We start from the raw sequence: 57,062 nt of genomic DNA on the forward strand, positions 1-57,062 counted from the left end.
CGCCGCCGAACAATTTTTGCGAGGAGACCCCGCACCGGGAACGGTGCGGGGTTTTCTGCGTTTAGGGTCCTTGTATGCGCTACGACCTGGTTATCTTCGACAATGACGGCGTCCTCGTCGACAGCGAGCCGATTTCGAATCGACTCCTGGCCGGCTACCTGACCGAGCTGGGGCACCCGACGTCGTACGAGGACTCGCTGCGGGACTACATGGGCGCCGCGATGCACCGGGTGCATGACCTCGTACTGGAGCGGACCGGGCGAAAGCTGCCCGAGAACTTCGACGACGTGTTCCACCGGCGGGTCTTCGCCGCCTTCGCGGAGCACCTGGAGGCTGTGCCCGGGGTGGTCGGCCTGCTGGAGAAGCTCGCGGTGGACGGAGTGCCGTACTGCGTGGCGTCTTCCGGGAGTCACGAGCGGATTCGGGTGGGGCATCGGAAGACCGGGCTGGACCGGTGGTTCGAGGACGAGCGGATCTTCAGCTCTCAGGACGTGGGACGGGGGAAGCCCGCCCCGGACCTGTTCCTGTACGCGGCCGAGCGGATGGGGGTCGCGCCCGAGCGGTGTGTCGTGGTGGAGGACAGTCCGCTGGGCGTCCGGGCGGCTGTCGCGGCCGGGATGGACGTGTACGGGTTCACGGCGATGACGCCGGCCGGAAAGCTGGCCGGGGCAACGCGGCTCTTCCGGGACATGGGGGAGTTGGCGGGGTCGCTGACCTCCTGACCGGAAAGGCTGAGCAGAGTTCGTCTCTGGCTGGACCTACCCACGGGTAGGCGGGATCTCTACGCTCGCCGCCATGACGGATGTGCTGCGGCGCGGCAGGGTCTCGTTGGCGTTCGGCTTCTTCGGCCGGCGGGTTCGCCGTGGTGGCGGCGGGGGCGCCCGGGGCGTGGGTGGGGATGCCCGGGTTCACGTTGCTGGCGCTGGGGTCGTGCGTGCTGGTGCCGCAGACGTTCGCGGCTGCGGGGCGGTTGGCGGAGGAACGGGCGTCCGTCCGGGGGCGTTCGACGCGGCGGTGGCGCGGCTCAATGTGTTCAACTACGTCGGTTTCCCGATCGGTTCGCCGTTGGTGGGGGCGCTCGGGGACGCCTGGAGCTATCGCGGGGCGATGCTCGTGCCGGTGGTGTTGGTGCTGGTGACGGTCGTGTACGCCGGGTCGTTCGAATCTCAACCGGACCGATACGGTGACGGGCATGAGCGGCCGCGCACAACTGATGTGGGACGAGGCAGTAACGGGCTACGACTTCGGGCCGGAGCATCCCATGGATCCGGTCCGGCTTGCCCTGACGCGAAGTCTGGTCGGTGCCTTGGGGCTCGACCGTGAGGTGGACGTCGTCGCGGCGCGGGCGGCCGGGGAGTCGACGCTGCGGCTCGTGCACCGGGAGGACTACATCGACGCGGTGAAGGCGGCGTCGGCCGATCCGGGCGCGGCTGATGTGTCGTACGGGCTCGGGACGGTGGACGATCCCGCCTTCGCGGGGATGCACGAGGTCTCCTCACTGATCGCCGGGCAGTCGGTGGGGGCGGCGGAGGCGGTGTGGCGCGGGGACGCGCTGCACGCGGTGAACTTCGCGGGCGGACTGCACCACGCGATGCCGGGGGCGGCGTCGGGGTTCTGCGTGTACAACGACGCGGCGCTGGCGATCGCGCGGCTGCTGGAGCTGGGGGCGGAGCGGGTCGCGTACGTGGACGTGGACGTGCATCACGGGGACGGGGTGCAGGCGGCGTTCTGGGAGGACCCGCGGGTGCTGACGGTGTCGCTGCACGAGCATCCGCGGACGCTGTTCCCGCAGACCGGCTGGCCGGAGGAGACGGGAGCGGACTGCGCGGAGGGGTCGGCGGTGAACGTCGCGCTGCCGGCGGGGACCGGGGACGCGGGATGGGTGCGGGCGTTCCACGCGGTGGTGCCGGAGGTGCTCGCGGACTTCCGGCCGCAGGTGCTGGTGACGCAGCACGGGGCGGACACGCACTTCGAGGATCCGTTGGCGCATCTGGCGGTGTCGTTGGACGCGCAGCGGGCGGTGCAGGTGGCGTGTCATGAGCTGGCGCACGAGTACGCCGGGGGGCGGTGGGTGGCGCTCGGGGGAGGCGGCTACGCCGTGGTGGATGTGGTGCCGCGGTCGTGGGCGCATCTGGTGGGGATCGCGGCGGGGCGGCCGGTGGCCCCGGAGACGGTGATTCCGGAGGGGTGGCGGCAGCAGGTGTTCGCGCGGACGCGGCAGCTGGGGCCGATACGGATGACTGATGGGCGGTGGCCGGTGGGGTGGGCGCCGTGGGATGCGGGGTACGACCCTGCGGATCGGTTGGATCAGGCGGTGGTGGCGGCTCGGCGGGCGGTGTTTCCGTTGCGGGGGCTGTTGGCTTGACGGTGGAGCATCGGTGACTCGGCGTTGGTGCCGGCCGGGGTTTGGTCTCGCAGCCCGGCGTGGCGGGGTGCCGCTGCGCCCACCCGTGCCGCCCCAGCGGCACGACTGCCCGCAGCTGGAGCGAGGTCGCGCGGGACCGTTACGCCGACCGTGGGTAGATTGCCGCGTTTCCCGCCCAGGGGGTGGGGTGGCCCGGCAGCATCGAGACTGTGCTGACCCGTCGAGCTCTTCGGGCTCATCTACTGGACGCTCGTCTTGCCGGGGTCGTGGCGACTTCCCGGGAGGTGAGCCTGCGGAGCTACCGGTTGTTCGCGGCGCGGGATCCGCGGGTGCTGATCGGGATCGATCCGGAGCGGAACTGGGGGCACCGGGACCTGCTCGGGCTGATGGCGGAGAGGTGCGGCGTTTCGGCCGATCCGCGTAACACGTCGGGGCAGGACGTGATCGACCCGGACCGGACGCTGGCGGCGCTGGACGCGTTCGCCGGCCGGCTCGCCGTCGTCGCTCAGCGTCGCGGGCCGGTGCTCCTCGGCACCGGCCACCCGCACCGGCTGCTCGGTTTCTACGTCGCCTTGGCCGAGGCCCTGTCGGCGGCGGGATGTGCTGTCCTCACCCCGGCGCAGGGTCGCTGTGTCGACATAACGACCCGGTTCGGTCTACGCACGCACAAGGTCGACTACGTCCGGGGAGTCGCGTTGGTGCGGGAACCCGGCGCCGGACGCGCCCGTGGTGAGCCCGGCGCGCACACGCATTCGCCGCTCCCGGTTCGTACCGCGCTGGCGGCCGCTGCCGAGGCCGGCGGGCCGCTTCCCGAGCTGGTGATCGGGGACCACGGATGGGTCTGCGGAGCAGGTCAGCTGGGGTTCGAGGCGATCGGGCCCGCCGATACGGACGATCCCGCGCTCTTCGTGGGAGAGGCGGAGGGGATCGTGTCCGTCGCCGTTCCGCTTGATGACGCTGTGCGGTCTGAGTACTACCGGCCGCTTACCCGCTACGTACTCAATCGGGCGTGTCTGTCACGGTAGGGAAGCGATGGGTGCACCTCTTCCCCATTCGCATCACCCGCCCCTACATTGGGGAGTGAGCACGCAGCGACGAAGAGTCACCGGAAGGGGAAGCCGGTGGCCGTCGAGTGCGGAAGGTTCAGGTGTGTCATGGCTGCAGCTGGCGAAAGGCCTCTGAACGAGGTTCAGTTCCTTACCGTGGCGGAGGTCGCCTCGGTGATGCGCGTGTCCAAGATGACCGTGTACCGGTTGGTGCACAGCGGTCATCTGCCCGCGATCCGGGTGGGACGGTCGTTCCGCGTCCCGGAGCAAGCGGTTCACGAGTACCTCCGGGAGAGTTACGTGGGGGTGGAAACGGCCTGACGACCTCGATTACGAGTCTCAGCGCTCGGGCGGGTAGGCTGGCCCCTCGTAGGTCGTGTGGGCCCATGGCGCCCAACAACCGAGTGATGAGAAGTGAGCGAGGGTAGTCGTGGGCTCTGTTATCAAGAAGCGGCGCAAGCGGATGGCCAAGAAGAAGCACCGCAAGCTGCTGAAGCGCACGCGCGTTCAGCGTCGCAACAAGAAGTAGGCGACGCTGCGCCGTCAGCGTGGTCTGTGGCCCCCCACCGCAACCGGTGGGGGGCCACAGTCGTTCCGGGGCCCGGAACGACAGCCGCACCGGGCCGGGAGCAGGCACGAATTCTTGTCACTCGCCGCGTCCGTCGGTCATCACAGCGCAACGCCGACCGGCTAAGTTGGCCCGCAGGTGGGGAACCGGCAGGTACGCAGCAGGGTGGAAGGAAGGCGCTGATCTTGGGCAAGGTCGTGCTCGTGACCGGGGTGGCCCGCCAGCTGGGCGGCCGGTTCGTCCGTCGCATCCAGCGTGATCCCGACGTGGACCGGGTCGTCGGCGTGGACGCCGTCGCGCCGGAGCACCATCTGGGCGGTGCGGAGTTCGTCCAGGCCGACATCCGGCAGTCGGCGATCGGGCGCATCCTCGCGGAGACGGGTGCCGACACCGTCGTCCACCTGGACGTCACGGGCACCCCGCTGGGCAGCGGCAGCCGGACGTCGGTCAAGGAGACCAACGTCATCGGCACGATGCAGTTGCTCGGCGCCTGCCAGAAGTCACCGGCCGTGCAGCGGCTGGTGGTGAAGTCCAGTACGAACGTCTACGGGTCCGCGCCGCGCGACCCGGCCGTCTGCACGGAGACCACCGCGCCCAAGTCCCTGCCCAGCGGCGGCTTCGCCAAGGACGCGGTCGAGGTCGAGGGGTATGTGCGGGGCTTCGCCCGTCGCCGTCCCGACGTCGCCGTGACCGTCCTGCGGTTCGCCAACATCCTGGGTCCGGCCGCGGACACACCGCTCGCCTCGTACTTCGGGCTGCCGGTGCTGCCGACGGTGTTCGGCTACGACCCGCGGCTCCAGTTCGTGCACGAGGACGACGTGATCGAGGTGCTGCGGATCTCCTCGCACGAGCCGCGGCGGGGCACGTTGAACAGCGGCACCTTCAACATCGCGGGCGACGGTGTCCTGACGCTGTCGCAGTGCTCGCGCCGGCTGGGCCGCCCCACGGTGCCGTTGCTGCTGCCGGCGGTCACCTGGGCGGGCTCGCTCGTGCGTACGCTGGGGATGACGGACTTCTCCCCCGAGCAGATCCGGCTGCTCACCCACGGGCGGGTGGTGGACACCACGCAGATGCGCGAGACCCTGGGGTTCCGGCCGAAGTACTCGACGGCCGGGACGTTCGCGGACTTCGCGCGCGGCCGCGGTACGGGTCTGCTGCCGCCCGAGGCCCTCGCGGGGGCCGTCGACCGGATCGCGGAGTTGTCCCTGCGGGGCAGCGGCCACCTCCCGACGCAGAGCGCCAACTGAGGAGCGCATCAACGATGGCGGACGCCAAGGTCATTCCGTTCGACGACGACAGGTCGCGGGGGAGCGGCGGCAGCGGCGGGAACGCGGCCCGGCGCCGCGGCGCGGGGAGCCGGCGCAAGGGCTCGGCTGAGTCCGTGCCCGTACGGGAGGTGCAGCCGTTGCCGGTGCGGGGTGCCGCCGGGGACGACGGTGCCACGACGCCGGAGCCGCAGGGGTCGCCCGGGGCGCGGCCGGACGACGCGGCGGACGGTGGTCTGGAGCGCCGTATCGCGGGCGGTCTGGCCTTCCTGCGCCGCCGTCTCACCGGTGACTACGAGGTCGACGACTTCGGCTACGACGCCGAGCTCACCGACCAGGTGCTGATGTCCATGCTCCGCCCGGTGTACGAGAAGTACTTCCGGGTCGAGGTGAAGGGCGTGGAGAACATCCCCGCCGAGGGCGGGGCGCTGATCGTCGCGAACCACTCGGGGACGCTGCCACTGGACGGCCTGATGATGCAGGTCGCCGTGCACGATCACCATCCGGCCGACCGGCACCTGCGGCTGCTGGCGGCGGACCTGGTGTTCGTGCTGCCGGTGGTCAACGAGCTGGCCCGCAAGCTGGGCCACACGTTGGCCTGTGCGGAGGACGCCGAGCGGCTGCTGGCCCAGGGTGAGCTGGTCGGGGTGATGCCGGAGGGCTTCAAGGGCATCGGGAAGCCGTTCAGCGAGCGTTACAAGCTCCAGCGTTTCGGGCGCGGCGGCTTCGTGTCGACGGCGCTCAGGCAGGGTGCGCCGATCATTCCGTGCTCGATCGTGGGCGCGGAGGAGATCTACCCGATGATCGGCAACGCGAAGACGCTGGCGCGACTGCTGGGTTTCCCGTACTTCCCGCTGACGCCGACGTTCCCGTGGCTGGGGCCGCTGGGTGCGGTGCCGTTGCCGACGAAGTGGACGATCCAGTTCGGCGAGCCGATCCCGACGGACGGCTATCCGCCGGAGGCGGCCGAGGACCCGATGCTGATGTTCAACCTGACCGACCAGGTGCGGGAGCAGATCCAGCACACGCTCTACAAGTTGCTGGTGCAGCGGCGGTCGGTGTTCTTCTGACCCGTGGTGTTCTTCTGACTGACCTGTGAGCGGCGCTGCGTGGGGGTGCCGCGAGGGCACCCCCACGTGTTCACTCCGTGTCGTCCGCCTCGATGCCCAGGCCGGGCAGGAGGCCCGGGAGGAGGGGCGGGAGGGTGACGTCCGGTTCCACGGGCGGGGTGTTGTTGCCCGTGGAGGGAGCGGCGGGGCTGCTGTCCTTCGGCGGGTCGAGCAGGCCGCCCGTACCGCCGCCGAGCAGGCCGTCCTCCTCCTGGCCGGAGTCGGTGGACTCGCTGGGCCGGCCGCTGCCCGAGCGTCCGCTTCCCGAGGTGCCGTCGTCGCCGGTGCTCGGCGTCGACGAGTGCCCGGAGCCGGGGGCGTCGCTGGTCGCCGACCCGGAACTGCCCGGACTGCCGTGGTCCGTGCCGCCGGGCTTCTGCTCCGGCGACTGCGGAAGCATGGACTGCAGCGGCGCCACGTCGTTCTCTATGGCGTCGAAGACCGACGACACCTGCTCGCTGACGTCCCCGAGCTGCACGGGCAGCCGATCGCGCAGGGCTCCCCAGGTGTCCCGGTGGGAGCGGGAGAAGGTGGAGAGGGCCTGCATGGGGGCCAGGGAGTCGGGGTCGCGGGCGTAGACGGCGCTGAGCAGCCGGTGGCCTTCGGAGGCGTCGTGCTGCATGCCGGACAGCGCGCGGCGGATCTCGCCGAGGGACTCGTGGTCGAGGGGCCCGCTGCGACCGCGCTCCATCAGCCGGCGTGCTTCGTTCAGCCGGGTGGACGCCAGGTCCAGGTAGGCCCGGCCGCGCTCGTCGTCCCCGTCGGCGAGGCCGAGGCGGAAGTCCTCTATGCCGCGCTTGAGGCCGTAGAGCGAGTCGCCGGGCAGGGCGTCCGAACTGGCCGCGGCGACTCCGCCGAAGGCTCCGGCGGCCACGCTCACGCTCAGCCCGCCCGCGGTGAGGCCCTTGGCCAGCCGCGAGCGCGGCCGGAACCTCTTCAGCGGGGCCGCCCGGTGGGTGCCGCGCGCCCGGCGCTGCTCGGGTACCGCGGGATCCGTCGCCCCGCCGCCCGCGGTGCCCTCCTGGAGCATGGCCTCGAACGCGGCCACCAGCTGGGCCCGCTGGACGACCTTGACCTCCGGATCAAGCTCGGGCCGGGGCAGTGTCTCCAGGCCGTTGGCAAGGGTCAACAGACGACCCTGCTCGGTCGGTTCCCCGGCGGCCCCGGCGGCTGCCGGTCCTCCGGACTGCTCGGCCGCCGCCCCGGGATCGGACTGCTCCTCCAGAGCCTGGGCGAAGGCGTTCGCCCGCCGGTGTGCCGATACGTTCGCGATCACTGGCGGCACCTCCTCTCGTCATGACGGTCGACTCCCCAGGGGGTCCTGAGGGTTGCACACCCTGATCGGAACCACCCGATCGTGTGATCGGAGTAGGCCGGAGTGTGACCACAGGGAGCCTGCATCCCGCACAACGAGCGGCGCGGCACTTGGGTTACGCACGGTGGATGATCGGACCGCTGTCTCAACAGACTCTCACCGGTGGTGATGTGAGGAACGCGCAGGGTGAGGGCTCAGCGCGCGTCGTCCGGAAGGAGCCGGGCGAGGGTGCGCACGGCCCGGTACTGGAGCGTCTTGATGGCGCCCTCGTTCTTGCCCATGACCCGGGCGGTCTCGGCGACCGAGAGGCCCTGGAGGAAGCGCAGGGTCACGCACTCCTGCTGCTGCGGGTTGAGTCGTCGTACGGCGTCGAGGAGGGCGGCGTTGGAGAGGGACTCGAGGACGGAGTCCTCGGGGGACCGTTCGACCTCGTTGGCGTCGAGCATTTCGCCGGTGGTGACCTCCAGCCGGAAGCGGCTGGACTTGAAGTGGTCGGCGACGAGGTTGCGGGCGATGGTCACCAGCCAGGCGCCGAAGTCGCGGCCCTGCCAGGTGAAGGTGCCGATGCGCCGGAGGGCCCGCAGGAAGGTCTCGCTGGTGAGGTCCTCGGCGGTCGCCTTGCCGCCCACCCGGTAGTAGATGTAGCGGTACACGGTGTCGCTGTACTGGTCGTAGAGCCGCCCGAAGGCGTCGGCCTCGCCGGCCTGAGCCCGCTCGACCAGGTCCATCATGCGGGCGCTGTCGCTGTCGGCGGCGGGGCGCCGGTGGGTGGCGGCGGCCCCGGACGCGGACGATCGAGCGCGTCTGCCGACGGCGGCGCCCGAGTCGGCCAGTGCGTAGCAAGGGCCGACGGGGGCGGTGGCCGCGGCGAGGGCGGGGACGGCGTACGCGGTGGGGACGAAGCCGCGCAACAGGTCTTGGGCTGACTTGACCGTTGCGCGCAGCGTAGCCAGGCCCGAGGCGTCAACCCCGACGTGTGGGTACACGGGACTCCCAGAGGCAGAGCTTCCATCACGTGCAGTACGGAACCATTCACCCGTCGTAGCGAAGGTGGGGTACCGGAATGCGTCTGAGGAGAATAACGCTTCGTGCAGGCACTGCTACACCCAGTTGCTCAAATCATCGATTACGTCGCTTCCGTGCCCGGTTGACGCTCGATCAGATGCGCCAGAGTGATCGGTTAATGACCGGAACAGTTCGGGTTCCGTGTCGCTGCAGAGCGTGTTGTGGTCGATGTGAGGAAAGGGGACTGAGGGGGGCGCCTCGCGGGTACGTCACATCGATTGGGTCAACGGCGGCGGCGGTGCAGCGCGATGGCCGCCGCCGTGCCGCCGGCCACGGCGCCGACGCCCGCGGCCGCCGGGATGCCGACCTTGGCCGCCTTTCGGCCGGTGCGGTAGTCCCGCAGGCGCCACTCCAGCTCCCGGGCGTGCTTGCGCAGCTTGGAGTCCGGGTTGATCGCGTACGGGTGGCCGACCAGGGACAGCATCGGGATGTCGTTGTGCGAGTCGCTGTAGGCGGCGCAGCGGGACAGGTCCAGGCCCTCCGCCGCCGCCAGTGCCCGTACCGCCTCCGCCTTGGCGGGGCCGTGCAGGGGTTCGCCGACGAGCTTGCCCGTGTAGACGCCGCCGATCGACTCGGCCACCGTGCCCAGTGCGCCGGTCAGGCCGAGGCGGCGGGCGATCACCTGGGCGATCTCCACCGGGGCCGCGGTGACCAGCCAGACCTTCTGCCCGGCGTCCAGGTGGGCCTGGGCGAGGGCGCGGGTGCCCGGCCAGATCCGCTCGGCCATGTACTCGTCGTAGATCTCCTCGCCGATCGACTTCAGCTCGGAGACGCGGTGGCCCTTGACGATGGACAGCGCGGAGTCGCGGGCGTCCTGCATGTGCTCGGGGTCCTCGAACCCGGCGAGCCGGAACCACGCCTGCTGCCAGGCGAACCGGGCGAGGTCGCGGGTCTCGAAGAACTTCCGCTTGTACAGGCCCCGCCCGAAGTGGAAGATCGCGGCGCCCTGCATCACGGTGTTGTCCAGGTCGAAGAAGGCGGCCGCCCGCTCGTCGCCGTGGACCGGGAACTCCGCCTCCGCGCCCGTGTCGAGGGCGGTCTCCTCGGCGGTCTGCGCGGATTTGCGGGCTGCCTCCGCCGAGGCCTCGCCTGCCAACACGCTCCGCGCCGTGGCGGAGCGCCTACGGGGAGTGAGCCATCGAAGAGCGGCCATGTCCGTGAGCATAGCCAGTTTGTTCGGGGGCTTCGGAGTCGAGAGGTTCGGAGGCTGTGAACTCTGGGCGACCGTGCCGTTAAAGGGTGTGTCGCGGGGCTCGCCGCAGGAGTGGCCCCCCGCGCGAGAATGGACGGCATGAGTCCCCTCTTCCGCCGAAAGCCCGCGCAGCACCGGCAGGCCCCGCAGACGCCGGGGGCCCCGCAGCCCGCTCAGTCCTCCGAGCACTCCGAGAACCATCTCGTCACCCTCATCCGCAAACCCGGCTGTCACCTGTGTGATGACGCACAGCTCGTCGTCGAGAAGGTCTGTGCGGACCTCGGTGTCCCCTGGGAGGGGAAGGACATCACCCGGGACCGCCAACTCCACGACGAGTACTGGGAACAGATCCCGGTCGTCCTGGTCGACGGCAGGCAGCACACCTTCTGGCGTGTGAACGAGGAACGCCTGCGCAAGGCACTGACCGACGAGTCCAAGTAGTCCGGATGGTCGCTTAGGATCGATGGTGACTTGGTCTCGGGGGCGTTGATCGTGAGGAGCGTGTGCGGCTTTGCCCTCGATGGGAGAGGAACGCGTGCGCGTACGCGCCGGTTCCCGGTTCGGGCGCCGGGCGCGCGTGAGCCCGGTCACGTTGGCCGGGCAAATCGGACACCATCTTTGTGCACGCGTTCACAAAGACATAGCCTGCATTCGACGGGGCGGTCATGTAGGGACGTATGACCGCCTACAGCCCCGCTCTACCCGCAGGAGCACCGTGGCAACTGGCCGAACACACCGACCGGCGACCCGCAGCCGAGGGATTCCCGAGGCCACCGTCGCCAGGCTTCCGCTGTACCTCCGCGCGCTGACCGCGCTCTCCGAGCGCTCGGTGCCCACGGTCTCCTCCGAGGAGCTGGCGGCGGCGGCGGGCGTCAACTCCGCGAAACTGCGCAAGGACTTCTCCTACCTCGGCTCCTACGGGACCCGGGGCGTCGGCTACGACGTCGAGTATCTCGTCTACCAGATCTCGCGCGAGCTGGGGCTCACCCAGGACTGGCCGGTTGTGATCGTCGGTATCGGTAACCTCGGCGCCGCGCTCGCCAACTACGGCGGTTTCGCTTCCCGCGGTTTCCGGGTCGCCGCGCTCATCGACGCCGATCCGTCAATGGCCGGAAAGCCCGTCGCGGGCATTCCGGTGCAGCACACCGACGAGCTGGAGAAGATCATCCAGGACGACGGTGTCTCCATCGGCGTGATCGCGACACCCGCCGGTGCCGCCCAGCAGGTCTGCGACCGGCTCGTGGCCGCCGGTGTCACCTCCATCCTGAACTTCGCGCCGACCGTGCTGAACGTCCCCGAGGGTGTCGACGTGCGCAAGGTCGACCTCTCCATCGAGCTGCAGATCCTCGCCTTCCACGAGCAGCGCAAGGCGGGCGAGGAGGCGGTGGCCGACGCCGGTGCCGTGCCGCCCGCCGTCGCTCGCAAGCAGCAGCCCTCCATTGACCAGGGACCCGACGGGGACGTGCCCGCCGTGATGCCGGCATGAGCCTCCTCGTCGTCGGACTCAGCCACCGCAGCGCGCCGGTCAGCGTGCTGGAGCGGGCGTCCCTGAACGCGGACGCGCAGCTCAAGCTGCTCCAGGACACGGTCGCCGCCGAACCGGCCGCCGAGGCCGCGGTGCTGGCCACCTGCAACCGCATCGAGCTCTACGCCGACGTGGACAAGTTCCACGCCGGTGTCGCCGAGCTGTCCACGCTGCTCGCCCAGCACAGCGGGGTCGGCCTGGAGGAGCTCACTCCTCATCTTTACGTGCACTACGAGGACCGGGCCGTCCACCACCTGTTCTCGGTGGCCTGCGGGCTCGACTCGATGGTGGTGGGCGAGGGCCAGATCCTCGGCCAGATAAAGGACTCCCTGGCCCGCGCCCAGGACCTGCACACCGCCGGACGGCTCCTGAACGACCTGTTCCAGCAGGCGCTCAGGGTCGGCAAGCGGGCCCACTCGGAGACCGGCATCGACCGCGCCGGACAGTCCCTGGTCACCTTCGGCCTGGAGCAGCTGGCCGCGGGCGCCGACGTGCGGACCTGGGCGCGGGGCCGGAAGGCGCTGGTCATCGGCGCCGGTTCGATGTCGTCGCTGGCCGCCGCGACGCTGGCGCGGGCCGGGGTCGCCGAGATCGTGGTCGCCAACCGCACCTTCGAGCGGGCCGAGCGGCTCGCGCAGATACTTTCCGAGGGCGACGACACGGACGTGGTGGCCCGCGCGGTACCGATGGACGCGGTGCCGGCCGAGCTGACACGTGCCGACCTGGCCGTCTCCTGCACCGGTGCGACCGGGCTGGTCCTCACCGCGGGCGCCGTGGCGGCGACGATGGAGGGCCGCGCCGGCGCGCCCGTCGCCGAGCCGGCCGCCGGGGGCCCCGCCGTGGCCACTGTCGTACGGGAGGCCGCCGAGACGCCACTGCCGGGTGCCGGCGGAGACGAGAACTGCCCGCTCGACCTGTCCGCCGCGCAGTCCGGCTTCTCCGTCATGGGGGAGGCCGCCGTGGCCGGCATGGACGCGGCGACGCTGGAGCAGCACGGGGCCTGGGCCGCGAGCGGTACGACGGTGGACCGGCCGCGCGAGGCCGGACGCCCGAGCCCCGAGGCGGACGCGGAGCTGATCAGCGCACTCGCCGCCACGGCGACGCGCGTGGGCCGCGTCCCCGAGCGCCGACGCCCCGAGCCGGTCGCCGAGGTGCCGCGTCCGCAGCCCGTGCTCTTCCTCCTCGACCTGGCGATGCCGCGCGACATCGACGCCGCCGTGCACCGGCTGGCCGGGGTGCGCCTGGTGGACATCGAGTCGCTGGCCGACGCCTCCGCCGACGCCCCGATGGCCGCCGACGTCGACATGGTCCGCCGGATCGTCGCCGACGAGGTCGCGGCGTTCGGCGCCGCCCAGCGGGCCGCGCACATCACGCCGACCGTGGTCGCGCTGCGCAGCATGGCCGCGGACGTCGTGGCCGGTGAGATCGCCCGCCTCGAGGGGCGGCTGCCCGGCCTCGACGACAAGCACCGCGCCGAGATCACCCAGACCGTCAAGCGTGTGGTCGACAAGCTGTTGCACGCGCCGACGGTGCGGGTCAAGCAGCTCGCCGCCGAGCCCGGCGGTGCCGGGTACGCGGACGCGCTGCGCACCCTGTTCGACCTCGACCCCGAGACGGTGGCCTCCGTCTCCCGCGCCGAGAACAGCACTGAGAAGAACCGAGGGCCGGCATGACTGAGAAGGCACTGAGGCTGGGGACCAGGCGCAGCAAGCTCGCCATGGCCCAGTCCGGGCAGGTGGCGGACGCCGTGAGCCAGGTGACCGGTCGGCCCGTTGAGCTGGTCGAGATCACCACGTACGGCGACGTGTCGCGGGAGCACCTGGCGCAGATAGGCGGCACGGGCGTGTTCGTGGCCGCGCTGCGCGAGGCGCTGCTGCGGGGAGAGGTGGACTTCGCGGTTCACTCGCTCAAGGACCTCCCCACCGCGCAGCACGAGGGACTGGTGGTGGCCGCGGTCCCCGAGCGGGAGGACCCGCGGGACGTGGTCGTCGCCCGGGACGCGCGCAAGCTGACCGACCTGCCGCGCGGCGCCCGCATAGGGACGGGCGCGCCGCGCCGCATGGCGCAGCTGAACGCGTACGCCCGCACCCACGGCATGGAGATCGAGACGGTCCCGATCCGGGGCAACGTCGACACCCGCATCGGATACGTCCGCAGCGGCGATCTCGACGCGGTCGTGCTGGCCGCCGCCGGGTTGAACCGGGTGGGCCGCATGGACGAGGTGACCGACTTCCTGTCGGTCGACACGGTTCTGCCGGCTCCCGGCCAGGGGGCCCTGGCGATCGAGTGCACCGCGGACAACGCGGACCTCGTCGCCGCGCTCGCCGAGCTCGACGACCCGTTCACGCGGGCCGCCGTGACGGCCGAGCGATCACTGCTCGCCGCCCTGGAGGCCGGCTGCAGCGCCCCCGTGGGCGCGCTGGCCGACCTTCTGGCCGACGGGCAGGTTGTCAAGGAAATGCGCCTGCGCGGCGTCGTCGGCACGACCGACGGCTCGACGCTGGTGCAGCTGTCCACCACCGGTCCCGTGCCCGAGACGCACGAGGCGGCGATGGCACTCGGTCGCGAACTCGCCACCGAGATGCTCGCCCAGGGCGCGGCCGGTCTGATGGGGGAGCGAGCACATTGAGCCCCACCACCTTTCCCGCCGGTCCGGAACAAGGGCACGTCACCTTCCTCGGTGCCGGACCCGGAGATCCGGGACTGCTGACTCTGCGCGCCGTGGAGGCGCTGGCGCACGCGGACGTCCTCGTCGCCGAGCACGAGGTGCTCGACGTCGTACGCACGCATGCGAGGCAGGGCGTGTCGGAAGTGCACACGGATGCCGATCCGTCGGATCCGGGCACAGGCGCGCCCCAGCTGACGGTGGTTGACGGTGCGTCAACCTCCGTCGGCGCCCCCGCTGTGCGGGATGCCGCACATCTTGTCATGGAGGCCGCACGAGGCGGCAGGCGGGTCGTGCGTGCGGTGACCGGGGACCCCGGGCTCGACGCGTACGCCGCCGAGGAGATGCTGGCGTGCGCCGCGGCCGGGGTGCCCTTCGAGGTCGTCCCCGGTATCGCGAACGCGGTCGGTGTGCCCGCGTACGCCGGTGTGCCGCTGCGGGACGCCGAGGGCGCCGACGTGCGGTTCGTGGACGCTCGTACGGCGTCGGCGCGGTGCTGGACGGAGGTGGGCGCCTCCGACGGGACGGTCGTGGTCTCGACGACGCTCGACTCGGTCGCCGCGGCGGCCGGCGAGCTGGTGTCGGCGGGCCGCAAGCCGGACACCCCGCTGACGGTGACGATCGCCGGTACGACGACCCGCCAGCGGACCTGGACGGCGACGCTCGGCACGGTCGCCCAGACGCTGAAGCAGGCCAAGGTGCTGCCGTCCCCGGACGGTGGCCGTCCGGTGATAGCCGTGGTCGGTGAGCGCGGTGCCACCGCCCGGCGCGACCAGCTGTCGTGGTTCGAGTCCAAGCCGCTGTTCGGCTGGAAGGTCCTCGTGCCGCGTACGAAGGAGCAGGCGGCGTCGCTCTCCGACCAGCTGCGGTCCTACGGGGCCGTCCCCAGCGAGGTCCCGACCATCGCGGTGGAGCCCCCGCGCACCCCGCAGCAGATGGAGCGGGCGGTCAAGGGCCTGGTGACGGGCCGCTACGAGTGGATCGCGTTCACGTCGGTCAACGCGGTGAAGGCGGTCCGCGAGAAGTTCGAGGAGTACGGGCTCGACGCCCGTGCCTTCGCGGGCATCAAGGTCGCCGCGGTCGGCGAGCAGACCGCGAAGGCGCTCATCGCCTTCGGCGTCAAGCCGGACCTGGTGCCGAGCGGCGAGCAGTCGGCCGCGGGCCTGCTGGAGGACTGGCCGCCGTACGACCCGGTCTTCGACCCGATCGACCGCGTCTTCCTCCCACGGGCGGACATCGCCACGGAGACCCTGGTCGCCGGGCTGATCGAGCTGGGCTGGGAGGTCGACGACGTCACCGCCTACCGCACGGTGCGCGCCTCGCCGCCCCCGGCCACCACCCGGGAGGCCATCAAGGGCGGTGGCTTCGACGCGGTGCTCTTCACCTCGTCGTCCACGGTCCGCAACCTGGTGGGCATCGCGGGCAAGCCGCACAACGTCACGGTGATCGCCTGTATCGGACCGGCGACCGCCAAGACTGCGGAGGAGCACGGGCTGCGGGTCGACGTCATGTCCCCCGAGCCGTCCGTCACCAAGCTGGCGGAGGCCCTGGCCGACTTCGGCGCCCGGCGCCGCGCGGCGGCCCTGGAGGCCGGCGACCCGGTGACGCGGCCGAGCGAGCGTCGGCCGGGGGCGCGTCGGCGGCGGTCTTCGACCTGAGGGACGTCAGGTGACGTGAGGCGGGGGTGCTCTTTCGGGCGCCCCCGCTGCCGTTGTGGTGGTGCGGGGTGTTTGTGCCCACGCCTGGGCGCCGTTCGGGTCCCGTGAACAGCATGAATAGCCGCAGGCCATGCCGTGCTCCGGGTCGGCGAAGGCGAGTGAGCCGCCGCGGCCCGTGTGGCCGAACGAGTCCGGACCGAGCATTGGGTTGGTCTCGGTGGGCAACATGTGGCCGGTGCTGAGTGCCTTCCTGCGGGACAGCGGTCGACTCACCCCCGTACAGGCAGCCTTCCGAGCCGCTTATCACCTGCCGCGGGTGGGGAGGGGCGTCGCCGTGGGCACCAACGACCCCGCCCATCTGGGAGAGCTCGTGAGTTCCCTGGCCGGCGAGGTTGAGGAGGGGGCGGTCCAGGAGCACCGGAGGCTCTTGCGTGCCCACTCGCGTGGTCAGCCGGTCTGAAGCTGCTCGATGACCTCGCCGAACAGGCGGTCCGGTCTGCGTGTGGCTTCAGTACCGCTCCTCCATCAACGGTCAGTCGGTCCAGGCGGTCAGGAGGGCCGCCGCCTCGCGGGCCGGGGAGTGGGCGGTGGTGCCCAGGGAGTCGGCGGCCGTCAGCAGGTCGGCCAGGACGTGGGGGTCGCGGGCCTGGACGGCGAGGGTCAGCAGGGGAGCGAGCTGGTCGCGCCAGGCCGTGCGCAGTGTCGTCGGCGCGGTGGCGGCCTCCGCTGCCACCCGTCGCGCCCAGGTGCGGATCGCCGCCGGCTCCGCGCGCGGTGGCCGGGGGGTGCCGGTGGCGGGGCCGAGCGTGTCCGGCGGGCGGTGGCGGAGCGTGGCGGCGGCGAGGGCGGCGGCCGTGGTCGTGTGGTAGCAGGTGCCGAAGAGGTACGCGGCGGCCTTGTCGCCGGTCAGGGTGGCCAGGACCTCCGGGCGGTGGACCGGGCTGGGCACGGCGCCGTCGGGGCGGGCCGCGCGGGCCAGGGTGTGCCAGGCGGTTCGTTCGGCCGACGAGGTCTCCGGGCCCTCGGCCAGGGCCCGCGTGCACAGCAGCAGTTCGGCCAGCAGGTCCAGGCTGCCCCTCGCGAGGTGCACTCCCAGCAGGACGCGCACCGCCTCGCGCAGCCGGGCCCCGGCCCGGGGGCCGTCGCCGAGGTCGAGCCGGTGGCGGCCGAAGTCGGTCGCGTAGAACACGGCGTGCGTGAGGGCGTAGGTCTCGCTCTCGGTCAGTTGCAGGACGTCCGGGTCGAGCGCGGCGACGCTCTCCCGGAGCAGCGCCTCGACCGTGGGCAGCGGGGGCGGGGCGGTGAGGCCGCCGCGGTCCAGGAAGTAGCGCAGCTCCAGGCGGTTGAGCGCCGGCTTGTACGGGCGGAGGTGTCCGCCCGCGTCGGCGGCCAGCAGGGCCGCGCAGCGACCCCGCAGCGCGGGCTGCGGGCGGCCCAGGTGCTCCAGCAGCATGACGAGGTTCAGGTGGTACGGGAAGTAGGCGTCCCCGCGGCGCAGCGACCGTTCGAAAGCGGGGTCCGCGGCGGTCTCGGCGGCGAGGTCGAGGGCGCGGCCCGGCAGCGGGGCGTTCCTGGGCAGGACGCCTTCGCGGTCCAGGACGCGGAGCAGGCCGAGGAGTTCGAGCAGGGGGCCGGGGCGGAAGGGGCGTGGGGGCAGGTACTCCTCCCAGCGCCGGGGGCGGAACCACTCCAGGCCGGCCTCGATCCAGCGCAGCGCGCCCGCCAGTACCCGCTCCGGTGCCGCGTCGGCGACGGGCGCCGTGTCGCGGTCGGGCGGTGGTCCGTCCGCGTCGCGGGGCGTGCCGTCCGCCGTGCCGTCCGCGTCGTCCGTCACGGCGTGCGCCGGGAGCGGGGGCCACGACGGGCCGTCGGACGAGGGCGAGGGCGAGGGCGGGGGCGACGGCGGGGCCGAGGTCGCCGGAGTGGTGCTCACCGGCCGCTCCGCAGGCGCAGGACGGTCAGGACCGCCGCCAGGATGCCGCACAGCGCGCCCAGGTCCGCCCACCACGGCAGCAGCCCGGGGGTGCCCAGCAGCGTCTGGCGGGCCAGGTCGACGGCGTACGTCATGGGATTGACGTGCATGATCGCGGACAGCCAGCCCGGCGCGTCCTGTGCGCTGAACACCGAGCCGGACAGGAACAGCATGGGGAACATGGCCAGCTGGACGGTCGCCTGGAGGGTCTGCACCCGCTTGATGACCGTGGCCAGGCACAGGCCGATGACGCTGAACTCCACGGCGGCCAGCGCGTAGCAGCCCATCGCGGCGGCGAACCGGCCCGGCGTCAGCTGCACCCCCACCGTGGGCGAGAAGGCGAGCATCACCGCGCTCTGCACGGTCACCATGCCCGCGCCGGCGACGACCTTGCCCAGCGGCAGACAGATCCGCGGCACCGGGGCGACGAGCAGCTCGCGCAGCACGCCGAACTCGCGGTCCCAGGCGTACGTCTGCCCGGACGCGACGCCGATCGAGACGACCTGGATGGCGATGATGCCGGGGAACACGTAGGCGCTGAACGGGACTTCGCCGACCGAGTCGATCATGCCGTCGAAGCCGACCGCGTAGACCAGGACGAAGAAGAGGATCTGCACGCCCTGGCTGAACAGCACGCCGGGGCGCTTGAACTGGCGCAGCAGGTCGCGGTGGGCGATGACGCCGATGGCGCGCAGGGCGACCCGCAGCCGTCCGTCGGCCGCGGCGAGCGGCGGCGGGGCGCCGACGGTGGTCGCGGTCATGGTGCGCTCACCCTCTCCGGCCGGGGGCTCGGCCGTTGCGGGCCGGCCGCCGCCAGGTAGACGTCGTTCATGGACGGGTGGTGCACGGCGACGGTGAGGCCTTTGACGTCGAGGGCCCGCACCACGTCCGCGATGCGGGACTCCGGGTCGGCGCAGTGGACGGCGACGCCGCCCGGTTCGGCCAGCGGCTCGAAGCCCGCGGCGCGCAGCTGCCGGGCGGCGGCCTCGTCGTCGGTGCAGGAGACCACGATGCGGGAGGAGTCCAGGCTGCTCTTGAGCCGGGCCAGGCTGCCCTGTCGGACGACGCGGCCCTGCTGGAGGATGACGATCTCGTCGGCGTACTCGGCCTCGTCCATGTAGTGCGTCGAGTACAGGACGGTGACGCCCAGTTCGTCCCGCAGCCGCAGCAGGTCCCGCCACACCACCGCCCGCGCGGTGGGGTCCAGGCCGTTGGTGGGCTCGTCGAGGATGATCAGGCCGGGGCGGTGCAGCAGAGCGCGGGCGATCTCCACCCGGCGGGAGAGGCCGCCGGACAGTTCCTCGACCGGCCGGCGGCGGCGGTCGGTCAGCTCGAAGAGGTCCAGCAGCAGGTCGATGCGGGAGCGGGCGTCGGCCCGTTTCATGCCGAACAGCCGTGCGTGGAACCACAGGTTGCGCTCCACGGACAGTTCCTTGTCGAGGGTCCGCTCCTGGAAGACCAGCCCGAGGCGGCGGCGCGCGGCCATCGGGGCCTCGCGCACGTCGTGCCCGAAGATGCGGACGTCGCCCGAGTCCGGCCGCGACGCCGTGGACAACACGCCGAGCAGGGAGGACTTGCCTGCCCCGTTGGGGCCGAGGAGTGCGGTGACCCGGCCCGGCGGGGAGCTGACGGACACCCCGTCGACGGCCCGGACCTTGCCGTAGCGCACCACGAGGTCGGTCAGCTCGAAGGCCGGCGGCACGGCCCCGGGCAGGGGGATGACGGGTGCGGCTGGTGGTTCGGGTGACGGCACGGCAGTTCCCTCCACGGTTCAGGCCAGTCCGAGCGTGCGGTCCCACGGCAGCGGGGCGTCGTCGACCGGCAGGAGCGCGAGCGCCACACCCGCCGCGCCCTCCAGCATGCCCGCGGTGTCCACGGCCCGGTGCGGGTGCGGCGAGCGGGCGGCGGCCGGGAAGCGCATGAGGTGGCGAAAGCCGAACGGCGCCTGTTCGTCGGCCAGTTCCAGGACCCGGCCGGTCAGCCGTGCGACCCCGTCCCCGAGGTCGGTGTCGTCGGGGACGGCATGGGCGACGCGGGCCACGACGCGCAGCAGTCCGGCGTAGCCGTGGCAGACGGTGGCGCCCTCGACGGCCCACCGCGACTCGTCCCGCCGCAGCGCCGCCCGCAGCGCCTCGACGGCGGCCGTGCGCCACTCGGGGCGGTCCAGGACGGTCCCGGCGCGGAACAGGGCGGCGGCCACTCCGGGGGTGCCGTAGCACCAGGCGGTGCGGGTGAACAGGTGCCGCGGCCGGTCGGCGGCCACCTCGTCGGTGAAGCCGGCGCGGGCGGGCCAGTACGGTCCCGCCTCGTCGTGCAGCGTCCAGCCCAGCAGCCAGTCGGCGACGCGGTGCACGGCGTCCCGCATGCCCGGCACCTCGCGGCCCGCCGCGTACGCCGAGCAGAGCACCGCCAGGGTGCCGGTGATGCCGTGGGCCATGCCGAGGTTGAAGTCGCCGCGCGGATAGTCGGCCCGGTCGCGCTCGCTGAGCTGGAGCTCGGCCGGCACCCACCAGCCGGGCACCTCGTGGCCGTCGACCGTGACCGGCGCGGTGAGCCGGACGAGGTGGTGGAGGGACTCGGTCAGGGCGGACTCGACGCCGGGCCCGGCCTCCGCCGGGTCGGCCGCCGCGTCGAGCAGCAGCCGGGTCGTCCCCGACAGGCCGTTGATCAGGTCGTACGCGCCCCAGTCGACGCCGGGCCCGGTCCGGGAGCGGAAGACGGCCAGCCGCTCGGTCTGGTCCTTGGCGACCCAGGCGGCCAGCCGGTGGCGCAGCGAGGCGTAGTGCCCCTCGGGGCCGGCGCAGGTCTGCGCGGCGGCGAGCAGTGCGGCGGGGCCCGAGAACAGGCCCCGGCTGGGGGCCAAGTTCAGCGCCTGGCCGGCGGCGGCGAGATGGCGGTGCGCGGTGGCCCGCCGGCCCTCGTCGGCGCGGGCCAGCTCGCCGTGGAGCAGGGCGGTGCCGGGCAGGCCGTTGGAGAGGGTCAGCGGACCCCACATGACGGCGCCGTAGATCGGGTCGCGGTTGTCGTCGCGGGAGGCGACGGCGGCCACGTGCGCGGGGTCGGCGAGCCGTTCGGCGACGAGGGCGACGGCCTCCGCGGCGCGGGGGGCGGTGACGGCGTTCACGACTGGTGCCTCCGGCGGTTGAGGTGGTCCTGTACGGCGCCCCGGGCGATGCCGAGCACGGTCAGCTCGCGGGCGCCCTCGCCGCCGAAGAGGCGGTTGCAGACCATGTGCAGCAGGCTGCCGACCACCCGGCCCTCCGGCGTCGGCCCGGACCGCCGTACGGCGTCGGACAGTTCGGCCACCGCCCGGTCGCGGGCGTGCAGCGCGGCCAGGACCCCGGACCCGGCGGGGTCGGCGGCGAGGGCGGGCCAGCCGCCGTGGGGGTCGACGAGGCGGCGCCAGTGGGCCGCCCTGGTGCGGAAGGCGGCGGGCAGGTCGCGGCGGGCGCCGGTCATGGACAGCCAGGCCGCTGCAGCGTCGTCGCCGCAGTCCTCGGTGACCAGCGGATTGCCGGGCGAGGGCGGGCCGAAGGCGTGGGCCAGCGCGGCGCAGGAGATGACGGCCAGGTCGTCCGTCGCGAAGTCGTTCGCCGGGTCCCTGGCCACCCGCAGCAGCTCGACGGCGGCCTCGCTGTCGTGCTGGAAGACCCGTTCGGCGGCCGCCTGCGCCACGGGGCCGCCGTAGCGCTCGGTCTCCGGGTCGTACTGCGCGACGGTGTGGCCGCGCACCAGGCCCTCGCGCTGCCAGTGGTCCAGCAGCCCGCCGACGGCCGGGGCGACCTGCCCCCACAGCTGCTGGGGGCGGGCGGCGTGCAGGCGCAGCCGCAGGTGGTGGCCGGCCTCGTCGGTGTAGCGGATGAAGAACCAGCGGTCGGCGCCGTGTTCGGCGGCCAGGGAGACCAGGCCGGGGACGTGGTCGCGCAGCAGGTCGTCCTGGGTCCGCGCCGATCCGTGCACCTTGAGGTACAGCCACTCGCCGCCCAGGCCGTGCACCGTGCGGTCCGGCTGCGGGTGCCCGGCGTACGGCCGCCTGCGGGGCACGCCGTTCTCCCGGCGGGTCAGCGGGACGACCAGCTCGCCGGTGTGCCCGGCCAGGGTGCCGTCCAGCCAGCCCTCGTCCTCGCCGGGGATCTCCTGCGCGATGAGGTCGGGGTGGCGCAGTACCTGGTCGAACAGGAGGGCGCGGTGCCAGGCGTCGTCGAGGTCGAGCAGCAGCCGCTGGTCGGTGGTGACGGCGAGCACGTGCCGGGGGACGCCCCAGTCCGACCGCCAGTCGTCGACCGCGCGGTCCCAGTCGGTGCGGGGGAGGGCGTCGGGCTGGTCGGTGGGCGAGGGGGGCCGGCTCTCGGGGCGGTCGGCGGGTGCGGAGGACTGCCGGTCCTCGACGGTGTGGGTGGTCCGGGCGGCCGGGTCCGCCGCCGCGCGGGGCGCGCCGGGTGTGCGGTGCGTGGAGTCCTCCCGCGCACCGTCGGTGGTGCCCTGGCGGGGCCCGGGGCGGGGCCGGACGCCCGGCGTCCCCGCGGTGGGCCCGCCCTTCTCGCCTTCGGCGCGCAGGCGTTCGGCCCGGGTGCGCAGGACGTCCAGCCGCCAGACGGCGCAGGCCAGGACGAAACGGCCGTACCGGATGCGGGGGACGAACGGCGCGTCGGCGAGCGGACCCCAGTTCCAGGGCTCCCACAGGCGCTGCCCTTCCAGGCCGATCTCCCACAGCAGCCGGGCCGCGTTGGGTGCCTGCGCGGGCGCGCTGACCATGTTGCCGAGCACGGGCACGATCTCCCGCCCGGTCGGCAGGTGGACGGCGGTCAGCCGGTCCAGGGTGGCGCCGACGCCGATGTCGGACAGGCGCAGTTCCTCGACACCGCCGCCGGGGACGTCGGGAACGCCGACGCCGATGCGCCGGCCGGTGGCCGGAACGGTGTGGGCGAGGTTGGCGGCCCGGCCCGAGCGGGTGCGGAAGGCGAGGTCGACGGGGACCGCGTCCTGTACGTGCACGGGGCTGTCGCGGTGCAGTGCGGCGAACGCGGGCCCCCAGGCGGGGTGCTGGTCGGCGAACCGGGCGAAGGTGGCCCCGGCCCGGTGCGAGCCCGGCGACGGCGACAGGTAGACCCGGAACTCGCCGTCGTCCAGCGCCTCCACCGAGGGCGCGACCACCTGCACCGTCACCTCGGCGGAGCCCTGGAGGTCGGCGGGGTCGGCGGTGTCGTGGCACAGCTCGGCCACCTCGTCGTCGCCGAGGAGCACCTCCCGGGCACCGGTCCGCTGCGCGGCGGCGACCAGCCGGGCCATGGCCCGGTCCCGGCGGGTGGTGCGGGGGTCCTCGGGCGGCAGCGGCGGGGCCTCGCTGTTCGGCCAGCCGTAGCCGGCGGGGGCGCCCAGGCCGGTCGACTCGTCCAGCAGGTCGAGGACCGGCACCAGCCGGTCGGCGCCGTACACGTCGAGGAAGCGGCGGTGGTAGTCCCGCAGCGCGAAGAGCCCCAGCTTCGGCCGGGACAGCCGCCACATCACGCCCATGGCCCGCTCGACGGTCCCGCGCACCGCGTACGGCAGGTGCAGCCCGGTGTCGAGGCGGGTGTCGATGTGCAGTGGCGTGTCGTCGGGCTCCACCGACCGGGCGAGCCGCAGCAGCCGCTCCAGTTCCGCGCGGCCCCGGCCCACCGGCCGGTCGTCGTACGCCCGCCTGGCGTCGTCGATCTCGCGCAGCGCCTCGTGGACGCGGCGGGTCTCGGGCGTCGGGTCGGTGACCGCCGCCAGCAGCCCGAGCACGTGGGCGAGCGGGTCGCCGCCGTCCAGCGGCGGGCGCAGCCCCGTCAGGAGCAGTTCTTGGCGCACCAGCTCGGCGAGCAGTGCCTCGATCCGGTCCAGGGGCGCGCCGGGGAACGCCTCCGCGGTGCGCCGGACCAGTTCCCGGTACGGCAGCGGCGCCGCCGACTCGGCGAGGGCGCGGGCGACGACGGGCGTGCGGCGCACGGAGACGGTGGCGCGGGCCTCGCCGCCCTCGGTGAGGCGGACGCCCTGCGTGGAGGAGGCGGTGAGGACCACACGGTCCCCGCGCACGGTCAGCGCCTGGTGCGCCTGGACGGTGAGTACGGACAGCACCGCGGGGTCGCTTTCGAGGCGGTGGCCGAGCCTGGTCAGCCACTGCATGTCGACGTGGGTGCGGGTGCGGTGGCCCGGGCCGCGCTCCAGCTTGGCGGTGGAGTCGAAGTGGCCGGTCGACACGCCCGCGAACAGGCCGAAAGGTGTCGGGCGGGTGCGCCTGCGGATGTCGTAGCGCAGCACGGCGAGTGCCGCGCGGCGCAGCTGCCCCGCCTTGATGCCCGCGGCGCCGCGCTCGGCGACCCGGCGGACCAGGGCGCTGAGACTGGGGGAGGCGAGGTCGAGCGCCTCGGCGAGCAGCGGGTCGGCGGGGACGGAGGCGAGCAACTCGGCGCAGGCGCCGAGGTCGTGCGGTCCGGCGGCGGGCAGCGGCAGCGCGGGTGATCCGCCCAGCGGCGCCCGGTACAGGAAGACGTCGTCCGCCTCGAAAGGTGTCCTGGGCGGCGCTGCCCCCATGGCTGTCCCCCTGCTCGTCACTCGTCCGGTCCTGCCGGTGTCCTGTGTCGTGTGCCGCGGTGTGTTCGGCCCCGTGGGGCCGGCGGGCGGCCCACCGGCCCCACGGGTGTGCGTGAACCGTTGCCGTCGTCAGCAGCAGTGGCTGCAGCCGGAGCCGCCGCCCTCGCTGGTGCAGCCCGGGGTGCACCAGGACACGCTGGTGATGGCCGGGCCGGCCACGGACTTCTCGACGCCGATCTCGAGGTCGAGGTCGAAGAGGTTCGCGTCGTTCTGTCCCGTGGTGGGGGCGTGAATTCCCATACTGACTCCTTCGTACAGGCCGAATGGATGTTCGTCGGGTCGCGATCCGTCGAACACGCAACCACGGGCCTCGGTGACGGCTCAACGGCTTCGGATCGGGCTGGCAGTACGTGGCAGTCCGATGGCAGGCGAGACACCACCACCCGGTGTCGAGGCCGTGCACCGCCGCCGCACCGCCGGCCCGCACGCCGGCGCCGTGTTGCGCCGTGCCGTGCCGGCACTCCCGGGGGGCGGGTCCCGGCCGATTCGTGCCGGCGCGGGCGGCGAGGGGGGTCCGGCGTCCCTGCCACCCTGTCCGCCCCGCTCCCGAGGGCTGCCCTCCGGTTTCTCCGGTTCCGCCCCGAACGTTGCTGCCCCGGAGCGCGGGGCGGGCCGGGCGGAGGATTCCGGCCAAATCCGGGTGGCACCGGCGGTTGGGCGTGAACCGGGCGGGCGGCGTCGGATACGTACCTACCGTGTGTTCGGACGAGGTTCTGCTCAGCGCCGTCGCCCGTGGCGACCAGGCCGCCCTGCGTGCCCTTTACGAGAGGCACGCCGCCGCCATGCTCCGCCTCATCCGCAGACTCACCTCGGACCGGTCGGTCGCGGAGGAGATCCTCCAGGAGACGTGGCTGGCCGTGTGGCGCTCGGCGGCCGGATTCCGCGGCGAGTCCTCCGTACGGGGCTGGCTCCTGGGCGTGGCCCGGCGGCAGGCCCACAACCACCTGCGCAAGTCGCGGCCGCAGCTCGCCGACCTCGCCGAGGCGCAGGACGTGCCCGACCCCGCGCCGAGCGTGGAGGACCAGGTCGTGCGGGAGGCCGAGCGCGCCGAGCTGCTGGCCGCCGTGCGCTCCCTCCCCGGCCATCTGCGCGAGGTCCTCGCCCTGGTCCTGGTCGAGGACCTGGCCTACCCGGAGGTGGCCACCGTGCTCGCCATCCCGGTGGGCACCGTCAAGAGCCGGATGTCCCACGCGCGCAAGCGGCTGTCGGGGATGCTCGCCGCCAGGCGGCTGGAAGGAACGGGACGACGATGACAGAACACCTCGCGGACGACGTCCTCGCCCGCCTGGCGCAGACCGCGTCCCGGGACCGGCGTGACGGCCGCCACCTCGACGCCTGCCCCGACTGCCGGGTCCGCCTGGCCGCCTGGCGGGACATCGGCACCGCCCTGCGCACGGAGGAGGCCGGGCCGGCGCATGCCCCGCCGCCCTTCGACGCGCTGCTCGGGCCCGTGCTGGCGCCGCGGTCCGCCACCGCGCCGGCCGACGCGGCGCGTCCGGGCGCGGCCCGTGAAGCGGGCGGACTGCGCGCCCTCGTCGGCCGGCTGGGTGCCGGTGCCCGGTCCGGGGGGCCCGAGCGGTCGTTGCGGACCGCCTGGCAACTCGTCGGGCGGCAGGCCGCGTTGATGCCGAAGGCGTGGGCTCCGCTGAGCGCCGGCGGGTTCGTCGGAGCCGCCCTGCTCGCCTCGGCGCAGGAGGCGGACCGCTTCGCCCTCCGGCTGTTCGGCGCCGTGGTGGTGCTGCTGGTGACGTTCGGTGCGCTGGCGGCGGCCCTGCCCCGGCGCGACCCCCGCCAGGAACTGCTCTTCACCCTTCCGGTGTCGCCCGCGGCGGTCTTCCTCGCGCGACTGACGGTGGTGCTCAGCGCCGACCTGGCGATGGCGATGGCCTGTTCGGCGCTCGTGGACGGACCCGGCTGGTGGCCGGTGGTGTCGAGCTGGCTCGGGCAGTCCCTGCTGGCCGCGTCCCTCGCGCTGGCCCTGGCGGTCAGACTGGGCCCCGCGCCGGGTGCCGCGGCGGGCGGCGCGGTGTGGCTGCTGGGCGTGACGAGCGGTCCGCAGGGCCTGTTCAGCACCCCGGTGGGCGCGATGGTGGACACGCTGCTGTCGACGACGCCCTGGACCGTCGCCCTGTCGGCGGTGCTGCTCGCCTGGGCCGCCGGCGCCATGCGTGCGTACGCACTGCCGGAACCGGCCGAACGATGACGGCGCGAACCGCCGGCGCCCCGGCCGCTACGTACTGGGTGTACCGCCGCTCCCGGCCGGCAATCCCCCGGTCGGCCGGAGCGGCGGTACATCCGCGCCGCACCCGGCGCGGGCGGCGCCCCGAGGGACGGGAGCGCGGCAAGCCACGGGGAAGCACGGGAGGAGCCGGGCAGATGACGGTCGCCACTTGGTGGACGTACGAGGTGCGCCGCTGCGGACATCAGGCCGTCACCCTTCCGGTGCTGGCCGCCGTTCTCGGATACGTGGGTGTGGCCGCCGGCTCCGAGGACGGCACCCTGCTCGGCCGCACCCTGCTGACCAGCGTGCTGCCCGCCGCCACGGCGCTGGTCTGCGCGGCGGTGGTGGCCCGCGAGCCGATGCCGGAACTCCACCTGTCGCTGCCCACCCCCTACCCGCGCACCGTCGCCCGCCGGCTCGCCTGGGTCGCCGCCGTCGCCGCGGTCACCGCCCTCGCGCTGGTGGCGCTGCTGACGGCGACCGGGGAACCACTGGAACCGGGTGCCGCCCTGCTGGAGCTGGCAGGGCTGGGCGTACTGCTGGGCGGGGCCGCGGTGTGGGCGACGGTACGGTCCGGGGCGACGGCGCCCGCCGGCGGACTGGTCGCCGCCGGCGTCCTGGCCAAGGTGCTCCTCGTCGACCCGGTCGTTCCCGAGGGAGCCGGCCGGGCGCTGCCCGCGCTGCTGGCCGGCGGCTGGCTGACCGTCCGCGCCCTGCGCTCCCTGGGCCCCGGCGGCCCTGCGGGCGTACGGCTCGGCCGGGGCGGCGGAATGTACCCCGGCCCGGGGGAGGCGTGATGACCGCGCTGCTGTGGACCGTGCGGTACGAGGCGCTGAGGGCGGCCCGCCGCAAGGTCGTCTGGGGCACGGTGCTCCCCCTGGCCCTGCTGAGCCTGCTGCTCGCCGCGACCTCGCCCGTGGTCACCGGGCACGACGACCCGGCGGCACGGGTCGGCGCCGCCGCGGTGCTCGTCAACACCTTCTGCACCCTCGGGATCGGGCTCGCCCTCACCGACCGGCTGCGCCGCGCCCGCGAGGAGCACGGCATGCCGGAACTGCTGGCCGCCACGCCGACCGGCCCGCTGTCCCGCGCCGCCGGCGGCCTCGCCGGGCCGCTCCTGACCGCGCTCACCCCGGTCGCCGCCCTGCTGCTGCTCCACGCGGCCGTGCTGTCCGTGACCGGCGCCTCCCCGGCGCCCCTGGGCTCGGCGGCGGCTGCCCTGCTGACGGTGATCCTCCCCGCCACGGTGCTGGTCACGGCGTTCGGCGGGCTGCTGGGCGTCCTACTGCCGGTGGCAGCCGCCCGTGCCGTCGTGGTCGTGGCGTGGCTGTGGGCCTGTCACTTCCCGCCGGCGTTCTCGCCCGTCCCCACCCCGACCGGCACGGTCCTGTCGCCCCTCGGCGGCTACCCGCTGGTCGCCTGGGCGCACGCCCCGCAGGTGTGGGCGGCCCGGGAGGGCACCGGCGCGCTGCGTCCCGCGGCCGACGACGCCACCGCGCTGCTCAACCTCACCTGCGTCCTCACGACGGCCTTGGTCTGCCACGCGCTCGCCCGGCTCGTCGGCACGATCAGACGACACGGAGCATCATGAACATCACCACGGAGCGACTGACGAAGGACCACCCCGGCGGCCGGCGCGCACTGGACGGTGTGGACCTGCACATCGAGAGCGGCACCGTCGGACTGCTGGGCGCCAACGGCGCGGGCAAGACCACGCTGCTGCGGCTCGTCACCGGAGTGCTGCGCCCCACGTCCGGCAGGATCGTCGTCGGCGGGCACGACCTGGCGACCACCGCGGGCCTCACCGCCGTCAAACGCGGCCTCGGCTACCTGCCGCAAGAACTCTCCCTCTACCCGGACCTGACGGTGCGCGAGTTCCTCGACTACATAGGCGTACTGAAGGGCATCCACGACAAGCGCGACCGCCGCCGGCAGGTCGAGGCACGGATCGCCGAGGTCGGCCTGGAGGAACGGGCGGGGGACCGGCTGGCCGGCTTCTCCGGCGGCATGAAACGCCGGGTCGGCATCGCTCAGGCGCTGCTGGGCGACCCGTCACTGCTGATCGTCGACGAGCCCACCGCCGGCCTCGACCCGCACGAGCGGATGCGGTTCCGCACCCTGCTCGCCGGGCTCGGCCGGGGCCGCACCGTCCTGCTGTCCACCCACATCCTCGACGACGTCGCCCAGACCTGCCCCGAGGTCGCGGTCCTCTCCGCGGGCCGCCTGGTCTTCCACGACGCCACCGCCGCCCTGGTCAGCGAGGCCGCGGGCTGCACCTACGTGTACGGTCCGGCCGGCGCCGTCGGCGGACCGCCGCCCGGCGCCGAGGTGGTCAGCGCGGTGGCCACCGCCGAGGGCGCCCAGTACCGCATCGTCACGACCACCCCGCCCGCCGGCTCCCGGCCGGTCGAACCGTCCCTGGAGGACGGGTACGCCGCCCTGCTCGGCGCCCACCGTGCGGGACACCGCGCGGGCACCACCGGAAAGTGAGGTACCGGCACATGACCACCACCGTCCACGTCCGCCGCGCCGCCGACGAGCGCCCCGCACCGCACCGCCGGCGAACCGCGCCGGGCGTCCTGGCCGGCCTCGCCGGTCTGTCCCTGCTCGTGCTGACCGCCTGCGGGGGAAGCGGCCGCACCGACCCCGACACCACCGACCCGGTGCCGCTGCCCAGCCCCACCAGTACCGCGCAGCAGATGAGCGAGAAGAACCTCGGCTACACCTGGCCGTTGACGGTCGACCACGGCACCGCCGAGTGCCGCGAGGGCGACCAGGCCGTGTTCACCGTCCCCGACGGCACCACCTACGCGCTCAACGGACGTGCCCGGGAGGCCGGTTACCGGGACATCGGGCCGGTGCGCGCGACCGGCGACGGGGGCGACAAGGTGAGCCTCGGCCCGCTGCTCAGCCGCACGATGGGTCTCTGCCGGGTCCCTGGGTAGCCCAACAGGGTCCGCGCGTCAGCGGGTTGACCGCCGGTGACGCCCGGGAGCCGAGGAGTCGAGGGGCCCGAAGAAGCCGAGGAGGCCGAAGAAGCCGAGGGGGCCGAAGAGGGAAGCCGAAGAAGCCGAACGAGCCGAAGAACCGAAGAACCGAAGAAGCCGACACCCAGAAAGTCAGGACACCGCAACCAAGCAAGAACGATCAACTCGGGGGAAACCGCTGTGCAACCGCAGGATCACGACCACGACCAGCGTGACCAGCAGAACCGTCCCATACTCCACAGCCGCCACGCCGCGGACACCACGACCGGGCCCGACGTCCTGGTCCACTCCGGCCTCGGCGACTACTTCACCACGCCGTACGCCCCGCTCTGCCGGCTCCGCTCAGGCCTGCGCCGCGTGGAGTTCGTCGACGACGAGGACCTCACCGCACCCGGCCGCCCGCTCGACCTGCCCGTGCTGGTGCCGGTGATCAGCGAACCCCAGGCCGACAGCCTGCGGGCCGTCCGGGCCCGGCACCCGATGTCCCTGCTCGTCGCCGTCACCCACGACATCTCTGGGCTGCGGACCTATTACGGGATCCGGGCCGGCGCCGACTTCGTCCTCAACCTCGCCATACCCGGTGACGCCCAGACCGACCTGCTGCGCGCGCACATCCGGGCCCACCGCATGACCACGCCGGCCCGCTCCGGCCCGGCCGCCGACCCCGCCGTGGCCCGGCTCCGCGCCATACCGGTCGGCCACGTCCGGGACCAGGGCCACGGTCGGGAGGGGGGCCGCGAGCAGGACCAGGGCCGGGGCCACGGCGTCAGGTACGGCACCGACGACCGGCGCGCGGACCAGGCCCTGCGCGGCTCGCCCGAACCGCCCCCGGCGCCCGCCCCGCACGAGTACGACAGGGAGCTGGTGCGGCTGCTCTGCACGGCCATGACCGTGACCGAGATCGCCCGCCACTACTACTGCTCGGAACGGTCCATGTACCGCCGCATCCGCAAGCTGTACGACGCGCTGGGCGTCGGCAGCCGGGCCGAGCTGATGTCGGCCGCCGGCCGGCTCGGCCTGCACCGGCAGTGCCGCGACCGCGTCGGCTGAGCGCGCGCCACCCGCCCACCGTCCGCCGACGGCCCGGACGTCTCCGGTGCCGTCGGCGGACGGCCGGTCAGCCGACGCCGGCATCGGCGGTCTCCAGCAGCCGGAAGAACCCGGCCTCCACGTCACCGTCCAGGGCCAGCCCGACCAGCGAACCCTCGTACCGGGTGCGGCCGGCCACCAGCACCTGCACCCGGTCGCACACCTGGGTGACCTCGGCGAGCTGGTGGCTGGCGATCAGCACCGCCGCCCCCTCGGCGGCGAGCGAGCGGATGATGCCGCGCATCTCGCGGATGCCGACGGGGTCGAGGCCGTTGGTGGGCTCGTCGAGCACGATCAGCCGGGGCCGGGCCAGCAGGGCCACGGCGATGCCCAGCCGCCAGCGCATGCCCAGCGAGTACTCCTTGACCCTGCGCCCCCGCGACTCGGTCATCGACACCAGCCGCAGCGCCGGTTCGATCCACTCCTCGGGCACCCCGCGCAGCCTCGCGTGCACCCGCATCGTCTCGTCGCCGGTCAGCGTCGGCCACAGGCCGGGCACCTCGATCAGTGCCCCGACCTGGGCCAGCGACTCCCGCCCGACCGGCCGACCGAGGATCTCGATGGCGCCCGACGTCGGCCGCTGCAGGCCCAGCAGCGCCTTCATCAGCGTCGTCTTGCCCGCGCCGTTCGGCCCCAGCAGCCCGTAGACCTCGCCGGCGCCGACCGTGAGGTCCACGCCGGACAGGGCGCGGTGGGAGCCGTAGTGCTTGTGCAGCTGGCGGATGACGAGCGCCGGCGTCGCCGGGGCGCCCGGGCTGTGCGGTGTCGGCATGCTCACGGTCAGATCTCCTTGCGGCTCATGTGCAGGCTGCCGGCGACCAGCAGGAGGGCGGTCAGCACGGCGGCCAGGGCCACCGCGAGCGGGATGGCCGACATCTCGGTCACCGGACTGTCGTCGGGCAGCGGCACCCCGTTGGGCCCGATCCCGGCCAGCGGCAGCACCACTCGCATCGGCCAGGAGAACGGCACCGCGTACCAGAAGGACTTGTCCGAGACGAGCGCACCGCACAGCAGCCCCGCGACGCCCACCCCGATGCCGGGGCCCATGCCCCACACCAGGACGACCAGCACGGCCAGCGCGGTCATGGACAGCCCCACCAGCCACGGCAGGTACACCGCCGCCGCGACGGTGCCCATCGCCTCCGGGAACTTCCCGCTGATCGCCGCCCCCAGGGAGAGCATGACCAGCAGCACCGTGGAGGAGACGAGGCCCAGCACGCCCAGCATGGCCACCTTGCCGACGAAGTAGCGCCACCGGGGCACCCCGTAGGACAGCAGCAGCCGCCAGGCGTCCTGGTCGGCGCGGACCGACAGCGCCGCGGCCAGACCCGCGGTCATCGGGACCAGCACGCCCCAGAACTCCAGCGTCACGTTCCGGAACACCTCGAAGGTCTGCCCGGCCTTCGCCTCGGAGGAGCCGAGGGAGCCCAGGAACAGCGGAACGGTGATGATCACGGGGGCGAGCAGGTGGTACCACGGCAGAAACCCCCGCTTGTTGCGGGCGAGTTCGGTGCCCACCACGGTCACCAGCGAGGGGTTGTCGCGTTTCCCCGGCGCGGGAGGGGGCTGGACGGCCGTCTCGTGCACGATGAGTTCTCCTGCCTGGCCACTGTCGGTGACGCCATGGACGACGAGTACGTACGGGTACGTAGCGGCGGCGGGAGGACCGGTTCACCGCCGGCGCGGTGGCAGTCGGCGGACAGCTGCCCGATGGTGTCAGCCGCCTGCCAATCGACCCGGCGGACGGGGACAGGCGCCGGGGCCGGATGTGAGGCTCGTGGACGTTCCGGTTCCACTGCTGTCAAGGAGGGCCACGATGAAGAAGACGAAGCCGGGCACGCTGCGCCGCACGCTCGCCGTCGGCGCCATGACCATCGCGCTCGGCGGCCTCGTCGCGCCGGTCGCGTCGGCCGGCACCGCGTCCGCCGCGCCCCCCGCGGCCGAGGTGGGCGTCCTGAAGACCTGGCACGCCACCGTGCAGTGCCAGATCGTCCGCATCAGCGACAACAACGTCGTCGGGTACGACCGGGCGGACGGCTCCGGCAACTCCAAGGACGCGGCCATCAAGGACGCCAAGCGCAACGTGCCCGTCCCGTCGGGGCACTACAAGCGCCACTGCGACGCGAAGCGTGTCTGGTAGAACGGAGAAGAGGCCGCACGCAGGCCCCACGGAAGTTGTGGGGAGGAAGGGGGGAGACGCGTCTCCCCCCTTCCTCCCGTCCCTCCCCGAACAGGAGCGAGTGCCCGTGTCCGAAGAGCGAGGCGTCTACGAGCTGCGGCTGGGCCTGTACGCGAGTCAGGAGGAGGCGGAGAAGATCAAGGAACGCGTCGCCGCCCTCCTGTGCCCGGATCCCGACCACGCGCCGCCGTGCCCGGTGCCCTGGTCGATGCTCCTGCTGAGCGAGGACCACCTGGACGAACCCGACGCTTACGCCGAGCTGGTCGAGCAGGCGAAGATCGAGGGTCGTCCCCGGTCGTAGCCGTAGCCGTACCGGTAGCCGAATCCGCCCGTGCCGCAGCCCCGTCCGCGGCCGGGCGGATTCTGTGTTCCTCGACGCGTGCCCGGTCCGTGCGTGCCCGGTCCGTGCGTGGGCGGCCGTGATCGCGGTGCGTTGACAGCCGGCGGCGGCGTGCGTGTAATGAGGGTGGTGCCGCGTGGCGCCGGTCAAAGAGCGGTGGGCCGGCCGGCGATCGGGCGAGCACCCTGGCTCAAGGGGTACGTGATGAGTTACTGCTCCACGCCCTGACACGACGCAGCGCTTCCGCACGTCGTCGTCCTCTCTCTTCTTCTCTTCTCTCTTCTTCTCTTCACATTTCCCGGCACCGTGCCGCGCCGCGGCCTGCCGTCATGGAGACACGGATACGCATGCCCACGACTTTCGACCAGTCCGTCATCGACCAGTTCCGCGCCAACGGGGGGAAGGTCGGTGGTCCCTTCGAAGGCGGGGACCTTCTGTTGCTCACGACCACCGGCGCCCGTTCGGGGGCCTCGCGGACCACGCCGCTCGGATACGTCCGCCACGGGGACTCCCTCCTCGTCGTCGGGTCCAACCTCGGCGGCCCGCGGCACCCCGGCTGGTACTACAACCTGCTCGCCCACCCCGTGGTCCGGGTGGAGGTGGGCACGTCGAGTTTCGAGGCGCTGGCGGTCCCCGCCGAGGGAGCCCGGCGGGAGGAGCTGTTCGCGTACGTCGTGCGGGCCGTGCCCGGCTACGGCGACTACCAGGAGCGGACCCGGCGGCCGCTGCCGGTGGTGGTGCTGGGGAGGGCCGAGCCCTCGGGGTGGTCCGGCCCCGGGGAGGTCCGCACCCTCGCCGACAAGCTGCTGGAGGTCCACACCTGGCTGCGCGGGCAGCTGCGTCAGGTGCGGGCGGAGGTGGAGGCGCACTTCGCCGCACGCGCCGCGCACTCCGGGCCCGGTGAGCCGCCGGCGCCGGGGCTCGGGCTCCAGATCCGGCAGCGGTGCCTGGCGTTCTGCCAGGCGCTGGAGTTCCATCACGTGAGTGAGGACGAGCACCTGTTCCCCGGCATCACCCGTCACCACCCCCACCTGGCCGACGTCTTCGACCGGCTCGCCGACGAGCACCGCGCCGTGGCCCGCGTCCAGGGCGAGCTGGCGGCGCTGCTGGCCGGTGTCCACATCGCCGATCCGGACCGGTTCCGTACGGAACTGTCGGCGATGTCGGCCGAGCTGAACGCGCACCTCGACCACGAGGAGGAGACGCTGCTCCCGCTGCTGGCCGACGTGCCGTGGCCGCCGGAGAGGCCCCGGCCGACGCCCTAGTGGTGCCGGGCCCTGCCGCCCGTGTTGTGGATGAAGCGCTGGAGCACCTTCATGGTGGTCAGGTACTCGTCGTCGGAGATGCCGGCGTGGCGTTCCGTCCACAGGTCGTCCTGGAGGGCGGCGACCTTCTCGAAGAAGGTCCTGCCCGCCGGTGTGAGGGTCAGGTGGCCGTCGGGGCTCTGCGCGGTCCAGCCGTTGGCGAGGGTCGCGTCGATCTCCGACTCCATCGTCTCCGGGCCCGTGTCGAGGTAGTCGCGCAGGAGTGCGGAGATCTCGGCGCGGGTCTTCGGGGACGGGGCGCGAGCTATTTGGGCCAGGGTCCACCACTGGGGCTGGGTCGTGCCGAGTTCGGCGAGGGCGGCACGGGTGCGGGTGACGACGGCCTTGTAGGCGGCCCAGCTCCAGTAGCCGATGGGCTGCTGGATCAGTTCGGCGTCCGTGTGTGAGTACTCCATGACGGCGACCGTAGGAGCTCAAGCATGGTTGAGGTCAAGGGGTGTCCGGGCCGACTCTCCGTCGGCAAAGGCACGGGTGGGGCGGGCGTAGCGTAGGTGGTATGTCGACGTACGGATCCTTTCCCGGTACGCGGCCCAGGCGGCTGCGGAGCACTCCTGTCATGCGTCGGATGGTCGCCGAGACCCGGCTGCACCCCGCCGACTTCATCCTCCCCGCCTTCGTCCGCGAGGGCGTCGGCGAGCCGGTGCCGATCGCGGCGATGCCCGGGGTCGTGCAGCACTCCCGGGACACGCTGAAGAAGGCCGCCGCCGAGGCGGTCGAGGCGGGGATCTCCGGGATCATGCTCTTCGGCGTGCCGGAGGAGGAGAAGAAGGACGCCGCCGGGACGGCGGGTACCGATCCGGACGGCATCCTCCAGGTCGCCCTGCGGGACGTGCGGGCCGAGGTCGGGGACGAGCTGCTCGTCATGTCCGACCTGTGCCTCGACGAGTTCACCGACCACGGGCACTGCGGTGTGCTCGACGCCGAGGGGCGGGTCGACAACGACGCCACCCTCGAGCGGTACGCCGAAATGGCGCAGGTCCAGGCCGACGCGGGCGCCCACGTGGTCGGGCCCAGCGGGATGATGGACGGCCAGATCGGCGTCATCCGCGACGCGCTCGACCAGATCGGGCGGGAGGACGTCGCGATCCTCGCCTACACCGCCAAGTACGCGTCCGCCTTCTACGGGCCGTTCCGGGAGGCCGTCGGGTCCTCGCTGAAGGGGGACCGGAAGACCTACCAGCAGGACGCCGCCAACGTGCGCGAGTCCCTGCGCGAGCTGGTCCTCGACCTGGAGGAGGGCGCCGACATGGTGATGGTCAAGCCGGCCGGTCCCTACCTCGACATCCTCGCCAAGGTCGCCGACGCGGTGGACGTGCCCGTCGCCGCCTACCAGATCTCCGGCGAGTACTCGATGATCGAGGCCGCCGCCGAGAAGGGCTGGATCGACCGCGACCGGGCCATCCTCGAGTCGCTCACCGGCATCAAGCGGGCCGGTGCGCGCAACATCCTGACCTACTGGGCAACCGAGGTCGCTCGCACGCTGCGCTGAGCGACCTCGCCCGGTGGTCCGTGCAAGGGGTGCGGGCACCCCTTCAGTACCCGAGCGCGTTGTCCGTGCTGGTCTGCCAGTAGGTCACCGTCAGCGCGGTGTCGACGTACACGCCGCCGGAGGGCAGGGCGACCGTGGCGATGGAGCCGTCCTCGAAGGGGATCGTGAGGGTGTTCGTCTCGTAGCCGTTCCCGCCGCTGCCGTCGCCCGACGACAGCAGCACCCCGGCGTAGCCGGACCTGCCGGGCTCGACCCCGGTCAGGGACTGCGGCTTGGTCGCCTCCGCGACCGGCGGCACGGACTGCGCCCCGCCGAAGCGCGCCGCCGGGTACGGCGGCAGCATGCACGTCTTGGAGCCGGTGTTGGTGGCGGTCAGCAGCAGGTGGTTGAGGGGGCGGGACACCTTCTTCGCGGTGATCTTGACGTCGGAGGCGGAGCACTTCCCCGGCTTGTCGGAGTCGGAGCCGTCGCTCACTCCGGCGGCGGAGCCCCCGTTGGGCTCGTCGGAGGAGCCCGAGGAGCCCGAGCCCGAGGAGCCCGTGGAGCCCGAGCCGGTCGAGCCGGCGGAGCCGTTCGTTTCCTTCGAGCCGTTGCCCGGCTCCTTCTCACCCGTGGTCGGCTCGCTCTGCGCGCCGGCCGGGGAGGAGGACGACGCCGGGGCCGAGGCGCCCGTGTCCGAGGTGTCGCTCTCGCAGGCCGTCAGGGCGAGGGCGGCCAGCGCGACCGTGGTGGCGGCGAACAGGCGGGTGCGGCGGGCGGTGCGTGCGGACATGGGTGGGCTCCTTCGGGTGAGTTCAGGTGAGCCGCTCGGCCGTTCGTCGGGAGCGGCTGCTTGGATGACGACAGCTTGGGCCCGGGGTCGTCCCGGTCGCCAGAGCAGCCGGGGTATGCGGGACAATGGGATGGCTGCAACGGCTCTGACCTGCGAGAATGCCATCCCTCCGGGATGCGGTACGGGGATGCGGGAGAGGGAGGATCAGTGGCGGGGGACGACTTCGCGGGACTGCTGCGGGAGCTCAAGGAGCGGTCCGGGCTGAGTTACGGGGCACTGGCCAAACGGCTGCACACGAGCGCGTCGACCCTCCACCGGTACGTCAGTGGGGAGGTCGTCCCCGTCGAGTTCGCCCCGGTCGAACGCCTCGCCCGCGTCTGCCGGGCCACCCCTGAGGAACTGCTCGAACTCCACCGTCGCTGGATCCGCGCGGACGCGCTGCGGGGCGTGAAGAAGAGCGAGGGGGAGGGGCGGGCGGAGGAAGCAGGGAAGGCGGAGAGCGCGGCAGGTACAGGAGCCGCCGCAGGCTCGGGAGGCACGGAAGCCGAAGGAGTTCCAGGAGCCGCGAGAGCCACGGAAGCCGCGGTCGGCGGCGGACAGGCCGACGGTTGCGAGGAGGCGACCGTCTCCGTCGGCGCCGTCGGAGACCCCTCACCGACGCCCTCCGACTCCGCACCGCCCACTCCCCGTCGCCGCGTCCCCCGCGCCGCGCTCTACGCGGCCTCCGGCGTCGTCGCCGTCAGCGTCGCCGTGGCGCTCGTGGCGAACCTCGTGTCGGGTACGGGCGATGACGGGCGGCACGGCCCGGCCGGAGCCGTTGGGGCGGTGCCGCCCTCGTCGTCGGCGTCCGCGAGCTCCACCGCGTCGACGACCGCGAGCGGGAGCCCCTCCGCGTCGGCGTCCGCCTCCCCGTCCACGCCCCCCTCGCCCTCCGCCTCCGCGGCCCGCCCCGGTGCCGCCGCCTCGCCGGGCCGACGCGCGCCCGCTTCCGGTCCCGTGCTCACCGTCTCGACCACCCCGTACCACTGGGACTCCCCCTGCGACCACGCCTTCCTGGTCGACCGCAGCCCGAAGAACGTGCTGAAGCCGCCCGCCCAGCAGGACGCGGTCGGCTGGGCCACCGCCCACGGCGCGGTCTCCGCGAACCGGCAGACGGTCGTCCTCACCGTGCAGGGCACCGGCCCGGAGACCGTCGTCCTGAAGGACCTGCACGTGCGCGTGGTGAGCAGCGAGCAGCCGCTGGACTGGAACCAGTACGTGATGGGCAACGGCTGCGGCGGGAAGGTGGATGTCGAGGCCTTCGACGTCGCGCTCGACCTGGGCGACCCCCTGGCGATGCCGATCGGCGGCCAGCAGGACTTCCCGTACTCGGTCACCGAGTCCGACCTCGAGGTGTTCCACGTCAACGCGCACACCGGCGAGCACGACGTGAGCTGGTACCTGGAGCTGGAGTGGTCGAGCGGCGGCCGGGAGGGCACCCTGCGGGTCGACGACCACGGCCGGCCGTTCCGCACCAGCGCCTCCAAGGACGACTCCTACTACGCGTACCCGCTCGGCAGCGACCATTGGGAACTGGTCGAGGAGGGCTGAGAGGAGGCGGGAGGGGGCGTCGGGCACGGGCAACTCCCGTGGAGAGCTAGGTTGTTGACCACACAACGGTTCACTCGTCAGGAGACGCCCATGCCCGGTGACGCCCTCAGCCAGGACCCCGCGGAGCTGAGAAAGAGGATCGACAGCAGCAAGGCGCACCCGGCCCGCGTCTACGACGTCTTCCTCGGCGGCAAGGACCACTACCCCGCCGACCGCGACGCGGCCGCCGCCGGGCTCGCCGCCAACCCGCGCGGCTACCTCGACGTACGGCACAACCGCGACTTCCTGCGCCGCGCCGTCACCACGCTGGCCGAGGAGGACGGCATCCGCCAGTTCCTCGACATCGGCACCGGCCTGCCGACCGCCGAGAACGTGCACCAGATCGCCCAGCGCATCGCCCCCGAGTCCCGGGTGGTCTACGTCGACAACGACCCGGTCGTCCTCGCCCACGCCCGCGCCCTGCTCACCAGCGGTCCCGAGGGCCGTACTGACTACATCGACGCCGACCTGAAGAGCCCCGAGCGGATCCTCGAACTGGCCTCCGGGACCCTCGACTACGGCCGACCCGTCGCGCTCTGCCTCGTCGCCATCCTGCACTTCGTCGAGGACGAGGAGGCGTACCCGATCGTCCGCGGGCTGATGGACGCGCTCCCCGCCGGCAGCCGCCTCGTCCTCAGCCACCTCACCGAGGACCTCAACCCGGAGAACATCCGCGCGGTCCAGCGGACGTACACCGAGCGGGGGTTCACCTTCGTGCTGCGCTCCCGCAACGACATCGAGCGCTTCTTCACGGAGACCGGGCTGAAGGTCGCCGAGCCCGGGGTCGTCCCGGTGCACCGATGGCGCCCGGATCACGCGGCCCCCGTGCCCGAGCAGCCCGAGGAGTCCTACCTGGCGGGCCTGGAGGACATCGAGAAGGTCCGGTACAAGGACATCAACGACGTCACGGACGCCGACATCAACGTCTACGGAGGCCTCGGCGCCAAGGGGTGAAGTACCCGCACCGTGCTGCTGGGTTCCTTCTCCGAGGTCATGGCGCCCGGCCTGCGCCTGGGCTGGCTGCGGGCGCCCGCCGAACTGCGCCGGGCCTGCGCGGTCGCCAAGCAGGCCGCCGACCTCCACACCCCGACCGTCAACCAGCTCGCCGCCGCCCGGTACCTGGCCGACCGCGACCTGGACGCCCACGTCGCGCGCGTCGCCGCGGCCTACGGCGCACGCCGGGACGCCATGCTCGCCGGCCTCGCGGACGCGCTCCCGGCGGGATCGGCGTGGACCCGCCCCGAGGGCGGCATGTTCGTGTGGGTACGGCTGCCGGAGCGGTACGACACCACGGCCCTGCTCCCCGAGGTGGTCCGCCACGACGTGGCGTACGTCCCCGGCGCCCCCTTCCACGCCGGGGAGCCCGACCGCGCCACCATGCGGCTGTGCTTCGTCACGCAGACGCCGGGCGAGATCGCGGAGGGGCTGCGGAGGCTGGGGGAGGCGCTGCGGGCCGGGTGACCCGGGCCTGGGGCGAATCGGCGCCGGGGGCGCGCCGGGTCATGCCCGGGTGTGGTCGTGGCCCTGGCCGCTCGGCGCGTGGGCGGGGGAAGGGACGCCCGCGCCCGGGAGTGCGGCCGCGCCCACCTCCTGTGCGAGCGGTTCGGAGCCCGGCCGGCCGGGCTCCGCGCGCACGGATCCGGCGCCGGCCGGGGTGTCGCCGCGGTGGGTGGCCCCCTCGGCCCGGATCTGTTCGAAGGCCGTGTTCAGCGCGACCTTGAGGCGCTTGGCCATGGGCTTCTCCACCCATCGGTGCACCAGGTAGGAGAGCACCAGAACCGCCAGCAGCGTCCCGCCGGCCAGCACCCACTGGTTGACGCTGGACTGGTAGTGGTGGAACACCTCCCAGCCGATGGACTCGTGCAGGAGGTACAGCGGGTAGGTGAGCGCGCCGGCGGTGGGCAGCCAGCGCCAGTCGATCCGGCTGAACCAGCCCAGGGACACGCCCGCCATCGTCACGAAGAAGACGGTGAGGACGACCGCCACACCCCAGCCGGGGACGTTGTCCCCGACGTTGTCCAGCGTCCCCCGCCAGGTCTCCATCGCCGTGTGGTTGCCCATGGCGAAGCAGAAAGCGATCATGCCCCACAGCAGCAGGTTCTGCCCGAAGCGGTACATCAGGTAGAAGGCCAGCCCGGCGATGAAGAACCAGCAGTCCTGCGCCATCAGCAGGTCACTGATCGGACTGGCCTCGCTCCGTGTCGCCAGCACCGCGGCAGTCGCCCAGACACAGCAGAAGACGACCACGCGCCGATAGGTCACCCCCCGCCACACGACCAGCGCGAAGAGCAGGTAGAAACGCATCTCCGCCCAGAGTGTCCAGTACACCCCCTCGACGTCCTCGACCCCCATGGGCCTCTGCAGCATGGTCAGGTTGACCAGGATGTCGCGCCACGGCAGCGGGGCGATTCCCCCGGGCATGAGGAAGACGACGGCGGTCGTCACGAGGATTCCCAGCCAGTAGGCGGGGAAGAGCCGGATCACGCGCGAGGTGAAGAAGTGGGAGATGCTCCGTCCCCACGAACTCATGCAGATGACGAAGCCGCTGATCATGAAGAACAGCTCGACGCCGAGCCACCCGTAGGCGGACGGCCGGAAGAGCACCGGGAAGAGCTGCGCCTGGGAGCCTTCCCAGCCCTCTCCGAAAGCGACGTAGTGATAGAGGACGACCATCAGAGCCGCGCACAGCCTCAGCCCGTCCAGGACGCCGATCCGGCCGCCGGACCCGTGCCGGTCCCGAGGCGTCCGGCGTGTACCGGACGTCCTCAGCGCGGCGGATGCCTTCCCTGTTCGCACTGAAGCTCTCCCGGGGCTGTGTTCGAGGACGGGAGGACACAGTACGCGACGCGGCCCGTCCTCTCCGCCTGGGAGAGGACGGGCCGCCTCGCCCGTTCGCCGGTGAAGGCGTCAGAGCCGCTCGGGCGTCCTGATGCCCAGCAGGGCCATGCCCCGGTGCAGGGTGCGGGCCGTGAGGTCGCACAGGAACAGGCGGTTCTCCACCTGCTGGGGCGTCTCGGCCTTCAGCACCGGGCACTTGTCGTAGAACGACGTGTACAGGGACGCCAGCTGGTACAGGTACGCGGTCAGCTTGTGCGGGGCGTACTCCGCGGCCGCGTCGAAGACCGTGTCCCCGAACGCGTCCAGGTGCAGGCCCAGCGCCCGCTCCGCCTCGTGCAGGTCCAGCTCCGGGTGGGCGGCGGGGCGGACCTCGCCGGCCTTGCGGAGGATGGACCGGATGCGGGCGTAGGCGTACTGGAGGTACACGCTGGTGTCGCCGTTGAGCGAGACCATCTGATCCAGGTCGAACTTGTAGTCGCGGTTCGGCGACGTCGACAGGTCCGCGTACTTCACGGCTCCGATGCCGACCTGCGCGGCCCGCTCCTGGATCTCCTCCTCGGTGAGGTCCCGCGCCTTCTCCCGTACGACCTCCGCGGCCCGCTGCACCGCCTCGTCCAGCAGGTCCTCCAGCCGCACGGTCTCGCCCTCGCGGGTCTTGAACGGCTTGCCGTCCGCGCCGAGGACCGTGCCGTAGCCCATGTTGTGCGCGGTGACGCCGTCGTTCAGCCAGCCCGCCCGGCGGGCCGTCTCGAAGACCATCTTGAAGTGGAGCGACTGGCGCACGTCGACGACGTACAGCAGCGTCGTCGCGTGCAGGTCGGACACCCGGTTGCGGATCGCGGTGAGGTCGGAGGCCGCGTAGCCGAAGCCGCCGTCGGCCTTCTGCACGATCAGCGGGACCGGCTGGTCGTCCTTGCCGCGGATCTCGTCGAAGAACACCACGAGCGCGCCCTCGGAACGCACCGCGACGCCCATCTCCTCCAGGAGCCGGGCGGTCTCCGGCATACCGTCGTTGTACGCCGACTCGCCGACGATCTCCTCGTCGCGGATCTCCATGTCGAGCTTCTCGAAGACGGAGTAGAAGTAGACCTTCGACTCGTCCACGAACTGCTGCCACAGCTCGAGGGTCTCCTTGTCGCCGGACTGGAGGGCGACGACCCGCCTGCGGGCCCGCTCCTTGAACTCCTCGTCCGAGTCGAAGAGCGCACGCGAGGCCTTGTACACCCGGTTCAGGTTGGACATGGCCTGCTCGCCGTCGACCTCTTCGGCCGGCGCCAGCTCGCCGGGGTGCTCGCAGAGGTACTGGATGAGCATGCCGAACTGGGTGCCCCAGTCGCCGATGTGGTGCCGGCCGATCGTCTTCTCGCCGGTGAAGTCGAGCATGCCGCGCAGGGCGTCACCGATGACCGCCGACCGCAGGTGACCGACGTGCATCTCCTTCGCCACGTTCGGCTGGGCGTAATCGATCACCGTGGTGCCGGGGTGCCGGGCCTGCGGTACGCCGAGGCGGCCGGTGTCGTCCGCGTACCGCGCCGCCAGGTTCTCGGTGATCGCCCGGTCGCCGACGGTGATGTTGAGGAAGCCGGGCCCGGAGACCTCGACCTCCTTGAACAGGTCGCCGGTGGTGATGTGCGCGACGACCTCGGCGGCCAGCTCCCGCGGGTTCGCCTTGGCCTTCTTGGCCAGCGCGAGGATGCCGTTGGCCTGGTAGTCCGCCCGGTCGCTTCGTCGCAGCAGCGGGTCCGCGCCGGCGGCCTCCGGCCGGGTGGCCGTGAGGGCGGACGCGAGCTGCTGCTGGACGGAGTCGCTGAGGGACGTGACCGAGGCCATGGAGTGGTTCGCCGTTCTGCTCGGGGTTCCGGGAGTGAGGCTTTCTGAAGCTACGGGAACCGAGTATCCCACGCGGTGAAAAGCGGTTTTCGCGGATGCGGGCCGGGCTGGGAGAATGGAGCGGTCAGCCGTGCGACCGTACCGGCTGCTTCAGGAGCAGTTCCAGAGAAGTTCCAGGAAAGAGGACGTGCCGATCGTGGCTCAGAGCACAGAGACCACCGACTGGGTCTCCCGTTTCGCGGACGAGGTCATCGCCGAGTCGGAGCGCCGTGCCCCGGGCAAACCGGTCGTCGTCGCGTCCGGACTCTCCCCGTCCGGCCCCATCCACCTCGGCAACCTGCGCGAGGTCATGACCCCGCACCTGGTCGCCGACGAGGTGCGCCGCCGGGGCCACCGGGTCCGGCACCTGATCTCCTGGGACGACTACGACCGCTACCGCAAGGTCCCGGCCGGGATCGCCGGCGTGGACGAGACGTGGGCCGAGCACATCGGCAAGCCGCTGACCTCCGTCCCGGCCCCGAACGGCTCCTCCCACCCGAACTGGGCCGAGCACTTCAAGGCCGCGATGATCGCCTCGCTCGCCGAGCTGGGCGTCGAGTTCGACGGGATCAGCCAGACCGAGCAGTACACCACCGGCGTCTACCGCGAGCAGGTCCTGCACGCGATGAGGCACCGCCGGGACATCGACGCGATCCTCGCCCAGTACCGGACCAAGAAGGCTCCCGCGAAGAAGTCGCAGAAGCCCGTGGACGAGGCCGAACTGGAGGCCGCCGAGGGCTCCGGCGCCGCCGCCGAGGACGACGGCAGCTCCGGCTCCGCCGGGTACTTCCCGTACAAGCCGTACTGCGGCAACTGCGAGAAGGACCTGACGACGGTCACCGCGTACGACGACGACTCGACCGAGCTGACCTACGCCTGCACCGCCTGCGGCTTCTCCGAGACGGTGCGGCTGAGCGAGTTCGACCGCGGCAAGCTGGTCTGGAAGGTCGACTGGCCGATGCGCTGGGCGTACGAGGGTGTGATCTTCGAGCCCAGTGGCGTCGACCACTCGTCCCCCGGGTCGTCGTTCCAGGTCGGCGGGCAGATCGTCGGAATCTTCGGCGGCGAGCAGCCGATCGGCCCGATGTACGCCTTCGTCGGCATCAGCGGCATGGCCAAGATGTCCTCGTCGAAGGGCGGGGTGCCCACCCCGGCCGACGCGCTCCAGATCATGGAGCCCCAGCTGCTGCGCTGGCTCTACGCCCGCCGCCGCCCCAACCAGTCCTTCAAGATCGCCTTCGACCAGGAGATCCAGCGCCTCTACGACGAGTGGGACCGCCTGGACGCCAAGGTCGCCGACGGCTCGGCCCTGCCCGCCGACGCCGCCGCCCACTCGCGTGCCGTCCGCACGGCCGCCGGTGAGCTGCCGCGCACGCCCAGGCCGCTGCCGTACCGGACGCTCGCCTCCGTGGCCGACATCACCGCCGGTCACCAGGACCAGGCGCTGCGCATCCTCAGCGAGCTCGACCCGGCCGACCCGCTGGGCGCGCTGGCGGAGGCCCGGCCGCGGTACGACAAGGCCGAGGCGTGGATCAACACCCACGTCCCCGCCGACCAGCGCACCATCGTGCGCGACGAGCCCGACGCCGAGCTGCTGAAGTCCCTCGACGAGCAGGGCCGGGCCTCGCTGCGGCTGCTGCTCGACGGACTCGCCGACCACTGGTCCCTGGACGGGCTCACCCACCTCGTCTACGGCGTGCCCAAGGTCCAGGCCGGCTTCTCCGCCGACGCCACGCCCAAGGAGCTGCCGCCGGAGATCAAGACCGCACAGCGGTCGTTCTTCGCGCTGCTCTACCACCTGCTCGTCGGCCGCGACACCGGCCCGCGCCTGCCCACGCTGCTGCTGGCGGTGGGGCAGGAACGGGTGCGGACCCTGCTCGGGGAGTAGGTCCCGCCGCTACGAAGAAGGGGGCGCCCGGTGTTCGCCGGGCGCCCCCTTCGCCGTACGCACGCTCCCTGCGCGTTGCTCCCTACGCGATGTGGTCCTCCTCCAGCTCCGCGCTGTGGCGGTTGGTGAAGTGGGTGACCAGGCGCTTGGTCTCGTGGTCGGGAAGCTGCGTACCGAACGTCGCCTCCACGTTGTCGCCGAACTCGCGCGGCGTCGGATAGCTGCCGTTGATCGACTGCTTGAAGACCTGGTAGTAGGCGTCCTCGTCCGGGCCCTGGGACGAGGGCCGGGGGGACTCCGAGGGCTCGGGGGACTCGGAGGCATCGGGGGTGCCGCCGCCCTCACCCAGCTCGCGGGTACGTCCCGGCACGACCGGTATCGGGAAGCTGCCGGTCTCCTCAGGCGAGGGCTCCTGGAGCGGCGGCTCCTCCTCGTACTGATCCCGGTACTGGTCGGCCCGCTGCTGCTCCTCGTACCACTGGGCGTAGTGCTCCGCGGGATCGTAGGTGGGGTCGTACCCGCCCTGGTACTGGACCTGACGGGTGTTGAACCAGGGGCTCTGCTCGTCGGGTTCGCCGTCCGCCTCCGGGACGGCGCGCGAAGGAGACGGGTCCGCCGCGGGGCCCTCGACCAGCTCGGGCCGCTGCTCCGCCGCGGGCGCGGTCTGCGGGGCCTCGTCCACCTGCCGGGGCGCCGGCGGGAGCAGCGCCGGCTCGATGCCCGCCGCCGCCAGGCCCGCCGGGGCCGTCTGCGCCAGGGGAACGCCGTAGCGGGCCAGCCGCAGCGGCATCAGCGACTCCACGGGCGCCTTGCGGCGCCAGCCGCGGCCGAACCGCGAGCGCAGCCGCGCCTGGTACACCAGCCGTTCCTGCTCCAGCTTGATCACCTGCTCGTAGGAGCGCAGTTCCCACAGTTTCATGCTTATCTCTATGCGGCGGTGCAATTGTGCTGGTGGGGTGTTGAAGAAGTATGTGGCACGTGAGTCACGTGGTTGCCCGTGGCGTAGAGGCATGCCAGAGAGAAAGATCAGGCCTGGAGCAGCATGACGGGGGCCACTTGCGGTACTAGTCGTCCTTGAGTGCCGCAAGTGAGTTGAGGATGGCCGTCATGGCACGGTGTTGCATCTCAGTATTGGTGAAACCTTCGCCCAGTTGCTCCCACTGTTCCAGTAGTGGCCGCCACCAGCTTTCGTTTGCGTGTAGCGAGCGAGCGAGCCGTTGGATGTATTCAATTTCGTTGTCTGATGGCCGTTCGGAATGGTTTTCAAGCCTGTCGAGTACGACCAAAGATGGGTCATCGTACAAGTGCGCCTTAAGGAAGTGAAGTCGTCTAATTCGCTCGGCGTCGGCCTGACGCTGGGATAGAATTTCCCGTGATGTCGCCGAGAGACTTAGTAGAACCTCAACCTTCACCAGTCGGTAGTGGGCGTTTGGTGTGGTATCGGGATCTCCTATAGCTGCGTTGATCGCGTCTTGAGCGGCGGGAAGATCAGTTGCTTCCAGGCATTGGGCCAGCTTATCGGCGGCGGCTGTTACGTCGTGCCGGACCAGTTCCTCGAGGTTCAGGTGGCGATTACGTCGCTTAGGACGCCACCAGGCGGTGATACTGGCCTCAAATGCGATGCCAGGCGTGGCGCTGGCTAGCCGGCGCGGCTGCGCCGAGGTGGTCTTGCGCGGTTCTCGGCGCCAAAGCCATGTCACGATGTGCTCTCCGTCAGGGGGAAGACGGCTCGCAGTCGGGGATCTCCCAACCTGCCATATAGGTCTTCACCGATGCTGCTGCCGTCCGGCCGCCGTACGTCAGCCAAGGCCTGCATCAGCTGCATTCCGGCATTGAAGACCTTCTGGTCACGCAAGGGAGAAAGCAGCCTGTCCCTCAGTCGTTCGTATCGGCTGGTGTCATAGGCGCAGGTGCGAACCCAGTCAATGACGACAGGGATCGTCTCTGAAAGCAGCTCAGGATCGGCGAACAGATCACGCAGTCCGGCTTCCACATCGATCTCGGGAGGCTCATCGGAAAGCAACCATGGAATTCCGTCGTGTTCGAGTGGCATGAGCGCGAGCAGGGCGAGTTTTCCTGCTGTTCCCTGTGTGGCTTTGCGCTGCCACTTCTGAATTTCGTCTACCAGGAGGTCGGTGCGACCGAGATCAGTGGCGAGAGTTCGCCAGGCTTCGAGTACAGCGTCTCGAGCGGGTCCATTGCTCGCTTCCTGGACCACTCGGCGTAGCCGGACCATCGCCATCTTGGAGATCGGCACGGTGGCGTTGGGGTCACGCAGGACGTCACGGCACATGGCGACAACGACTGATTGCACCGGGGCTTGGGACGCCCAAGAATAGAGGGTGGCCCACACGAGTCGGCCCGTGTGTTCATCATGGGCGTTGTGTGCAAGAACCTTGCCGAGCACAGCGTCCCCTTGGGGCGTCTTTAGAGCTGTTGCGCGTAGATCGGAGAGGTCTTTTGTTCCCCCGAAACGGAAGGAGAGCTGAGCGAGCGCGTTGATGGCTGGGTCGTCATTCGCGCTGGCGTCGCTGGCTTTCACCAACCACTCCAGCAGGCGCGGCCGCATGATCTCGTAGTTGTCCCACACATATGTCAGAACGGCTTGGCCATAGCCGGGACGGTCAAAGGAAACGTAGTCCCGCGAGTCGACCGCAGCACCGACATCCTGGATACGGCGACGCAGCCCTCGCCCGGCAAAGACGCTTCCGGTGTCGGAGAAACGGGTCGTCTTGCCTGAAGACGCTTCGATCTCTTCCTGGAGCAGCCGAGCGTCTGTCGCGATCTGCAGGACTGGTGAGGACTGCCGCAGCGCCAGAGCAAGCAACAGACAACGATCGTCCAGCGGAAGCGGCCGCATGCCGCGCTGTTCGCCCTCTCCAGCGTCTCCGAACAAGATGTCAAAGTCATCGCGCCAGTCGGCCAGAGCGTTCTCGACCTGAGCACGCAGCTCATCGTCTAGCGGCGACTCCTGGCCGTCCCCCACCAACAGGGCTGGTGGCCGGCGTCGTCCCAGCTCCTCCCACTGCCTGATCACGGTACTTGCCGCACGTACGGCCTCAATAGCGTTCAGCCCGCGGATTTGCTCGCGCGCCTTATCGGTCTGTGCGTAAGCGACAAGTCCCGGATATCCAGCTGTCCGCAGGTGCGCTTTGATGACCTCCTGAGGATCGGGTGAATCGTTGAGGTGGACGACACGAGCGCGGTCTGGAACCCAGGCGCGATGGCCTCGCCACAGCTCTTCGGCCACGGTGAGGACGAGGTAGGACTTGCACTCCTCGAGCTTCTGAGCGTGCCCATCGAGGTCCTTCAAGAACGTGGTGGAGGGGCGGTCTTGGCCAGGATCCTTCAGGTCGATCTGGAGGATTTGCCCCACCTCGAGGGGCAACTTGCTCACGGCTGGGCTTTCCCAGTCCGCTTCGGCCCTGCACAGCTTGAAGCGGGTGTCCGCTTCACGAGCGATGAATTGGTGGGTGAAAGTCGTGGATCCGCAACCGCGAGGAGCCACCACGATAAGAACGCGAACCCGAGTCTCCTTGGTGGCGGCACGCGCACTTTGCCAGGCGGAGTCCCACTTAGGGTCCTTCACGAATGGCTCAAGCTTAAGTAGGCGTTGTCGGTCGAGTTCGATCCAGTCCAACACATCGCGTTTACGCGTCTCGTTCACGATCTTGTCGACGCGATCCGCAACCACACCTACCGGGCTGGCGAATGTGTATGAGGCGCTCGCTTGTGGAGGCTCGTGGGTCTGGTCGACGAGCCGGTGATCGGGGGCGTAGACGAAGGAGTCCCTGGCCCCATCTTGCCCAGTGATGTCCTGGGAATGAGTCGCTTCGGCCCGCTCGGCATCGGACGACGTCCGGAACCAGTGGCCGATTCCCCCTGGCCGAGCCGTCGAACGTACGTCAGGGACGTCAGGTGGCGTAGTCGGTTTCGCCGGGTTGGACGGCGGGAGTTCCGCATCGGACACCGTTACTTCTCCTGAGTGGTCGAGTTGGTCTTGAAATGTGTTGCCTGTGGGCGGTGCAGGTCAGCTGTCAGCTTGTGGGGCCGGGAAACTGATTGGCTGGTAGATGGTGCCAATGTGATCGGCGACTGTGCCAACGCTTGCGTTGAACTGAAACTTCGGTGCGGCTGAGGGCTGCGTAGAGCTGACGGACGGATGCGGAGTGGAGGCGGTGTGCGACGCTCCGGTGTGCTGGTGACCGGCGGAGTGACGGGCAAGGTGGGGTTCGATGCTGGCGGGGCGCACGCCAGGCACATGGATGTAGGCCAGCTCGTTGAGCTGGTTGAATGAGGGTTTGCCGGCTACTTGCGGGGTGGAGGACAGGAAGTCGCTTTCGGACAGCAGCTCAAGCCGGTCTGCGTCCACGGTGCGTTTGAAGACAGTTTGGGAGACGACTGTGGCGACGTAGGAGCCGTGCTCAATGGCGGCCGTCATACCAGCGTAGGCAAGGTCGCTGTTGACCAACCTGCAGGCATTGACGCTCGCGTCGCTCGGGTCCTCAGGAGGCAAAGGGCCAACGTCGATGCTCACCCTGAGCCAGATGGCGGGCATGGATCTCGGTTGACCTTTGTTGTAGCGGATAAGCTCCTGGTTCAAATTGCCTAGCAGGGGGTCCAGAAGCCAAGCCATCCGGTTCGGAGGAAGGGCGAAGATCGCGCCATCGCCAGTGTCCCTAGAGAGCTTGTCCTCCCAATCTTCAGCAAGGCCGCTACGCGCGAAAACGCGCGTCATGATGTCACCCAGATCCTGGCGGATGAGTGGCATATGAGACTCCGGGATTTTGCTGAAGTCTCTGATGTCTACGACGAAGAGGGACTTTTCCGATGGTATTGCACGGGGTGCGATCTCGTCGTGCACGCTGTGTCAGCTCCTTCGCGGCGGGTGCGGTGATCTGGGACCTCTCATGGTGCCGAGGCTGCGGCGCCAGGGTTGCCCACTGCTGGGCATCACCTGCGTGCGGTGTGTCACATCGCCCGGCGCGTCGAGCTATGGATGGCATCCATGTTTTTGATCAACAAGCTGCCGGTTGGCGAAGTGGCGACCCACCTCATCGACTTCCACCTGCCGATAGCCGAGCCGACCGCATTACGTGATGCTCCGATCAACTGCGCCAGCTCTTCTTGCGTCAAGGGAATCTCAACCTCGCCACCTTCTGGTGTTGCGGCTTCGAAAAGTCGCAGCAGGGCGAAGGCCAGCCGGTGCGCGACGGGCGCGGTCGCCAGTTCCAGTCGTACCTCTTCCGCTGTCCGCACCCGGGCAATGGCGTGCCGCAGCATCACGTTCATGAGGCCGTGGTCTGCGACGAACTTCTCGAAGATGGGAGCGGCGATGACATGGACGAGGCACGGGCGTACTGCAGTGACTGAAGCGGACCTTGGCTGCGAATCCAACACAGCCAGCTCACCAAACAACTCACCGGCGCCGCGCACCGCGAGCAACGTGCGCTCCCCGTTCGCTCCAGTCAGTGTCACGATTGCTGAGCCCGAGGTGAGCGCGAGAACGTAGGTGCCGGGGTCGCCTTGGCGCAGTAATACGCTGCCTGTGGCACGTGGGCGCTCGGGCGCCAAGGAGCAGAGGTTTTTCCATAATTCTTCGCCTAGGACGACTCGATGTGGTCGGTAAGCCATGAGTTGCCCTCCTCAGATACAAGCGGGTTGCTTCACTTGACAATTGAGGCTAGGCCGAGCGCCGCAGAGCCGATCGCAGCCAGTGCGAAGGACCACTGCACGCGGCGATGCTTGGTCCAAGCAATCTCACTCATAACCACGATCTGTCTCGAGAGGTTCGGCAGAAGGTCCTTGTCTTTCAAGGCAGTCTCGAGATCCGTCGGGTCCCAGTGCCGAAGGTGACCGAAGAAGAGGAAGTCATCGTCCGGCTGTGGACCGCGTCGCTCCTTGCGCAGATTGGGTGAGACCGCAGCGGCAGCACAACAGGCTCCGCAGGCAAGAAGGGCGGCCCCTACCCACAGGAGGATGAGAGAGACACCGTGCTCAGGGTTGCCAGGACTCTTACCGGCGCTGGTCAGAATGCCGAGAAGCGCCAGCACGGTTGACTGGATGGCTAGTGCGAACGAGGCTTTAGCGTCTGCCTTGCCCGTCGAGTCGGTGAGACCAGCTTGCAGCTTCCACGCTGTCTCTAACGGATCAGTGGCCATCCCTCCCCCTTTCGCCTCCTCGGAGGCCGCGATGCCAGTGCCTGCAGGCATGATCACATGCCAGCCCGGGAGCACAACAGGTGTCTCCGTACGACGGGCGATCCGGAGTGAAACGATCCGGGTCTGATGGGGACCGCGAGCCTGCTTCAAGCTGAGGCGCCGGGGACAGCTACTTGCGGGATGCAGTACCGAGCAGGGCTCGTTCTCGAGAGGGTGGAGCCTGCCCAGAGGGATGTGCCAGCACAGCTAGAGCGGTTCATCACTCATCGTGAGGACCCTTGCTTGATCGCCTAAAGATGTTCTCCTTCTGGTGCTTGAGGGACGTGGGCGTCATGATGGGCGGCTGCGTCCTGAGCATGCGCCGGTGACAGGGGGAGACAGTGAACACAGGGACAGGCGGCCGTGGGGCGGACCCCACTGGGCTGACGGAGGCACAGGAGCGCGCGCTCCAGCAGGAGTACCGCGAGAAAGTGAAGGCCTTCGACCAGCTCGAGGACGATCTCAGGGCTGCTCGGACGTTTCAGCGGATCTTCCTGCTGACAATGGTGGGCGCCATCGCTCTGGCGCTCCTGCTTGGATACACCGTCGTCGTGGGCTTGTGGAACGAGCAGCCGACCTTTACCAGATACGCCGGCTTGGTCATCGTGTTGGTGCTCTGGGTGGCCGCTGGGTGGGCACTTTGGAAGAACCGTAAGAAGATCGTCCTGGCCAACACGACGTTGCGGAACGCCTCACTGGACCGGCAGATTGCCGCAGCGAAGCTTCCGCTGGACTCGCCGTCGGGTCTAAGAATCTATCGCGAAGCCGCCCTTGATCTAATTGATCAGTATCGGAAAGGGGCCGCCAGAAACCGCCGGGTTCACAACTTCTTCCAGATCATCATCATCACGGGGTCGATCGTCACGTCGACGCTGACGGCGATGAACGAGGGCTCCAACTTGGCTCTGAGGATAATCACGTCCGCACTCAGTGCGTCAGTAGGTATCGCCGCTGGCATTACGGGTTACTTCAAGTTCCGTGAGCGGGGATACAACTTGCAGTCGACGGCCGATGAGATCGAGAAACACTACAACGCGTCGCAGTTCATGCTCGATGATTACGCTGGTACGGACCCGTCTCAGCCGCTCTCCGAGGCGGACCGGCTGAGGATGTTTGCGCGGTTCGTCGAGCGACTGAAGGAAGAGCAGCGTAAGCGAGAATTGCAGCTTGAGCAGCAAAGTTCTGCGCGAGAGGAGCGATCGGCTTAACGAAACCTTCAAGCTCGTGGTGTTGGTCGGCTGCTGGCACGGATCCGCTTGATCAGAGCGGGGCTGAATGGATCGACGCGCATGGCGGTCCGCTCCAGCAAGGGTGCTTTCCAGCGCCATCGCCACCGTCCATGGGCTTGGCGCATCCGGGCGCATCCGGGCGCGTTCGAGCGTCCAGGCTGCTTCCCATTGCAGCGCTGTCTGGTAGGTGAGGCTGGGGTTGTCCAGCGTCCACAGGTACATCCGCCGTGCCATGCGTGGGGCCAGGAGAAAGTGGATGAAGCGGACCGGGCTCTTTCTCGAGTGCATGCTTCCTCCGCTGAAGTCGGGTGCTCAGCACTGGCATGGTAGGGGGATCCTTCCTGCCGTGCCGGGCAGCCGTCGTCCGGACCTGCTCCTACGTGCTGCGCATCATCTTGCGCAGGCTCTGGCGGGCCGCGGTCAGGTCGTCCTCCAGGCCTTCGACCGTGGCGTGCAGCGCACGGTTGTCTGCTTGGGCCTGTTGGATGTCTCTGGTGAGCAACGCGTTCTCGCGGCTCAACTCATCTAGGCGGGCCATAAGTGCGCTGCTGTCGGTGCAATCCAGTTCTGCCCCGAGCTGGAGGCGTAGCCGTTCGCGAAGTCGGTTGCGCTCTTCGCGGAGCTCCTTGATCTGCTGCTGCGCGAGCGCGAGGTCGGTCTTGAGGCTGGCGTTGCTGACACGGCTCTGCGGCGGAACGGCGTCGATGCGTGCCTCGATGCCGTGTTGCTCCTGGTGACGGCGGGCGGCTTCGATGTGTTCGCGCAGTCCCGGCGAGTACGTGAGCCAGTTGGAGACGCCAGCCTCCTTAGCCACTCTGGCGAACGTGATCCTGGTTCCTGAGCTCTGTAGGGAGTCCAGAACCTCCAGCACGCGGCGGCGCTTGGCTTGGCTGTCGCGTTCACGTGCCGCCTTGAGAGCGGCCGTGCGGATGTCGTGGCTGTTCACTGGGGCTCCTCGCGTTGCTTGACCACTGTCAGCGGTAGGAGTGTGTGGGCCTGAGTCGCCCGCGACTTGCGGAGGATCTTGCTCGCTTCCTCGATCTGCTGCCTTTCGTCGTCAGGAAGCGCAGCGAGCTGGTCACGCATGGTGGTGGCCACCTCCTGGAAGCTGTCGATCTGAGCCCCGAGATTGGCCAGTACGAAGTCGGCTGCACCAATGGCGTCAGCGGTCTCACGGTCGGACTTCAGACTGCGTACGTGATCCTGGATGGCGGGAAGGTAGGACGGGTCGGGGCGGTAGAAGGTGCAGCCAGAGCATTGGAAACGGATGGGACAAGATCCGCCGCCGGCCTTGACGTTGGAGGGCTCGGTGCAGTTGCCGAACGGTACGGCGACCGACGCGATTTCGTACTTGGCCTGCGGGAGAGGTGCCGCCTGACCGGTGCGGTCCACCGCCAGGGGCGCGAGTGTGCGGATCGCCTCCCGCTTGCGTTTCAGGGTGACCTGGTAGTAGCCCATCGTGGTATTGACCGAGGCGTGATCCATGAGGTCGCGCAAGACATCGACGGGAACGCCGGCGTCGGCATGCCTCTGGGCATAGGTGTGGCGAAAGGCGTGGGCGGTGATCTGGGAACGGTCGAAGGGCAGAGGCTGCCCGTCCGGAACTGGGACGTCGCTGTCGATGCGGGGAAGCGTGTCGATCCAGGCACGTAGAGCCGCTGAGAGACTGTCCGCGCGGATGTGGCCCTTTCCACGGCCGGAGCCGTGCATGGCACTGGGGAAGAGCCACGGTCCGGCTCGCTCGGTCAGCGGGAGCTCGGCGCGGCGCTTTTCCCAGAAGGTGATCAGTTCCGCAGTGCTCTGAGGGATGGGCAGGCGGCGGCCGTTCCGCTTGGCTTTGTGGTTGTCATAGACCAACTGGTAGTGATCGTCTTTCTGCTCGACGCAGCCCACCTTGAGGCTGGCGACCTCGCCCAAGCGGCGACCGGTGTCGCGCAGGACGGCGTAGACGGTTTGGTGGAACAGCTCTGAGACGTCTTTTGGCCAGCCCCGGTGGGTGACCTCCACCAGGTGAAGCTGGGCGTCCAGTTGCTGAATGACGATGTCGGGCAAGGCTCGGCCGGCGTGCTCCTCATTGGCCTCGACGGGAGGGACACGGTGGTGGCGGGCCCTGCTGAAGGTACCGGGCACCTCGTCCATCAACCCGCTGGCGCGAGCGAAGTCCAGCACCACAAACCATGCTCTGACCAGCTTGTCCCGGGTGGCTGCCGCGCGGATGGATCCGTCCTTCTTCCGGGACTTCTTGATCGCATCGACTGCCGCCGTCATGTCCGCGGCGCCCAGACGTGAGGGGGCTTCGCCGCCTCCAGCTCGCTTCGCCAGCCCTTCAGACGCGGCCGAGAACGCCAGGAGGGCGGTGCGCAGGTCTTGCACGGTCGGGCGAACGGAGCGTGCCCATTCCATGACGAGCTTGCGCAGCCACGTCTGTCGGACGACACTCACCGCGTCATAGCGGCGGTGGGTCGCAGCCCACAGCCCCACGGCGGCTGCGTCCCATACGTCGCCCGCCATCGGATCGGCTCCTTCGTACTGCCGCCGAGCGCGCTCGACCATGCGCTGGATCTGGCCCAGCAAGGCACGTCCCGGGCTGCTGCCTTTCTCCTTGCCGAACCGCAGCGACGACATGTCCAAGCCGCACAGGGTGTCCACATCGGAGATCGCAGCGATGGCGAGCCGGACTGCGATCGGGCTGATGCTCAGCCCTTCGCGGTCGCGCTCCTGAAGACCGAAAAGCAGCTCATGGGCGGTGACGGGGTGCAGCCCTCCGCACCAGAACTGGTGAACCTGGAGGAATGGCCCGGTGGTGGCTGCCCACGCCAGAAGCTCGTCGTGAGCGCAGTTTCCGCGGTCGATCTCCCGTCTCCACCTTCCGTAGTGGGATGTGCACAGACGGAGCTGCTCCTGCTCGCGATCGCATCCACCCACCAGGCATTCGCCCTGGTGAAGCAGAGGCCGGGGCGCCGTCGCGCGTTGCCAGTCTTCGACGCGCAGCTCAGGACTCCGCTTCCGACGCTCGTTGAAGGCGGCTGCGTGGCCCGGGCACAGCCCGTGACTTACGGCCTCCCGCGCGCACTGCCCCGTAGGGTCAGTGACCAGGCATGGCTCGCGCTCAGACGTGCCGCGCACGCGCCTCTTCCGGGTCGGCTGGTAAGTGGCGTCGAACTCCTCGGCAGCGAGATCACTCCTCCGGGCCGCCACGCTGCAGGGTGAACACCGTCCGACACGACCAGGACAGGGAGCGCGGCAGGCGGCAACTTTGCACCGCGAGGCACCTGTGGCGTCGTTGTCCAGATCACCATTGAAGAACATCCGCTCGTGATCCCACTCACCCCGTCGCCAGTCGGGTTGCATGTGCTGGCGCAGCCACGCCAACCAGCGCTCTGCGGGGGCCTCAGGCACAGGCGACGGGGCCGAGAGCGGCGTAGAAGCGAGCACGCTCTTCATCGTGCTGTTACCTCTCTCCGGGCAGCCACGCGCTCAACAGCTTCCCGTTTCTCACGCTCGTTGGCGTGCAGGTAAACCGCGGTTGAAGCGGCCGAGACATGTCCCATCAGCTGCTGCACGACGTCGATCGGCACTCCCGCCCTGACCCAGGAGGTTGCGGCGGTGTGGCGCAACATGTGCGGGCGCACCACGAAGCCGCAACGCTGTGACAGCCGCTCGAACGCTGCCTTCGCCGCCTGGTAGGTCATCGCCTTGCCCAGGGGACGCTGGTAGAGATTGACGAAGACCAGGTCGTTTGCCTCTGCTTCGGCTAGCGCATCACGGTCAGTGCGGTAGGCCACGTACTCGGCGACGGTGGAGCCGTCAACCGGAATGACCCGGGGGTAGCGGGACTTGGCCAGGGCCTTGTTTTCGTTGTCCCGGCGATGGCGCACATGGATATGGGCTCCGGACACGCTGCAGCCCAGGGCGCGGGAGTCAGGCAGGAAATGCATGTCCTGCCTTCGCAGCCCCAGCGCCTCCCCGATGCGGATGCCGGTCGCCAGCATCAGCACCATCAGAAACCGGTCACGAACCGTTCGGCACCCGGCCACGGCCGTGGCGACCTGCTCCTCGGTTAGAGCCTCGTATGGCTTCTCCACCTCGCGCGACTTGATCGTCTTCGCGCGCACTGTTCGGAACTGTCCGCGCTCACCGGTATCGAAGCCCGGCGGCGGTGTAGCGAGGTAGCGCGGCTGGGACAAGCGATCCGCGACCTCCGGGGCTACCAGCTCATGGCGAGCGCAGTACCGCAGGTACTCCACCACTGCCGTGATCGTCGCGTTGACCGTCGCGCCGGAACGTGTCTTGCCCCGCTTGCCGACGGTGGATTCCAGCCAGAACCGGAAGCGCGCCATCGAGGCCAGCGTGACAGTTCTCCAGTCGACTGCGTACTCGGCGCACCACGTCAGGAACAGGGCGAGACGCCCCGCGTAAACCCTGATGGTGTTCACGGACCGGTCCGCGCCGTGCAGGAAGGTCAGGAAATCCGTCCCCTCCCGGTGGATCGCGAGCTGGGGATCGAGGATGACCCACCGGGTGCTGTGAGGATCGCTGGTGGGGCACAGGGCTCGTTCTGCTTGAAAGGTATCGGCGTTCATGCCGTACCTAACGTGACTCCCGCGTTGTAGATACTTGTGAGCCACGAACGAGTGACAAGACGTG

General features: G+C 70.9%; 50 protein-coding genes and 4 pseudogenes. 29 read left to right on the forward strand and 25 right to left on the reverse strand.

Annotation, left to right across the window (positions count from 1 at the left end):
• The first annotated feature begins 74 nt into the window (after positions 1 to 74).
• The 8 genes and pseudogenes from IE142_RS16500 to IE142_RS16530 all read left to right on the forward strand — a co-directional run bounded on the left by IE142_RS16500 (position 75) and on the right by IE142_RS16530 (position 6,314).
• Positions 75 to 722: an HAD family hydrolase gene (locus tag IE142_RS16500; protein WP_191886494.1), complete on the forward strand. Its 648-nt coding sequence runs from the start codon at positions 75 to 77 to the stop codon at positions 720 to 722.
• 122 nt (positions 723 to 844) lie between these two features.
• Positions 845 to 1,323: pseudogene (locus IE142_RS36690) on the forward strand (MFS transporter); the annotation flags it as partial.
• A complete protein-coding gene (locus IE142_RS16505; RefSeq protein ID WP_229830628.1) occupies positions 1,214 to 2,365 on the forward strand; it encodes an acetoin utilization protein AcuC in 1,152 nt (383 codons plus the stop codon). The pseudogene IE142_RS36690 and the gene IE142_RS16505, both read left to right, overlap by 110 nt.
• A 209-nt stretch (positions 2,366 to 2,574) precedes the next feature.
• Entirely contained in the window at positions 2,575 to 3,390 is an 816-nt protein-coding gene (locus IE142_RS16510; protein ID WP_191886496.1) for a phosphatase, read from the forward strand.
• A 129-nt stretch (positions 3,391 to 3,519) separates the two neighbouring features.
• Positions 3,520 to 3,732, forward strand: a complete 213-nt coding sequence (locus tag IE142_RS16515; RefSeq protein ID WP_004984898.1) for a helix-turn-helix domain-containing protein — start codon at positions 3,520 to 3,522, stop codon at positions 3,730 to 3,732.
• 109 nt (positions 3,733 to 3,841) lie between these two features.
• Positions 3,842 to 3,940: a 30S ribosomal protein bS22 gene (locus tag IE142_RS16520; protein WP_003948845.1), complete on the forward strand. Its 99-nt coding sequence runs from the start codon at positions 3,842 to 3,844 to the stop codon at positions 3,938 to 3,940.
• 224 nt (positions 3,941 to 4,164) lie between these two features.
• Positions 4,165 to 5,226 (forward strand): NAD-dependent epimerase/dehydratase family protein, encoded by a 1,062-nt coding sequence (locus IE142_RS16525; RefSeq protein WP_191886497.1) that lies wholly within the window; start codon positions 4,165 to 4,167, stop codon positions 5,224 to 5,226.
• 14 nt (positions 5,227 to 5,240) lie between these two features.
• Positions 5,241 to 6,314, forward strand: coding sequence for a lysophospholipid acyltransferase family protein (locus IE142_RS16530; protein WP_191886498.1), 1,074 nt, complete (start codon positions 5,241 to 5,243; stop codon positions 6,312 to 6,314).
• Positions 6,315 to 6,384: 70 nt separating this feature from the next.
• Here the strand turns inward: IE142_RS16530 and IE142_RS16535 are convergent, their stop codons facing one another.
• From IE142_RS16535 to IE142_RS16545, 3 genes are all read right to left on the reverse strand, one after another.
• Complete coding sequence (locus IE142_RS16535) at positions 6,385 to 7,629, reverse strand: DUF5667 domain-containing protein (RefSeq protein ID WP_191886499.1); 1,245 nt, start codon at positions 7,627 to 7,629, stop codon at positions 6,385 to 6,387.
• 233 nt (positions 7,630 to 7,862) lie between these two features.
• Entirely contained in the window at positions 7,863 to 8,654 is a 792-nt protein-coding gene (locus IE142_RS16540) for an ECF subfamily RNA polymerase sigma factor, BldN family (RefSeq protein WP_043371989.1), read from the reverse strand.
• A 302-nt stretch (positions 8,655 to 8,956) separates the two neighbouring features.
• A complete protein-coding gene (locus IE142_RS16545) occupies positions 8,957 to 9,886 on the reverse strand; it encodes an HAD family hydrolase (protein WP_191886500.1) in 930 nt (309 codons plus the stop codon).
• Positions 9,887 to 10,024: 138 nt separating this feature from the next.
• Between IE142_RS16545 and IE142_RS16550 the strand changes: the two genes are divergently transcribed.
• From IE142_RS16550 to IE142_RS16570, 5 genes are all read left to right on the forward strand, one after another.
• Positions 10,025 to 10,366: a glutaredoxin family protein gene (locus IE142_RS16550; protein WP_370466359.1), complete on the forward strand. Its 342-nt coding sequence runs from the start codon at positions 10,025 to 10,027 to the stop codon at positions 10,364 to 10,366.
• 274 nt (positions 10,367 to 10,640) lie between these two features.
• Positions 10,641 to 11,411: a redox-sensing transcriptional repressor Rex gene (locus IE142_RS16555; protein WP_191886502.1), complete on the forward strand. Its 771-nt coding sequence runs from the start codon at positions 10,641 to 10,643 to the stop codon at positions 11,409 to 11,411.
• Positions 11,408 to 13,123, forward strand: a complete 1,716-nt coding sequence (locus IE142_RS16560; protein WP_191886503.1) for a glutamyl-tRNA reductase — start codon at positions 11,408 to 11,410, stop codon at positions 13,121 to 13,123. The genes IE142_RS16555 and IE142_RS16560 overlap by 4 nt, the downstream gene beginning before the upstream one ends.
• Positions 13,120 to 14,079, forward strand: a complete 960-nt coding sequence (gene hemC / locus IE142_RS16565; protein WP_191886504.1) for a hydroxymethylbilane synthase — start codon at positions 13,120 to 13,122, stop codon at positions 14,077 to 14,079. The genes IE142_RS16560 and hemC overlap by 4 nt, the downstream gene beginning before the upstream one ends.
• Complete coding sequence (locus IE142_RS16570; protein ID WP_100048167.1) at positions 14,076 to 15,773, forward strand: bifunctional uroporphyrinogen-III C-methyltransferase/uroporphyrinogen-III synthase; 1,698 nt, start codon at positions 14,076 to 14,078, stop codon at positions 15,771 to 15,773. Before hemC ends, IE142_RS16570 begins: the two co-directional genes overlap by 4 nt.
• Before the next feature lie 114 nt (positions 15,774 to 15,887).
• Here the strand turns inward: IE142_RS16570 and IE142_RS36695 are convergent.
• From IE142_RS36695 to IE142_RS16600, 7 genes and pseudogenes are all read right to left on the reverse strand, one after another.
• Positions 15,888 to 16,013, reverse strand: a pseudogene (locus tag IE142_RS36695) (esterase); the annotation flags it as partial.
• Between the two features lie 292 nt (positions 16,014 to 16,305).
• Entirely contained in the window at positions 16,306 to 17,706 is a 1,401-nt protein-coding gene (locus tag IE142_RS16575) for a DUF6895 family protein (protein WP_191886505.1), read from the reverse strand.
• Positions 17,703 to 18,506 carry an ABC transporter permease gene (locus IE142_RS16580; protein ID WP_191886506.1) on the reverse strand — a complete coding sequence of 268 codons (804 nt, stop codon included), beginning with the start codon at positions 18,504 to 18,506 and terminating at the stop codon, positions 17,703 to 17,705. The genes IE142_RS16575 and IE142_RS16580 overlap by 4 nt, the downstream gene beginning before the upstream one ends.
• Positions 18,503 to 19,498, reverse strand: a complete 996-nt coding sequence (locus IE142_RS16585) for an ABC transporter ATP-binding protein (protein WP_229830560.1) — start codon at positions 19,496 to 19,498, stop codon at positions 18,503 to 18,505. Before IE142_RS16585 ends, IE142_RS16580 begins: the two co-directional genes overlap by 4 nt.
• 18 nt (positions 19,499 to 19,516) lie before the next feature.
• Entirely contained in the window at positions 19,517 to 20,869 is a 1,353-nt protein-coding gene (locus IE142_RS16590) for a lanthionine synthetase C family protein (RefSeq protein ID WP_191886507.1), read from the reverse strand.
• Positions 20,866 to 24,300 (reverse strand): lantibiotic dehydratase, encoded by a 3,435-nt coding sequence (locus IE142_RS36705; RefSeq protein ID WP_229830563.1) that lies wholly within the window; start codon positions 24,298 to 24,300, stop codon positions 20,866 to 20,868. Before IE142_RS36705 ends, IE142_RS16590 begins: the two co-directional genes overlap by 4 nt.
• 129 nt (positions 24,301 to 24,429) lie before the next feature.
• Entirely contained in the window at positions 24,430 to 24,600 is a 171-nt protein-coding gene (locus IE142_RS16600) for a gallidermin family lantibiotic (RefSeq protein ID WP_071528712.1), read from the reverse strand.
• Between the two features lie 455 nt (positions 24,601 to 25,055).
• Here IE142_RS16600 and IE142_RS16605 point away from each other — a divergent pair, with 455 nt between their 5' ends.
• From IE142_RS16605 to IE142_RS36710, 7 genes are all read left to right on the forward strand, one after another.
• The gene (locus IE142_RS16605; protein ID WP_043376914.1) at positions 25,056 to 25,613 is read left to right on the forward strand and encodes an RNA polymerase sigma factor; all 558 of its coding nucleotides are present in this window, start codon (positions 25,056 to 25,058) and stop codon (positions 25,611 to 25,613) included.
• Positions 25,610 to 26,563: an anti-sigma factor family protein gene (locus IE142_RS16610; protein WP_191886508.1), complete on the forward strand. Its 954-nt coding sequence runs from the start codon at positions 25,610 to 25,612 to the stop codon at positions 26,561 to 26,563. Before IE142_RS16605 ends, IE142_RS16610 begins: the two co-directional genes overlap by 4 nt.
• A 173-nt stretch (positions 26,564 to 26,736) precedes the next feature.
• Entirely contained in the window at positions 26,737 to 27,378 is a 642-nt protein-coding gene (locus IE142_RS16615) for a hypothetical protein (protein WP_191886509.1), read from the forward strand.
• Positions 27,378 to 28,172, forward strand: coding sequence for a hypothetical protein (locus IE142_RS16620; RefSeq protein ID WP_191886510.1), 795 nt, complete (start codon positions 27,378 to 27,380; stop codon positions 28,170 to 28,172). The genes IE142_RS16615 and IE142_RS16620 overlap by 1 nt, the downstream gene beginning before the upstream one ends.
• Positions 28,169 to 29,071: an ATP-binding cassette domain-containing protein gene (locus IE142_RS16625; RefSeq protein ID WP_107477990.1), complete on the forward strand. Its 903-nt coding sequence runs from the start codon at positions 28,169 to 28,171 to the stop codon at positions 29,069 to 29,071. The genes IE142_RS16620 and IE142_RS16625 overlap by 4 nt, the downstream gene beginning before the upstream one ends.
• A gap of 11 nt (positions 29,072 to 29,082) precedes the next feature.
• Positions 29,083 to 29,526 (forward strand): DUF2511 domain-containing protein, encoded by a 444-nt coding sequence (locus tag IE142_RS16630; RefSeq protein ID WP_191886511.1) that lies wholly within the window; start codon positions 29,083 to 29,085, stop codon positions 29,524 to 29,526.
• 222 nt (positions 29,527 to 29,748) lie between these two features.
• Complete coding sequence (locus IE142_RS36710; protein WP_229830566.1) at positions 29,749 to 30,618, forward strand: helix-turn-helix domain-containing protein; 870 nt, start codon at positions 29,749 to 29,751, stop codon at positions 30,616 to 30,618.
• Between the two features lie 67 nt (positions 30,619 to 30,685).
• Here the strand turns inward: IE142_RS36710 and IE142_RS16640 are convergent, their stop codons facing one another.
• Together IE142_RS16640 and IE142_RS16645 are read right to left on the reverse strand one after the other, a co-directional pair.
• Positions 30,686 to 31,429, reverse strand: coding sequence for an ABC transporter ATP-binding protein (locus IE142_RS16640; protein ID WP_191886686.1), 744 nt, complete (start codon positions 31,427 to 31,429; stop codon positions 30,686 to 30,688).
• An 8-nt stretch (positions 31,430 to 31,437) separates the two neighbouring features.
• Positions 31,438 to 32,244, reverse strand: a complete 807-nt coding sequence (locus IE142_RS16645; RefSeq protein WP_229830568.1) for a lantibiotic immunity ABC transporter MutE/EpiE family permease subunit — start codon at positions 32,242 to 32,244, stop codon at positions 31,438 to 31,440.
• Between the two features lie 229 nt (positions 32,245 to 32,473).
• Here IE142_RS16645 and IE142_RS16650 point away from each other — a divergent pair, with 229 nt between their 5' ends.
• The 3 genes from IE142_RS16650 (at position 32,474) to IE142_RS16660 (ending at position 34,441) form a co-directional block, all read left to right on the forward strand.
• Entirely contained in the window at positions 32,474 to 32,797 is a 324-nt protein-coding gene (locus IE142_RS16650; RefSeq protein ID WP_043372011.1) for a hypothetical protein, read from the forward strand.
• A 106-nt stretch (positions 32,798 to 32,903) separates the two neighbouring features.
• On the forward strand, positions 32,904 to 33,137 hold the full coding sequence (locus IE142_RS16655; RefSeq protein ID WP_107477988.1) for an SPOR domain-containing protein: 234 nt from the start codon (positions 32,904 to 32,906) through the stop codon (positions 33,135 to 33,137).
• Between the two features lie 386 nt (positions 33,138 to 33,523).
• Complete coding sequence (locus IE142_RS16660) at positions 33,524 to 34,441, forward strand: nitroreductase/quinone reductase family protein (RefSeq protein ID WP_191886512.1); 918 nt, start codon at positions 33,524 to 33,526, stop codon at positions 34,439 to 34,441.
• On the opposite strand, the gene IE142_RS16665 is transcribed toward IE142_RS16660, so the two are convergent.
• Entirely contained in the window at positions 34,438 to 34,896 is a 459-nt protein-coding gene (locus tag IE142_RS16665; RefSeq protein WP_191886513.1) for a MarR family winged helix-turn-helix transcriptional regulator, read from the reverse strand. The two genes, IE142_RS16660 and IE142_RS16665, sit on opposite strands and share 4 nt — an antisense overlap.
• A 101-nt stretch (positions 34,897 to 34,997) precedes the next feature.
• On the opposite strand from IE142_RS16665, the gene hemB reads away from it, so the two are divergent.
• Positions 34,998 to 35,990: a porphobilinogen synthase gene (gene hemB, locus IE142_RS16670; RefSeq protein WP_191886514.1), complete on the forward strand. Its 993-nt coding sequence runs from the start codon at positions 34,998 to 35,000 to the stop codon at positions 35,988 to 35,990.
• Between the two features lie 43 nt (positions 35,991 to 36,033).
• On the opposite strand, the gene IE142_RS16675 is transcribed toward hemB, so the two are convergent.
• Positions 36,034 to 36,762, reverse strand: coding sequence for a DUF4232 domain-containing protein (locus IE142_RS16675; protein WP_191886515.1), 729 nt, complete (start codon positions 36,760 to 36,762; stop codon positions 36,034 to 36,036).
• A 207-nt stretch (positions 36,763 to 36,969) separates the two neighbouring features.
• Between IE142_RS16675 and IE142_RS16680 the strand changes: the two genes are divergently transcribed.
• The 3 genes and pseudogenes from IE142_RS16680 to IE142_RS16690 form a co-directional block, all read left to right on the forward strand.
• Positions 36,970 to 38,352: a helix-turn-helix domain-containing protein gene (locus tag IE142_RS16680; protein ID WP_191886516.1), complete on the forward strand. Its 1,383-nt coding sequence runs from the start codon at positions 36,970 to 36,972 to the stop codon at positions 38,350 to 38,352.
• A 90-nt stretch (positions 38,353 to 38,442) separates the two neighbouring features.
• A complete protein-coding gene (locus IE142_RS16685) occupies positions 38,443 to 39,345 on the forward strand; it encodes an SAM-dependent methyltransferase (RefSeq protein ID WP_191886517.1) in 903 nt (300 codons plus the stop codon).
• A 6-nt stretch (positions 39,346 to 39,351) separates the two neighbouring features.
• Positions 39,352 to 39,852 (forward strand): annotated as a pseudogene (locus IE142_RS16690) (aminotransferase class I/II-fold pyridoxal phosphate-dependent enzyme); the annotation flags it as partial.
• Positions 39,853 to 39,891: 39 nt separating this feature from the next.
• Here the strand turns inward: IE142_RS16690 and IE142_RS16695 are convergent.
• Together IE142_RS16695 and argS are read right to left on the reverse strand one after the other, a co-directional pair.
• Positions 39,892 to 41,187: an acyltransferase family protein gene (locus IE142_RS16695; RefSeq protein ID WP_229830570.1), complete on the reverse strand. Its 1,296-nt coding sequence runs from the start codon at positions 41,185 to 41,187 to the stop codon at positions 39,892 to 39,894.
• A 111-nt stretch (positions 41,188 to 41,298) separates the two neighbouring features.
• The gene (gene argS, locus IE142_RS16700; RefSeq protein ID WP_191886518.1) at positions 41,299 to 43,059 is read right to left on the reverse strand and encodes an arginine--tRNA ligase; all 1,761 of its coding nucleotides are present in this window, start codon (positions 43,057 to 43,059) and stop codon (positions 41,299 to 41,301) included.
• Between the two features lie 187 nt (positions 43,060 to 43,246).
• On the opposite strand from argS, the gene lysS reads away from it, so the two are divergent.
• The gene (gene lysS / locus IE142_RS16705; RefSeq protein ID WP_191886519.1) at positions 43,247 to 44,986 is read left to right on the forward strand and encodes a lysine--tRNA ligase; all 1,740 of its coding nucleotides are present in this window, start codon (positions 43,247 to 43,249) and stop codon (positions 44,984 to 44,986) included.
• An 82-nt stretch (positions 44,987 to 45,068) separates the two neighbouring features.
• On the opposite strand, the pseudogene IE142_RS16710 reads toward lysS, so the two are convergent.
• The 6 genes and pseudogenes from IE142_RS16710 to IE142_RS16735 all read right to left on the reverse strand — a co-directional run.
• Positions 45,069 to 45,905 (reverse strand): annotated as a pseudogene (locus IE142_RS16710) (DUF2637 domain-containing protein); the annotation flags it as partial.
• A 145-nt stretch (positions 45,906 to 46,050) separates the two neighbouring features.
• Entirely contained in the window at positions 46,051 to 46,686 is a 636-nt protein-coding gene (locus IE142_RS16715) for a hypothetical protein (protein WP_191886520.1), read from the reverse strand.
• Positions 46,683 to 48,956: a hypothetical protein gene (locus IE142_RS16720; RefSeq protein ID WP_191886521.1), complete on the reverse strand. Its 2,274-nt coding sequence runs from the start codon at positions 48,954 to 48,956 to the stop codon at positions 46,683 to 46,685. The genes IE142_RS16715 and IE142_RS16720 overlap by 4 nt, the downstream gene beginning before the upstream one ends.
• A gap of 60 nt (positions 48,957 to 49,016) precedes the next feature.
• Entirely contained in the window at positions 49,017 to 49,850 is an 834-nt protein-coding gene (locus IE142_RS16725) for a hypothetical protein (protein ID WP_191886522.1), read from the reverse strand.
• A 107-nt stretch (positions 49,851 to 49,957) separates the two neighbouring features.
• Positions 49,958 to 50,560 carry a Crp/Fnr family transcriptional regulator gene (locus tag IE142_RS16730; protein ID WP_229830572.1) on the reverse strand — a complete coding sequence of 201 codons (603 nt, stop codon included), beginning with the start codon at positions 50,558 to 50,560 and terminating at the stop codon, positions 49,958 to 49,960.
• 92 nt (positions 50,561 to 50,652) lie between these two features.
• Entirely contained in the window at positions 50,653 to 51,198 is a 546-nt protein-coding gene (locus IE142_RS16735) for a Pycsar system effector family protein (protein ID WP_191886524.1), read from the reverse strand.
• A 419-nt stretch (positions 51,199 to 51,617) separates the two neighbouring features.
• Here IE142_RS16735 and IE142_RS16740 point away from each other — a divergent pair, with 419 nt between their 5' ends.
• A complete protein-coding gene (locus tag IE142_RS16740) occupies positions 51,618 to 52,394 on the forward strand; it encodes a DUF4231 domain-containing protein (protein WP_229830576.1) in 777 nt (258 codons plus the stop codon).
• 397 nt (positions 52,395 to 52,791) lie between these two features.
• On the opposite strand, the gene IE142_RS16745 is transcribed toward IE142_RS16740, so the two are convergent.
• The 3 genes from IE142_RS16745 to IE142_RS16755 form a co-directional block, all read right to left on the reverse strand.
• Positions 52,792 to 53,361: a DUF6262 family protein gene (locus IE142_RS16745; RefSeq protein WP_229830580.1), complete on the reverse strand. Its 570-nt coding sequence runs from the start codon at positions 53,359 to 53,361 to the stop codon at positions 52,792 to 52,794.
• Positions 53,358 to 55,340 carry a tyrosine-type recombinase/integrase gene (locus IE142_RS16750; protein ID WP_191886525.1) on the reverse strand — a complete coding sequence of 661 codons (1,983 nt, stop codon included), beginning with the start codon at positions 55,338 to 55,340 and terminating at the stop codon, positions 53,358 to 53,360. Before IE142_RS16750 ends, IE142_RS16745 begins: the two co-directional genes overlap by 4 nt.
• 515 nt (positions 55,341 to 55,855) lie before the next feature.
• Positions 55,856 to 56,998 carry a tyrosine-type recombinase/integrase gene (locus tag IE142_RS16755; RefSeq protein ID WP_229830582.1) on the reverse strand — a complete coding sequence of 381 codons (1,143 nt, stop codon included), beginning with the start codon at positions 56,996 to 56,998 and terminating at the stop codon, positions 55,856 to 55,858.
• Positions 56,999 to 57,062 lie beyond the last annotated feature (64 nt).

Source organism: Streptomyces mutabilis, assembly GCF_014649815.1.
Classification (GTDB): domain Bacteria; phylum Actinomycetota; class Actinomycetes; order Streptomycetales; family Streptomycetaceae; genus Streptomyces; species Streptomyces mutabilis.

Bases quoted from the DNA above. Each gene is read 5' to 3' on its own strand.
- IE142_RS16500 (WP_191886494.1), top strand. From the start codon at position 75: ATGCGCTACGACCTGGTTATCTTCGACAATGACGGCGTCCTCGTCGAC.
- IE142_RS16505 (WP_229830628.1), top strand. From the start codon at position 1,214: ATGTGGGACGAGGCAGTAACGGGCTACGACTTCGGGCCGGAGCATCCC.
- IE142_RS16515 (WP_004984898.1), top strand. From the start codon at position 3,520: ATGGCTGCAGCTGGCGAAAGGCCTCTGAACGAGGTTCAGTTCCTTACC.
- IE142_RS16530 (WP_191886498.1), top strand. From the start codon at position 5,241: ATGGCGGACGCCAAGGTCATTCCGTTCGACGACGACAGGTCGCGGGGG.
- IE142_RS16545 (WP_191886500.1), bottom strand. From the start codon at position 9,886: ATGGCCGCTCTTCGATGGCTCACTCCCCGTAGGCGCTCCGCCACGGCG.
- IE142_RS16550 (WP_370466359.1), top strand. From the start codon at position 10,025: ATGAGTCCCCTCTTCCGCCGAAAGCCCGCGCAGCACCGGCAGGCCCCG.
- IE142_RS16560 (WP_191886503.1), top strand. From the start codon at position 11,408: ATGAGCCTCCTCGTCGTCGGACTCAGCCACCGCAGCGCGCCGGTCAGC.
- hemC (WP_191886504.1), top strand. From the start codon at position 13,120: ATGACTGAGAAGGCACTGAGGCTGGGGACCAGGCGCAGCAAGCTCGCC.
- IE142_RS16580 (WP_191886506.1), bottom strand. From the start codon at position 18,506: ATGACCGCGACCACCGTCGGCGCCCCGCCGCCGCTCGCCGCGGCCGAC.
- IE142_RS36705 (WP_229830563.1), bottom strand. From the start codon at position 24,300: ATGGGGGCAGCGCCGCCCAGGACACCTTTCGAGGCGGACGACGTCTTC.
- IE142_RS16600 (WP_071528712.1), bottom strand. From the start codon at position 24,600: ATGGGAATTCACGCCCCCACCACGGGACAGAACGACGCGAACCTCTTC.
- IE142_RS16610 (WP_191886508.1), top strand. From the start codon at position 25,610: ATGACAGAACACCTCGCGGACGACGTCCTCGCCCGCCTGGCGCAGACC.
- IE142_RS16615 (WP_191886509.1), top strand. From the start codon at position 26,737: ATGACGGTCGCCACTTGGTGGACGTACGAGGTGCGCCGCTGCGGACAT.
- IE142_RS16620 (WP_191886510.1), top strand. From the start codon at position 27,378: ATGACCGCGCTGCTGTGGACCGTGCGGTACGAGGCGCTGAGGGCGGCC.
- IE142_RS16625 (WP_107477990.1), top strand. From the start codon at position 28,169: ATGAACATCACCACGGAGCGACTGACGAAGGACCACCCCGGCGGCCGG.
- IE142_RS16630 (WP_191886511.1), top strand. From the start codon at position 29,083: ATGACCACCACCGTCCACGTCCGCCGCGCCGCCGACGAGCGCCCCGCA.
- IE142_RS16640 (WP_191886686.1), bottom strand. From the start codon at position 31,429: ATGCCGACACCGCACAGCCCGGGCGCCCCGGCGACGCCGGCGCTCGTC.
- IE142_RS16650 (WP_043372011.1), top strand. From the start codon at position 32,474: ATGAAGAAGACGAAGCCGGGCACGCTGCGCCGCACGCTCGCCGTCGGC.
- IE142_RS16660 (WP_191886512.1), top strand. From the start codon at position 33,524: ATGCCCACGACTTTCGACCAGTCCGTCATCGACCAGTTCCGCGCCAAC.
- IE142_RS16665 (WP_191886513.1), bottom strand. From the start codon at position 34,896: ATGGAGTACTCACACACGGACGCCGAACTGATCCAGCAGCCCATCGGC.
- hemB (WP_191886514.1), top strand. From the start codon at position 34,998: ATGTCGACGTACGGATCCTTTCCCGGTACGCGGCCCAGGCGGCTGCGG.
- IE142_RS16675 (WP_191886515.1), bottom strand. From the start codon at position 36,762: ATGTCCGCACGCACCGCCCGCCGCACCCGCCTGTTCGCCGCCACCACG.
- IE142_RS16685 (WP_191886517.1), top strand. From the start codon at position 38,443: ATGCCCGGTGACGCCCTCAGCCAGGACCCCGCGGAGCTGAGAAAGAGG.
- argS (WP_191886518.1), bottom strand. From the start codon at position 43,059: ATGGCCTCGGTCACGTCCCTCAGCGACTCCGTCCAGCAGCAGCTCGCG.
- IE142_RS16735 (WP_191886524.1), bottom strand. From the start codon at position 51,198: ATGCCTGCAGGCACTGGCATCGCGGCCTCCGAGGAGGCGAAAGGGGGA.
- IE142_RS16755 (WP_229830582.1), bottom strand. From the start codon at position 56,998: ATGAACGCCGATACCTTTCAAGCAGAACGAGCCCTGTGCCCCACCAGC.